Source organism: Kumtagia sp. (assembly GCF_059502445.1).
The window spans coordinates 1-57671 of sequence record NZ_JCACER010000076.1 but is presented as its reverse complement, the minus strand read 5'-3'; the positions used below and the strand labels follow the sequence as shown (position 1 = coordinate 57671).

Annotated in this window: 47 protein-coding genes (1 of these 47 running past the window's edge); 21 read left to right on the top strand and 26 right to left on the bottom strand. The window is 67.5% G+C overall.

The window, feature by feature from the left end; translation table 11 throughout:
• The 5 genes from AC5JDC_RS20100 to AC5JDC_RS20080 form a co-directional block, all read right to left on the bottom strand.
• Positions 1-501, bottom strand: partial view of a DUF924 family protein gene (locus AC5JDC_RS20100; RefSeq protein WP_495843993.1) — the 5' portion only. Its footprint begins 51 nt before the window's first position; only the first 501 of its 552 coding nucleotides appear in the window; the start codon lies at positions 499-501; its stop codon lies off the left edge, out of view.
• Positions 502-513: 12 nt separating this feature from the next.
• Positions 514-2343 carry a monovalent cation:proton antiporter-2 (CPA2) family protein gene (locus tag AC5JDC_RS20095; RefSeq protein ID WP_495843991.1) on the bottom strand — a complete coding sequence of 610 codons (1830 nt, stop codon included), beginning with the start codon at positions 2341-2343 and terminating at the stop codon, positions 514-516.
• A 101-nt stretch (positions 2344-2444) separates the two neighbouring features.
• Positions 2445-2990, bottom strand: a complete 546-nt coding sequence (locus tag AC5JDC_RS20090) for a hypothetical protein (RefSeq protein ID WP_106771072.1) — start codon at positions 2988-2990, stop codon at positions 2445-2447.
• Between the two features lie 206 nt (positions 2991-3196).
• Positions 3197-3793, bottom strand: coding sequence for a DUF4142 domain-containing protein (locus AC5JDC_RS20085; RefSeq protein WP_495843989.1), 597 nt, complete (start codon positions 3791-3793; stop codon positions 3197-3199).
• 50 nt (positions 3794-3843) lie between these two features.
• Complete coding sequence (locus AC5JDC_RS20080; RefSeq protein ID WP_495843986.1) at positions 3844-5238, bottom strand: cytochrome B6; 1395 nt, start codon at positions 5236-5238, stop codon at positions 3844-3846.
• A 177-nt stretch (positions 5239-5415) separates the two neighbouring features.
• On the opposite strand from AC5JDC_RS20080, the gene AC5JDC_RS20075 reads away from it, so the two are divergent.
• Together AC5JDC_RS20075 and cml are read left to right on the top strand one after the other, a co-directional pair.
• Entirely contained in the window at positions 5416-7899 is a 2484-nt protein-coding gene (locus AC5JDC_RS20075; RefSeq protein WP_495843984.1) for a DNA translocase FtsK, read from the top strand.
• Between the two features lie 248 nt (positions 7900-8147).
• On the top strand, positions 8148-9338 hold the full coding sequence (gene cml / locus AC5JDC_RS20070; protein ID WP_495843982.1) for a CmlA/FloR family chloramphenicol efflux MFS transporter: 1191 nt from the start codon (positions 8148-8150) through the stop codon (positions 9336-9338).
• Positions 9339-9426: 88 nt separating this feature from the next.
• On the opposite strand, the gene AC5JDC_RS20065 is transcribed toward cml, so the two are convergent.
• The 3 genes from AC5JDC_RS20065 to AC5JDC_RS20055 all read right to left on the bottom strand — a co-directional run bounded on the left by AC5JDC_RS20065 (position 9427) and on the right by AC5JDC_RS20055 (position 12556).
• Complete coding sequence (locus AC5JDC_RS20065; RefSeq protein WP_495843980.1) at positions 9427-10506, bottom strand: YcjF family protein; 1080 nt, start codon at positions 10504-10506, stop codon at positions 9427-9429.
• Positions 10503-11966, bottom strand: a complete 1464-nt coding sequence (locus AC5JDC_RS20060; protein WP_495843978.1) for a YcjX family GTP-binding protein — start codon at positions 11964-11966, stop codon at positions 10503-10505. Before AC5JDC_RS20060 ends, AC5JDC_RS20065 begins: the two co-directional genes overlap by 4 nt.
• An 86-nt stretch (positions 11967-12052) precedes the next feature.
• On the bottom strand, positions 12053-12556 hold the full coding sequence (locus AC5JDC_RS20055; protein WP_495843976.1) for a SixA phosphatase family protein: 504 nt from the start codon (positions 12554-12556) through the stop codon (positions 12053-12055).
• 253 nt (positions 12557-12809) lie between these two features.
• Between AC5JDC_RS20055 and dksA the strand changes: the two genes are divergently transcribed.
• On the top strand, positions 12810-13226 hold the full coding sequence (gene dksA, locus AC5JDC_RS20050) for an RNA polymerase-binding protein DksA (protein ID WP_106771065.1): 417 nt from the start codon (positions 12810-12812) through the stop codon (positions 13224-13226).
• Between the two features lie 105 nt (positions 13227-13331).
• Here dksA and AC5JDC_RS20045 read toward each other — a convergent pair whose 3' ends face one another.
• Complete coding sequence (locus AC5JDC_RS20045) at positions 13332-14150, bottom strand: hypothetical protein (protein ID WP_495843974.1); 819 nt, start codon at positions 14148-14150, stop codon at positions 13332-13334.
• Positions 14151-14524: 374 nt separating this feature from the next.
• Here AC5JDC_RS20045 and cckA point away from each other — a divergent pair, with 374 nt between their 5' ends.
• Both cckA and AC5JDC_RS20035 read left to right on the top strand, forming a co-directional pair.
• A complete protein-coding gene (gene cckA, locus AC5JDC_RS20040) occupies positions 14525-17146 on the top strand; it encodes a cell cycle histidine kinase CckA (RefSeq protein WP_495843972.1) in 2622 nt (873 codons plus the stop codon).
• A gap of 62 nt (positions 17147-17208) precedes the next feature.
• A complete protein-coding gene (locus tag AC5JDC_RS20035) occupies positions 17209-17907 on the top strand; it encodes a purine-nucleoside phosphorylase (protein WP_495843970.1) in 699 nt (232 codons plus the stop codon).
• Between the two features lie 3 nt (positions 17908-17910).
• Here AC5JDC_RS20035 and AC5JDC_RS20030 read toward each other — a convergent pair whose 3' ends face one another.
• On the bottom strand, positions 17911-18216 hold the full coding sequence (locus AC5JDC_RS20030) for a ribbon-helix-helix domain-containing protein (protein WP_106771062.1): 306 nt from the start codon (positions 18214-18216) through the stop codon (positions 17911-17913).
• Positions 18217-18531: 315 nt separating this feature from the next.
• On the opposite strand from AC5JDC_RS20030, the gene AC5JDC_RS20025 reads away from it, so the two are divergent.
• The 3 genes from AC5JDC_RS20025 (at position 18532) to AC5JDC_RS20015 (ending at position 21175) form a co-directional block, all read left to right on the top strand.
• The gene (locus AC5JDC_RS20025; protein WP_495843967.1) at positions 18532-18927 is read left to right on the top strand and encodes a VOC family protein; all 396 of its coding nucleotides are present in this window, start codon (positions 18532-18534) and stop codon (positions 18925-18927) included.
• Positions 18928-19000: 73 nt separating this feature from the next.
• The gene (locus tag AC5JDC_RS20020) at positions 19001-19534 is read left to right on the top strand and encodes a gluconate 2-dehydrogenase subunit 3 family protein (RefSeq protein ID WP_495843966.1); all 534 of its coding nucleotides are present in this window, start codon (positions 19001-19003) and stop codon (positions 19532-19534) included.
• A gap of 69 nt (positions 19535-19603) precedes the next feature.
• A complete protein-coding gene (locus tag AC5JDC_RS20015; protein ID WP_495843964.1) occupies positions 19604-21175 on the top strand; it encodes a GMC family oxidoreductase in 1572 nt (523 codons plus the stop codon).
• Positions 21176-21293: 118 nt separating this feature from the next.
• Here the strand turns inward: AC5JDC_RS20015 and AC5JDC_RS20010 are convergent, their stop codons facing one another.
• Entirely contained in the window at positions 21294-22187 is an 894-nt protein-coding gene (locus tag AC5JDC_RS20010; RefSeq protein ID WP_495843961.1) for a LysR substrate-binding domain-containing protein, read from the bottom strand.
• A gap of 123 nt (positions 22188-22310) precedes the next feature.
• Between AC5JDC_RS20010 and AC5JDC_RS20005 the strand changes: the two genes are divergently transcribed.
• Complete coding sequence (locus AC5JDC_RS20005; RefSeq protein WP_495843959.1) at positions 22311-23531, top strand: acyl-CoA dehydrogenase; 1221 nt, start codon at positions 22311-22313, stop codon at positions 23529-23531.
• Positions 23532-23733: 202 nt separating this feature from the next.
• Here AC5JDC_RS20005 and AC5JDC_RS20000 read toward each other — a convergent pair whose 3' ends face one another.
• The 8 genes from AC5JDC_RS20000 to AC5JDC_RS19965 form a co-directional block, all read right to left on the bottom strand.
• The gene (locus AC5JDC_RS20000; RefSeq protein ID WP_495843957.1) at positions 23734-24612 is read right to left on the bottom strand and encodes an SMP-30/gluconolactonase/LRE family protein; all 879 of its coding nucleotides are present in this window, start codon (positions 24610-24612) and stop codon (positions 23734-23736) included.
• A gap of 26 nt (positions 24613-24638) precedes the next feature.
• Entirely contained in the window at positions 24639-25511 is an 873-nt protein-coding gene (locus AC5JDC_RS19995) for an SMP-30/gluconolactonase/LRE family protein (RefSeq protein ID WP_495843956.1), read from the bottom strand.
• 19 nt (positions 25512-25530) lie between these two features.
• Positions 25531-26493, bottom strand: a complete 963-nt coding sequence (gene kce / locus AC5JDC_RS19990; protein WP_495843954.1) for a 3,5-dioxohexanoate:acetyl-CoA acetone transferase — start codon at positions 26491-26493, stop codon at positions 25531-25533.
• Positions 26490-27437 carry a 3-hydroxyacyl-CoA dehydrogenase gene (locus tag AC5JDC_RS19985; RefSeq protein ID WP_495843952.1) on the bottom strand — a complete coding sequence of 316 codons (948 nt, stop codon included), beginning with the start codon at positions 27435-27437 and terminating at the stop codon, positions 26490-26492. Before AC5JDC_RS19985 ends, kce begins: the two co-directional genes overlap by 4 nt.
• 9 nt (positions 27438-27446) lie before the next feature.
• Positions 27447-28253, bottom strand: coding sequence for an SDR family oxidoreductase (locus AC5JDC_RS19980; RefSeq protein ID WP_495843950.1), 807 nt, complete (start codon positions 28251-28253; stop codon positions 27447-27449).
• 13 nt (positions 28254-28266) lie between these two features.
• The gene (locus tag AC5JDC_RS19975; protein WP_495843948.1) at positions 28267-30342 is read right to left on the bottom strand and encodes an ABC transporter permease; all 2076 of its coding nucleotides are present in this window, start codon (positions 30340-30342) and stop codon (positions 28267-28269) included.
• Positions 30339-31880 (bottom strand): sugar ABC transporter ATP-binding protein, encoded by a 1542-nt coding sequence (locus tag AC5JDC_RS19970; protein WP_495843947.1) that lies wholly within the window; start codon positions 31878-31880, stop codon positions 30339-30341. Before AC5JDC_RS19970 ends, AC5JDC_RS19975 begins: the two co-directional genes overlap by 4 nt.
• Before the next feature lie 290 nt (positions 31881-32170).
• Positions 32171-33301: a sugar ABC transporter substrate-binding protein gene (locus AC5JDC_RS19965; RefSeq protein WP_495843945.1), complete on the bottom strand. Its 1131-nt coding sequence runs from the start codon at positions 33299-33301 to the stop codon at positions 32171-32173.
• A 187-nt stretch (positions 33302-33488) separates the two neighbouring features.
• Between AC5JDC_RS19965 and AC5JDC_RS19960 the strand changes: the two genes are divergently transcribed.
• Both AC5JDC_RS19960 and AC5JDC_RS19955 read left to right on the top strand, forming a co-directional pair.
• Positions 33489-34166, top strand: a complete 678-nt coding sequence (locus AC5JDC_RS19960; protein ID WP_106771049.1) for a GntR family transcriptional regulator — start codon at positions 33489-33491, stop codon at positions 34164-34166.
• Between the two features lie 123 nt (positions 34167-34289).
• Positions 34290-35219: a YobF C-terminal domain-containing protein gene (locus tag AC5JDC_RS19955; protein ID WP_495843943.1), complete on the top strand. Its 930-nt coding sequence runs from the start codon at positions 34290-34292 to the stop codon at positions 35217-35219.
• A 4-nt stretch (positions 35220-35223) separates the two neighbouring features.
• Here the strand turns inward: AC5JDC_RS19955 and AC5JDC_RS19950 are convergent, their stop codons facing one another.
• From AC5JDC_RS19950 to AC5JDC_RS19920, 7 genes are all read right to left on the bottom strand, one after another.
• Positions 35224-36735: an aldehyde dehydrogenase family protein gene (locus AC5JDC_RS19950; protein WP_495843941.1), complete on the bottom strand. Its 1512-nt coding sequence runs from the start codon at positions 36733-36735 to the stop codon at positions 35224-35226.
• Positions 36736-36808: 73 nt separating this feature from the next.
• Entirely contained in the window at positions 36809-38443 is a 1635-nt protein-coding gene (locus tag AC5JDC_RS19945; protein WP_495843939.1) for an ATP-dependent acyl-CoA ligase, read from the bottom strand.
• A gap of 10 nt (positions 38444-38453) precedes the next feature.
• The gene (locus AC5JDC_RS19940) at positions 38454-39962 is read right to left on the bottom strand and encodes an aldehyde dehydrogenase family protein (RefSeq protein WP_495843937.1); all 1509 of its coding nucleotides are present in this window, start codon (positions 39960-39962) and stop codon (positions 38454-38456) included.
• Between the two features lie 52 nt (positions 39963-40014).
• Positions 40015-40815 carry a cyclase family protein gene (locus AC5JDC_RS19935; RefSeq protein WP_495843935.1) on the bottom strand — a complete coding sequence of 267 codons (801 nt, stop codon included), beginning with the start codon at positions 40813-40815 and terminating at the stop codon, positions 40015-40017.
• Positions 40812-42053, bottom strand: a complete 1242-nt coding sequence (locus AC5JDC_RS19930) for an SDR family NAD(P)-dependent oxidoreductase (RefSeq protein ID WP_495843933.1) — start codon at positions 42051-42053, stop codon at positions 40812-40814. The genes AC5JDC_RS19935 and AC5JDC_RS19930 overlap by 4 nt, the downstream gene beginning before the upstream one ends.
• Positions 42050-43243 carry a thiolase family protein gene (locus AC5JDC_RS19925; RefSeq protein ID WP_495843931.1) on the bottom strand — a complete coding sequence of 398 codons (1194 nt, stop codon included), beginning with the start codon at positions 43241-43243 and terminating at the stop codon, positions 42050-42052. Before AC5JDC_RS19925 ends, AC5JDC_RS19930 begins: the two co-directional genes overlap by 4 nt.
• 27 nt (positions 43244-43270) lie before the next feature.
• On the bottom strand, positions 43271-44887 hold the full coding sequence (locus AC5JDC_RS19920; RefSeq protein ID WP_495843930.1) for an AMP-binding protein: 1617 nt from the start codon (positions 44885-44887) through the stop codon (positions 43271-43273).
• Between the two features lie 147 nt (positions 44888-45034).
• Here AC5JDC_RS19920 and AC5JDC_RS19915 point away from each other — a divergent pair, with 147 nt between their 5' ends.
• The 10 genes from AC5JDC_RS19915 to AC5JDC_RS19870 form a co-directional block, all read left to right on the top strand.
• Positions 45035-45949 carry a LysR substrate-binding domain-containing protein gene (locus AC5JDC_RS19915; RefSeq protein ID WP_495843928.1) on the top strand — a complete coding sequence of 305 codons (915 nt, stop codon included), beginning with the start codon at positions 45035-45037 and terminating at the stop codon, positions 45947-45949.
• Positions 45950-46206: 257 nt separating this feature from the next.
• Positions 46207-47820 carry a GMC family oxidoreductase gene (locus AC5JDC_RS19910; RefSeq protein ID WP_495843926.1) on the top strand — a complete coding sequence of 538 codons (1614 nt, stop codon included), beginning with the start codon at positions 46207-46209 and terminating at the stop codon, positions 47818-47820.
• Between the two features lie 44 nt (positions 47821-47864).
• The gene (locus AC5JDC_RS19905; protein WP_495843924.1) at positions 47865-49490 is read left to right on the top strand and encodes a GMC family oxidoreductase; all 1626 of its coding nucleotides are present in this window, start codon (positions 47865-47867) and stop codon (positions 49488-49490) included.
• Positions 49487-51082: a sugar ABC transporter ATP-binding protein gene (locus tag AC5JDC_RS19900; RefSeq protein WP_495843922.1), complete on the top strand. Its 1596-nt coding sequence runs from the start codon at positions 49487-49489 to the stop codon at positions 51080-51082. The genes AC5JDC_RS19905 and AC5JDC_RS19900 overlap by 4 nt, the downstream gene beginning before the upstream one ends.
• 26 nt (positions 51083-51108) lie before the next feature.
• Positions 51109-52110: an ABC transporter permease gene (locus tag AC5JDC_RS19895; protein WP_207770966.1), complete on the top strand. Its 1002-nt coding sequence runs from the start codon at positions 51109-51111 to the stop codon at positions 52108-52110.
• A gap of 179 nt (positions 52111-52289) precedes the next feature.
• Positions 52290-53276 carry a sugar ABC transporter substrate-binding protein gene (locus AC5JDC_RS19890; RefSeq protein WP_495843920.1) on the top strand — a complete coding sequence of 329 codons (987 nt, stop codon included), beginning with the start codon at positions 52290-52292 and terminating at the stop codon, positions 53274-53276.
• 29 nt (positions 53277-53305) lie between these two features.
• Positions 53306-54697, top strand: a complete 1392-nt coding sequence (locus tag AC5JDC_RS19885) for an amidase (protein ID WP_495843918.1) — start codon at positions 53306-53308, stop codon at positions 54695-54697.
• A gap of 112 nt (positions 54698-54809) precedes the next feature.
• Positions 54810-55595 carry an SDR family NAD(P)-dependent oxidoreductase gene (locus AC5JDC_RS19880; RefSeq protein WP_495843916.1) on the top strand — a complete coding sequence of 262 codons (786 nt, stop codon included), beginning with the start codon at positions 54810-54812 and terminating at the stop codon, positions 55593-55595.
• Positions 55596-55872: 277 nt separating this feature from the next.
• The gene (locus AC5JDC_RS19875) at positions 55873-57039 is read left to right on the top strand and encodes an ROK family transcriptional regulator (RefSeq protein WP_495843914.1); all 1167 of its coding nucleotides are present in this window, start codon (positions 55873-55875) and stop codon (positions 57037-57039) included.
• A partial coding sequence (locus tag AC5JDC_RS19870; RefSeq protein ID WP_495843912.1) for an ATP-binding cassette domain-containing protein occupies positions 57036-57671 on the top strand: 636 nt, incomplete at its 3' end. The genes AC5JDC_RS19875 and AC5JDC_RS19870, both read left to right, overlap by 4 nt.

The window sequence follows — 57671 nt, the reverse complement described above, 5'->3', positions numbered from 1 at the left end:
GTCGCGGCCGAGGATAGCGTTGCGGTGCGGGAAGCGGCCGAACCTTGCGACGATGTCGCGGTGGCCGCGCGCATGCTTGGCATAGTCCTCGGCAAATTCCTCGGGCAGCGAGAGGTTGAAACGCACCGCCTCCTCCTGGTCGGCCAGGTTCTCCGAATGCGAGAAGGGTAGGTAGAAGAAGACGCGGATCGGCCCCTCCAGGGCGCGGTCGTGGCCGGCCTCGATCGCTTTGCGCGCGAAGCGGCGGGCGAGCGGGTCGGTGGCATACATGTGCCCGGTGCCGCGAAAACAGTTGCGCGGCAGCTGGTCGAGCAGGATCATCAGGGCAAGCGACCCCTCCGGCGTCTCCGACCACCGGTCGAGCTCGCGCCGCGCCGCCGCCATGTGCGTCTGCATCAGCGTGTCGCGGAACGCAGCGTCGAAGGCCTCGTCTTTCTCGAACCAGCGTTTCGGTCCGGCCTCCCGCCAGAAGCTGACCACCTGGTCTATCGTGGCGATCATCGGCAATCCTCCTCAGCTTTCCGTCGCCGGCCGGGCAAGGATGTCGGCGGTCTCCGGATTCATCGCCTGGCCGGCGCGCCGGGGTTGCGACAGCGGGCCCGGAACCGGTGCGTTGCCCTTCATCAGCGCACGCCCGGCCTGGAGGCCGCCGGCGATCTGCAGCTCCAGCCGCTCGTCGTCGCGCTGGCGGACGTCGGCCAGCACCTCGGTCACGGACTCCGCCTCGACGCCGAGTGTCTGCAGCGCCTGGCCGCCGAGGGCAAGCGCCGATTCGAACGTCTCGCGGATCTGGTAGTCGACGCCCGCCTTGATCAGGGCGAGCGTCGTGCCGCGGTCGAAGGCGCGCGTCAGGACCGGCACCAGCGGGAACTCCGCCTTGAGCAACTCGGTGATGCGCACCGCCGTATCGCCGTCGTCGACGCAGACCAGCACTGCGCGTGTATGCGCGGCCCCGGCGGCGTGCAGGATGTCGAGCCGCGTGCCGTCGCCGTAATACACCTTGAAGCCGAAATTGGCCGCGGCCTGGATCATCTCCACGTCATTGTCGATGATCGAGACGTCGATGCCCCTCAGCAGCAGCGGCTGGCTGACGATCTGGCCGAAGCGGCCGAAGCCGATGATCAGCACGCTGCCGCTTAGCCCGTCGGCGACGTCGACATCGTCCAGCGACTGCGTCTCGCGCGGCGTGAAGGCGCGCAGCGCGATCACCGCGAGAGGCGTCAGCACCATGGAGACGATGATGATCGCCGTCAGCACGGCGTTCTCGTCGGCGCTAAGGATGCCCTCGGACAGAGCGGCGGAATAGAGTACGAAGGCGAACTCGCCGCCCTGCGCCATGATCACCGCCCGCTCCAGCCCCTCATGGTGGCCGGAGCCGAACAGCCGGGCGACGACATAGATGCCGACCGCCTTCACGATCATGTAGGCGGCGACATAGAAGGCGACGGTGCGCCAGTTGTCCCAGACGATGCCGAGGTCCAGCGCCATGCCGACGGCGATGAAGAACAGGCCGAGCAGGATGCCGCGGAACGGCTCGATGTCGGCTTCGAGCTGGTGACGGAAGGTCGATTCCGACAGCATGACGCCGGCCAGGAAGGCGCCCATGGCCATCGACAGGCCGCCGAGTTGCAACGCCAGCGCCGATCCGAGCACCACCAGCAGCGCCGCCGCCGTCATCACCTCGCGCGCCCGTGATTCTGCGAGCAGGCGGAAGAACGGGTTGAGCAGGTAGCGGCCGGCGACCACCAGGCCGACGATCGCGCCGACGCCGATGCCGATATGGGCGAGGCGTTCCGACCAGCCGGTCGCCTCGGCATTCGGCGCCAGGAAGGCGACCAGCGCCAGCAGCGGCACGATCGCCAAATCCTCCAGCAGCAGGATCGAGATGATCCTTTGGCCCTTCGGCGTGGCCATGTCGCCGCTTTCCTCCAGCGACTGCATGACGATCGCCGTCGAGGTGAGCACGAAGCCCGCGCCGGCGACGAAGGAGGCTGCGACGGGGAAACCAGTGGCGATGCCGATGGTCGTGAGCAGCAGCGAGCAGATCAGCACCTGCATGAAGCCGAGACCAAAAATCTCGCGGCGCAGGCCCCACAGCCGCGACGGCTTCATCTCCAGCCCGATGATGAACAGGAACATCACCACGCCGAGCTCGGCGACGTGCAGGATGGCTTCCGCCTCGTAGAAGATGCCGAGGCCGAAGGGGCCGATCGCCAGTCCGGCGGCGAGATAGCCGAGGATCGAGCCGAGGCCGATCCGCCTGAAGATGGGGACCGCGACCACGCCTGCCGCGAGCAGCGCCACCACCTGGACGAGGTCGTCGCCTGCTCCTTCAACCGCCATCAGCCGCCTCGTCCTTCGAACCATCCGAGGTCTGCGACGGCAGACCTTCTTGCGGCTACGATAGGGACTTGGGGCGGCCTCTGCCAGCCCCGGAGGCGCTGCTAGTCGATCGAGCCCACAGCGGTGGCGTCGAGACGTTTCAGGCTCATGCCGATCACCGGCACCAGCTGCTTGTCGACGCGTACCGAGACGGTGACGTTCATGGTGTTGGCATCGGCGATGCGGGCCTGCATGACACCCTTGAGCTGCTTGCGGTTGATCGCGAACATGACCTTGCGGCCGTCCTCGACGACGCTGCCGGAAACGATGTCGAGACCCTTGCCCGCGGCGCCGTCCATGAAGGCGCCCTGGTAGCGGCCGCCCTTCTGCTCGACCGTGGCGGTCATCTTCTGCGAGAACACGCCGACCCGGCAGCTGCCGTCGAGCGTCATGCCGGCGGCCTTCGCCGGCGTCGAGCCGGCAAAGGTGCAGTTGAACTTGGTGCCCTTGTATTTGCCGGCGACGATCTCGCCGGGTCCGGCCCAGTTGCCCTCGACCGACTGGAAGAACTTCTTGTCCCGGTCGGCGGCCTGGGCATCGAGCGCAGGCGCGCCTGCGGCGGCCGCGGCAAGCAAGGCAAGGGCGGCGGAACGGGACACGGACATCATCGGCGACTTCCACGCATCGGAGCTGATGACCGACCATGACCAAGAATGGTTAATGCTTTGCTTCGGAACTCTGCCCTGCCGGCCGCCAAGACAGCAGCCGGTGTCCACACGGGAGGCGGGGCGGTTGGTCCCGTTCGGCGCTTTTCCGGTGTTGCTGCCGGGTGCTGCTTGACAGCCCGGACGGCGGCCGTGTCGACGATGTTCGATTATTTCGTGCCGGCAGGCCGGACCCTTGCATCGTCGGCCAGTTGCGCCTGGATTTGCCGGGCCATCTCGAGATGCTCCAGCACCTTGGGAAGCGTTTCCTTGGCGAATTGCTGGACGTCCGCGTCCTGGCCCTGACCGATCTCCCAGACGAGAAGCTGTACGGTCTTCTGGTGATCGATCACCTGCGCCTTCATGTATTCGAGATCGAATCGGGCGCCATCGAGTTTTTCGAGATCGGCGCGCATCTTCTCATGGTCGGGATCGAGCCTGTCGGGCAACGGCATCCTGCTCTTGTCGGCGATCGCCTTGAGCTTTGCGTTCGCGTCGGTGTGGTCGCCGACCATGCGGTCGGCGAAGGCCTTCACCTCATCATTCGTGCTCTTTCCGGCGGCGAGCCTGCCCAGTTCCACCTCGGCCAGGCCGCCTGCGGTGACGAGCTGAGCGAACAGCCGGTCCTGGTAGTTGGTCTGGTTCGGCGCGGATTTTCCCGGCGCATCCGTCCGCGTGTCCGGCGCCCAGCCGGCGGGATTGCCGAATTGCGCAAGGGCATGGCCGGGCAGCAGAACCAGTCCGAGCATGATCGTCAGGGCGCGCATCTCTTCCTCCGTCGTTGCGCGCAGAAGCTGCGCGGGCGCGGTCGCGGCGCTCAAAGCGTGAGCAGATAGGCGACCAGCGCTTCCTTCTCCTCGCCTGTGAGCCTGGTGCCGAGCACCAGGTTGAAGAACTCGACCGTGTCGGCGAGCGTCATCAGCCGGCCGTCATGCATGTAGGGCGGCGAATCCTTGATGCCGCGCAGCGTGAACGTCTTGATCGGACCGTCGGGCATGGCGACGAAATCGTTCGTCGTCTCGCCGATCTTGTAAAAGCGCTCGAGCTTCAGGTCGTGCATGGCGTTGTCCATGAAGGACAGCGCCGGGACGTGGCATTCCGCGCAGCGGCCCTTGCCCATGAACACCTGTTCGCCCATCAGCTCCTGCTCGCTCGCCTGCGCCGGGTCGAGCCGGCCGAACACGTCGAGCTTCGGCGCCGGCGGGAAGTCGATGATGTTCTGCATCTGCGCCATCATCGCCACCTGGTTGGGGCGGTCGGGCAGGTGCACGCCCTTGCGGGTGGCGCTGACATGGTCGCCGTTGAAATAGGCGGTGCGCTGCTCGAATTCGGTGAAATCCTCGACCGAGCGCAGCGAGCGCTTCGAGCCGTGGATCTGCTGGTTGAACAGCCCGCGCAGGCTCGTCGTGTCGAGGCGGAAGCGCTCGGCCTGCGGGCGGATGTCCGGCGTCAGGTGGAAGGCCGCGTTGGTGTGGAAGTTGGAATGGCAGTCCAGGCAGGCGACGCCGAGGCTCGGTTGAGCGACCTTGCGGTCCTCGGTCTGGTTGAACTCCTCCTGCGGGAAGGGCGTGAGCAGGAGCCGCAGCCCCTCCATCTGCACCGGCGTGACGATGCCGTTCATGTATTCGTAAAAATTGCGGATGGTCAGCAGGTCGCCGCGCGAGACGTCGCCGAGCTCCGGATGGGTGGTGAGGAAGATCGGCGGCGGGAATTCCGGCGTCAGATGGGCGGGCAGATCGAAATCGACGTCGAAGCGCCGGAGGTCGCGCGCCTCGTCGCGGCCGATTTCGGTGATCTGCTCTTCCGGAAAAACCTGGCCGCCCGCCGCCTGTTTGGTGTGCGGCAGCGGCTTGAAACCGTCGGGCAGCAGGTCGCGATCGCGGATTTCCTGAGGGCTCATCGCCGCCAGGCCGTCCCAGGTCTCGCCCTCCCGCAATTTGACGCGCACACCCTCCTGCACCGCCTTGCGGCCGCCCGACATCATCACGGCCGCCGGCCGGTCGGCGAGGTCGTAGCGCTGCTCGAGCAGGGCACGCTGGCGCTGCATCACGCCCGGTCTGGCCGCCTCGTCATTGGCCCTGACCGCCGAGAAGGGAAGCGCCGGCAGAGGCCGGTAGGTCGTATCCGGCGGCAGCGGGTCGCCGGCATGGGCGAGCGTGAGCGCCGCGGCGCCCAGCGCGCACGGCAGTCCGTACCAGATGAGACGGGGCATGATTCCCTCCAACGACGTGCCGCCGGACGAACGTCTGAAAGACGGCGCGCCCTAACCGGGAAGGGGAGGGAATGTTCCTCGACGATCGATCACGCCGCCGCCGCTTCGGAAGGAACTGTTAACCAGTCGCTTCCTATTCCTCGGCGGACATCCCACCAAGAGTCCGAGTTGGTCTCCATGCATTCCCACCGCGCCAATTTCCCGAACCAGGCCTCGCACGGCGACGAGGGCGATCGCGGCAAGGAAACGCTTGCGGGCGGGCAGGGCGCCGGGCTCGCCGATTCGCCGTGGCAGGAGTATTTTTTCCTGGCGCCGAACGTCCGCTTCACCCGCACGCCGGATCGCGATATCCGCAAGCAGCGCCCGGAGGACGACGCCGGGCAGGCGGACGGGCAGGGCGGTGCCGCGCCGGACAAGGTCGCGGCGGCGGTTCCGGCAGTCGCAAAGCCCGCTGTCCACCCCTCGGCGCCATCTGGATTCGCCAGGAATCGTCCGGCAGGCTCTCCGTCACCCTCGAAAACGACGGAGGCCGCGTCCCGGAAGCCTGTGCCGACCGTCGTGCCGTCCGCCCCGCAGCCGCCGGGCGAGGCCGCGGCGGCAGCCGGCCTGCCCAAGCCAAACGGCCATCAAGACCTGGGGGCAGGCGTTTCGTCAGCGGTGCCGGCCGGCGCCGGAAGGACCGGCTGGTCCTTTCTTTCCGACCACGCCTTCTTTGAGTTCGTGGATCCTTATCTGTCGGTCGCGCCGGCCCGGGTCGCGCCGGCGGTGACGGATGTCGCCAGGCCGGCGCCGGTGACGCTGCCTGCGAAGGGGAAGGAGACCCGCGCCGCGGCCGCGCCCGAGATCACCGCGCTGTTCCGCGTCATCGACTGCGCCCAGGGTCGGGCGGCTGCCACGGCAGCGTCCCATGTCGCTGCCGTGCCGCCGGCGCAAGACGCTTCGCAGGATCTGCGCGCGCCCGCCGCCGCTTCCGGTACGTCAAGGGCCGCGCCCGCTCCGGCCGGCAACGCCGCGGCCTGCGGGCAGCCGGCGAGAAAGCCGGACATCGCCATGCCCCTAGCCCCCCGTCCGTCCCTGCCGGCGGTCGGCGCAAGCACCCGGTCCGGCGCGCCCGACGCCTACGAATTCCCGTCGGAGGACTTGTTGCAGCGGCCACCGGAGGGGCAAGGCTTTTACATGTCGCAGGAACGGCTGGAGCAGAACGCCGACCTCCTGGAAAGCGTGCTCGAGGATTTTGGCGTGCGCGGCGAAATCATCCATGTTCGCCCCGGCCCGGTCGTCACGCTCTACGAGTTCGAGCCGGCGCCGGGCGTGAAATCCTCGCGCGTCATCGGGCTGGCCGACGACATCGCCCGCTCCATGTCGGCCGTCTCGGCCCGCGTCGCCGTCGTGCCCGGCCGCAACGTTATCGGCATCGAGCTGCCCAACGAGACGCGCGAGACCGTCTATTTCCGCGAGCTGATCGAAGCCGACGGCTTTCGCCGCACCGGCTGCAAGCTGGCGCTCTGCCTCGGCAAGACGATCGGCGGCGAGCCGGTCATCGCCGAGCTCGCCAAGATGCCGCATCTCCTGGTCGCCGGCACCACCGGCTCCGGCAAGTCGGTCGCCATCAACACCATGATCCTGTCGCTGCTCTACCGCCTCAAGCCCGACGAGTGCCGCCTCATCATGGTCGACCCGAAGATGCTGGAGCTTTCGGCCTATGACGGCATCCCGCATCTGCTGACCCCCGTCGTCACCGACCCGAAGAAGGCGGTGACGGCGCTCAAATGGGCGGTGCGCGAGATGGAGGACCGCTACCGCAAGATGGCGCGGCTCGGCGTGCGCAACATCGACGGCTACAACCAGCGCGCCGCGAGCGCCCGCGACAAGGGCGAGACCGTCACCATGACGGTGCAGACCGGCTTCGAAAAGGGCACCGGCGAGCCGCAGTTCGAGGAGCAGGCGATCGACCTCGCGCCGATGCCCTACATCGTCGTCATCGTCGACGAGATGGCCGACCTGATGATGGTGGCCGGCAAGGAGATCGAGGGCGCCATCCAGCGCCTGGCGCAGATGGCGCGCGCCGCCGGCATCCACCTGATCATGGCGACGCAGCGGCCCTCGGTCGACGTCATCACCGGCACTATCAAGGCCAACTTCCCGACCCGCATCTCCTTCCAGGTCACGTCCAAGATCGACAGCCGCACGATTCTCGGCGAGCAGGGCGCCGAGCAGCTGCTCGGCCAGGGCGACATGCTGCACATGGCCGGCGGCGGCCGGGTCGTGCGCGTCCACGGCCCGTTCGTCTCGGATGCGGAGGTCGAGCAGGTCGTGGCGCATCTGAGGACGCAGGGCCGCCCCGACTATCTCGAGACGGTGACGGCCGACGAGGAGGAGGAAGAGGCGGAAAGCGACGACATCGCAGTCTTCGACAAGGGCGCCGTCGCGGCGGACGACGCCGACGCCCTCTACGAGCAGGCGGTGAAGGTGGTGCTGCGCGACAAGAAGTGCTCGACCTCCTACATCCAGCGGCGGCTCGGCGTCGGCTACAACAAGGCCGCCTCGCTGGTGGAGCGCATGGAGAAGGAAGGGCTGGTCGGCTCTCCCAACCATGTGGGAAAACGCGAGATCATTTCGGGCAGGCCGGCCGCCGGGCTGGACAGGGACGCGGGGGAATGATTCCGGGGCGCCGGCATTTGCATGCGACTGTCGCGCAAGCAGCCCGCTTGTCCGAACAGTCTCCTTCTGGTAGGGCCTCGCTTCTCAATTCCGCAACGTCCAGTCAGGAGCCGGGTCGGTGAAATCGTCAGACAGGTAAGCCGCAACAACCCTCCCACGTTGTTGCGGCGTTCTGTTCGATAGGGTCACGATCCCGGCTGACAGGCAGATCGCCGCCAGATGTCTTTCATTTGAGCGGATGTTTTCCCATGCCTGTGAAACCGCCCGTATGGGCCAGTTCGCTGCCGGCAGCGCTGCTGCTGATGGCGCCCTTCGATATCCTCGCCTCGCTGGCGATGGACATCTATCTCCCGATCGTTCCAGCCATGCCCGGCATTCTCGGCACCAGCCCGGCCGTGGTGCAGCTGACGCTGAGCCTCTACATGGTCGTGCTCGGGCTCGGTCAGCTCGTCTTCGGCCCGGTCTCCGATCGGATCGGCCGCCGGCCGGTGCTAATCGGCGGCGCGCTGCTGTTCGCCGCCGCGTCCTTCGCCCTGGCCGCGACCTCGACCGCGGTTCCGTTCGTCGCCCTGCGGTTTCTTCAGGCGGTCGGCGCCTCTGCGGCGCTGGTCGCCACCTTCGCGACCGTCCGTGACATCTATGCCGAGCGCCCGGAGGGCGTGACCATCTACGGCCTGTTCAGTGCCATGCTGGCTTTCGTGCCGGCGCTCGGCCCGATCGCCGGAGCCGTTATCGCGGACGTGTTCGGATGGCGGGCGATCTTTGCCACGCTCGGCGCGCTGGCGGTCCTCGCCACGCTCAACGCGGTGCTGCGCTGGCATGAAACCCGGCCGGCTACGGCCGCCGCCCGCCGCTCGGCGCTGCCGATCTTCCGCAGCATGCCCTTCTGGACCTATTCGCTCGGCTTCAGTGCCGCCATGGGCACGTTCTTCGTGTTCTTCTCGACTGCGCCGCGCGTCCTCATCGGCCGCGCCGGCTATTCGGAGTTCGCGTTCAGCCTGGCCTTCGCCACGGCGGCGGTCGTCATGATCGCCACCACGCGCTTCGCAAAAGGCTTCGTGGCGCGATGGGGCATTGCCGGCAGTTTGGCCCGCGGCATGCTGCTGCTGCTCGCCGGGGCGTTCCTGCTGGTCGCCGGCCAGCTCTTCGGCGCGCCGTCCTTCATGACCTTCATCCTGCCGATGTGGGTGATGGCGGTCGGCATCGTCTTCGCCGTCTCGGTGACGGCCAACGGCGCGCTGCAGGGCTTTGACGACGTCGCCGGTTCGGCGGTGGCGCTCTATTTCTGCGTCCAGAGCCTGATCGTCGGCATTGCCGGCACGCTGTCGGTCGTCCTGCTCGGGGGCGACACAGCCTGGCCGCTCGTGGCCTTTGCGACGATCATGGCGCTGCTGGTGCTTGCGGCGCTGGCGGTATCGCGGCGGCGGGCGAGAGCATAGCGAGGCGGTTGCATACGAGGCAGTAGCGTGATGCCTCTCCGATCCGACGTGCCGGATCGGAGAGGACGGCGAAACAGTCGCACGGGTATCAGCCGGCCGGCGCGTCCTTCGCGCCGGCCTTGCGGCGGGTGAATGACGCCAGCTCCGTCAGGAAGTCGGTCAGCCTCGGCCGCTTCAGTGCGTTGAAGGGAAGGGGCCGCACGGTCTCGATGGCGGCGATGCCGATGCGCGCCGTCATCGTGCCGTTGACGACCCCTTCGCCAAGCTTTGCCGAGAGCCGGGCCGCCAACCCCTGGCCGACGAGCTGGTGGACGAGGTCGTCGCCGGCGGCGATCGCGCCGGTGACGGCGAGATGCGCGATCACGCTCCGCGCCAGCCGGAAGAAGCCGAGCGTGCCCGGCCGTCCGCCGTAGAGCTCGGCCAGCCGGCGGATCAGCCGGCCGGCCTCGAACACAACATAGGCGAGGTCGACCAGCGCGCGCGGGCTGACGGCGGTGACGATCGACACGCGCTTGGCGGCGTCGAGCACCATGGTGCGCGCCCGCTGGTCGAGCAGGCCAAGAATCTCGGCCTCGGCAACGCGGATGAGGTCGGCGCCGTCGATGATGTCGGTCTCCAGGTCGGCGAGCGCGCGCCGGCCGGCCGCCGTCTGCGGGTTCGCCGCGACCAGCGTCGTCAGCTCGGCGACGACCTTTCGCGCCGCGGCGGCATCGTTCCGCTGCGTCGCCTCGGCGGCAGATCGGCGCAGTTTCTCGATCGAGGAAAGCCGAGACAATGCAAGCAGTTCGCGCGCCAGGATCACGAGCAGCGCGAGCAGCGCCACAGCCGCCGCAACCGCTGCGACCCAGCCCAGCCAGTCGGCGCGGGCGAACAGGTCGCGGATCAGCCGGTCGGTCCACAGGCCGATTGCCAGTGACACGAGAATGCCGAAGGCAGTCGCGAAGGCGGTGCCGAGCCATGAGCGCTTCCGCGGCGCGGTGGCGGGTGGCGGATCGCCGGCAGGAATTTCCGGCTCGGCGAACACGTCGATCTCGTCCGGCACCACCACCGCCTGCTCGGTCTTGAGCGCGCGCGGCGGGCGCGGTGCAGCCGTTCCCCGGCTGGCCGGCTCGGGAGGCGTCTCGATCTGCGGCGGCTCGACGCGGAAGGCCGTCGGCTTGCGGGTCATGCGAGACGGTCTCCCAACAGGAACTGCAGGGCGCGGTCGAGCCGGATATGCGGCAGCGACAGGGTGATGCCCTCGGCGGTGCGCTCCAGTTTCGGCGGCCGGAAGCGCACGAAGCGGATGGCGTTCTCGACGGCAACGTCGCCCGCCGTCTCGAAGGCGGCTTCCGCCTTGCCCGGCAGGTCGCCCGGAAACACCGCGGTCTCGGTCTTGCCGTCGAAAGTCTCGCCGCCGATGCGCTCGCCCGCGAGCGGCGTGCCGATGATGACGGGCAGTTCCTCGCGACCCTGCCGCACCGTGCCCTCGCGGGTGGCGCGCACGGCGGCCATCGCCAGCACGTCGACCGTGGCACCGGTGAAGTCGGCGCGCTTCACCGCGCCGTCGGCGATGCGCCGGACGATCGCCTGCAGCCTGTCGTGGCTTTCATGGTGCAGGTGGTCCGCCTTGGTGGCGGCAATCAGAATGCGGTCGATGCGGTGGGCGAACAGGTCGGAGAAGAAGCCGCCGCGACCGATGCGGAAGCAGGCAAGGATCTCGCCCAGCGCCCGCTCCAGGTCGGCCAGCGCCCACGGCCCGGCATTGAGCGCCTGCAGCGCGTCGACTAGCACGATCTGCCGGTCGAGCCGGGCGACATGCTCGCGGAAGAACGGCTTTATCACATGCGTCTTGTAGGCCTCGTAGCGCCGCTCCATCATCGCGTGCAGCGAGCCCGGCCTGGCCGCCGCGCCTTCCTTCAGCGGCAGCGGCGAGAAGGTCAGCGCCGGCGAGCCGTCGAGGTCGCCCGGCATCAGGAAGCGTCCCGGCGGCAGTGTCGACAGCGCCCGTTCGTCGTGCTTGCAGGCCTTGAGATAGTTTGCGAAGGCCTCGGCGAGGCGGCGCGCCGTCATCTCGTCGGCGGTTGCGTCCGGATCGGTACCCGCCGCGAGCTTGCGCCACTCCGCCGCCAGTTCGGCGCGCACCGGCAGGGCCGAAAGCTCGACCGCCTCCAGCGAGAAATCGCGAAAGGATTTTGCCAGCAGCGGCAGGTCGAGCAGCCATTCGCCGGGATAGTCGACGATGTCGACCGACAGCTTTCCGGCGGAGAACATACGGCTCCAGGCGGAGGCGGACTCGTACTCGATGGTCAGCCGCAGTTCGGAGATGGCGCGGGTCGAATCCGGCCAGGTGCGCGCCTCGACGAGGGCGGCGACATGGTCCTCATATTGAAAGCGCGGCACCGCGTCGTCCGGCTGCTCCTCCAGCCGGGAGCGGGCGATCCGGCCCGATTTATAGGCCTCGAACAGCGGCAGGCGGCCGCCATGGATGAGATTGTGAACAAGCGCGGTGATGAACACCGTCTTGCCGGCGCGCGACAGGCCGGTGACGCCGAGCCGCAGCGACGGCGAGAACATGGTCGCGGCGCGGCCGGTGATGGTGTCGAGCGCGATGCGCGCTTCGTCGGTGAAACTGGTGAGAGACGCCAAACCCGGTGACCCGCTCCTGTCCGTCTCCCGCGATATAGGCGAGCCCGCGGGCAATTGAAATGGCGCTCGCCCGGCGGGCGCCCGGCTCAGGAGCCGGCCGGCGTCAAAAACGCTTCGAGGAAACCCTTGCCGGGCGTAACCCCGCTCAGGCTCGCGTCGAAGCGGATGACGGCGAGGCCGGAGGTCGGAAAGCCGAGTCCGAGCATGGCCAGCGCCGCCGGTTCTCCTCTTTCGGAAAGCGCCAGCGCCAGATCCTCCATCATCGGATTGTGGCCGATGACGAGCAGCGAGCCGTGCCGGCCGTGCTCGCGGACCAGTTGGAGGTAGCCGGCCGCATCCTCCGAATAAAGGTGATCGAGGAAGATCACCCGGCCGGTATCGGCGCTGCCGGCGATGCCTTCCAGCGTCTGCCGGGCGCGCTTCGCATTGGAGCACAGCGTCACGTCGGGAACATAGGCGTGCTCGCGCATCGCCTGCCCGGTCGCCTCGGCATCGGCGCGGCCGGTCGCGTCGAGCGGGCGGTCGAAGTCGCGCATTCCGGGTTGGGCCCAGCCGGCCTTGGCGTGCCGGAGAAGATAAAGCCTGCTCAACCTGCACTCCTGCCCGGACGAGGGCTCGAGCATCGATGTAGCCGCAGCGGAGAGGCCGCGCAACCGGCCGCGGGTAACGTCTGCGGCATGTTCGCTCATCAAATCAACGTCATGCAGACGTGCAATCAAGGCATGAATTGGTCCCGCGCCGACCCTAACAATCGCGTGACGCCGACGAGGAATGATCTTGTGCCGCGGGAGGTCGCCGAATATATAGGCGCCCAAAAACCAGGGGTGTAATGGGATGAGTCGAATGAGCGTGCTCGTTGATACAGACTATGTGCCCTCGGAAGATGAGCCGTTCATGAATGAGCGGCAGAAAGCCTACTTCCGAGCCAAACTTGTCAACTGGAAGAGTGAAATCCTACGAGAAGCCCGAGAAACCCTCGAAATCCTGCAGCAAGAAAACGCCAATCACCCCGATCTCGCCGACCGCGCTTCTTCCGAAACCGACCGAGCCATCGAACTTCGCGCCCGCGATCGCCAGCGCAAGCTGATCGCCAAGATCGATTCGGCGCTGCAGCGCATCGACGAGGGCACCTACGGCTTCTGCGAGGAAACCGGGGAGCCGATCTCGCTGAAGCGGCTCGACGCACGTCCGATCGCGACCTTGTCTATAGAGGCGCAGGAGCGGCACGAGCGCCGCGAGAAGGTTTATCGCGACGATTGAGCGGCCAAAAGCGCCGCTTTTTTTGTGAAAGCGGTCCTATTTTCTGACGAGAACGCATGAAAAAAGCGGCTTCGAGCCGCTTTTTTCTGCGTCCATGCCGAAGATTTACCGGCGTGGCTTGGAGAGTTCGCCAAGCAGCCTAGCCATCTCGTCGTCCAGGGACGGAGCCGGGCCCGGCTTGCCGCCCTTGGTCTCGTCATCGTCGAGCGAGACTTCCAGTTCCTTCAGCAGCGCGTCGTCGAGATCGTCCGAAGGTGTCGGCGGAGGCGGGTTCCTGAGTGCCGAAGCCGCTGGCAGCACCGGCCCGGCCGGCGCCGGACGCGGCTCGGGCCGGGGGGGCGCGACCGGCTGGGCAGCAGGTCGTGGCGGCGCAAGGCGTTCCGAAGGCTGAGGCGGGGGCGGTTCGGGCAGGCGCGGCAGCGGCGCCGCCGACTCGGCCGGGCGGCGCAGCACCGGAGCGGGCACCTCGGGCACCGGTTTCGCCGGCGGGGGTGGCGGGGCGGCCCGCAGCGGTTCCGGAGCGCGCTGCGGCGGTGCCGCGGCGGGGGCAGGGGCTGGCTGCGCGGCGGGCGCGGGAGCCTGCGGCTCGCGGGCTCCTTCCGGCGGAAGCGACGGCCGGCGCTGCTGGCCGATGCGGATGTCACGCTCCACCACCACGTCGGTCGGGCCGCCGATCAGAAGCAGATGCTCGGTATCGTCGCGGCGCACCAGCACCAGCCGCCTGTGGCTGTCGACGGCTGTGGCGTCCATCACCGCCAGCCGCGTCTTGCGGTTGCGGCCGCCGGCCACGAAGGTGCCGAAGAACATGCCGCGAAACACCTTCACGACGATCAGCAGCACAACCAGCAGCAGCAGCGCGAAAAGTGTCCACAGGACCGCCTGCGAATATCCTGGACCCGCCACCTCGTCCAACCAGTCCAGCATTTCAGGCCCCGCATCATTGAAATCGTGGCGACACTAGAGCAAAGGCCGCGCCGATGGAACCTGTCCGGGACGGCGGTTTTCGCAACCAAGGCGCTCGTATCGAGTCCGGCCCGTGCAGTGCGCCTTAGCCCTTGTTTTGCGAGCTGACGCTGTCCCGAAACAGGTTCCCACTCTCGGGCAAGATGCTTTAGTTTGACACCGTCAGCCGGCTTTCCGGGGGATGTACGGGCAAGCCGGGGCTTTCGAAACGCAGCCGGGTCGATGATCGGCCCGCAAGCCTTTGGCCGGAGGGCTTTTCGGGCTAAGGAGAATGGGACTTTGAGCCGATTCGGAGAAGGGGCAGGGCGGCGGGAAATGGCGGGGATCGCGCTCTGATGGCCAAGGACACGCGCGGCGATTTCTATCCCGTTCCGATCGTCGATCAGGGGACGCGCCCCGGCGCGATCACCCGGCTGATCGTCTTCATCGCGGTGCTTACGCTCGCGGCGGTGGTCTTCGGCCTGTTCCGCGACCATCTCGGCGATCCTTTCCTGCTCGGCATGCTGGGCGTGCTGGCGATGACCGGCGTCGGCTTCCTGTTCGCCGCGGCGATCGGCTTCGTGCAGATCGCCTCGCGCTCGACCACGGACGAGTTGTCGAAATCCTTCATCGATTCGATGGCGCAGGGGCTGGTGGTGGCCGATGCCAAGGGGCGGGTGGTCTATGCCAACCATGCCTATGCGGAGATGACCGGCGCCACCAGCGCCTCCGATCTGCGCACCGTGGAAGCGCTGCTGTCGGATGTTCCGGAAGCAGCGGATTCGGTCTACCGGCTGGCTTCCGGCCTGCGCGACGGCCATCCCGGCGCAGGCGAGTTCCGCATGGCGCGCTCTCTCAGGCCCGGCACCGACAGCGGTCCGCGCTGGTACCGGGTGCAGGCGCGCACCTTCAAGGTGCCCGGCCATAAGCAGCCCTTCTCGGCTTGGCAGCTCGCCGACATCTCGCGCGAGCGGGCCGAGCAGGAGCGTTTCTTCCTCGATCTGCAGCAGGCGATCGACCATCTCGACCATGCGCCGGCCGGCTTCTTCGCCGCCGATGCCGAGAGCCGCATCACCTATCTCAACTCGACCCTGGCCGAGTGGCTGGGAGTCGACCTGGCAAGTTTTACGCCCGGCGACCTGACGCTTGGCGAGATCGTCGCCGGCGACGGCATGGCGCTGGTGCGCTCGGTGAAGGCCGATCCCGGCACGACCAAGAATGCCGTCATCGATCTCGACCTGGCGATGTCCACCGGGCAGGCGCTGCCGGTGCGCTTCCTCCACCGCGTCACCGCCAATCGCGACGGTTCCAACGGGCCGACCCGCACGGTCGTGCTCAACCGGGCGCAGGGAGAGGATTCCTCTTCGGATCTGCGGGCTTCGGAGATACGCTTCACGCGGTTCTTCAACTCGACGCCGATGGCGATCGCCGGCATCGACCAGCAGGGGCGCATCCTGCGCACCAACGCGCCGTTCTTCTCGCTGTTCGCCTCGGTGGTCGACCGCGACGCCATCGACCGTCATGTCCGCTTCGATTCGGTCATCCACGAGCGTGACCGGCCGGCTTTCGCGCTGGCGCTGGAGAAGGCGCGCCGGCGGCAGGCCGATATCGAGCCGATCGAGACGGTATTGCCCAACAACGAGGAGCGGCATGTCCGCCTCTACGTGAACGCGGTCGTCGACGGCCCCGAGGGCGACCCCGCGGAAGAGGCGGCGATCGTCTACGCGGTCGAGACGACCGAGCAGAAGGCGCTGGAGGGCCAGATGGCCCAGAGCCAGAAGATGCAGGCCGTCGGACAGCTCGCGGGCGGCATCGCGCACGATTTCAACAACGTGCTGACGGCCATCATCATGGCCTCCGACCTGCTGCTCACCAACCACCGGCCGTCCGACCCGTCCTTCCCGGACATCATGAACATCAAGCAGAACGCCAACCGCGCCGCGTCGCTGGTCCGGCAACTGCTCGCCTTCTCGCGCAAGCAGACGCTGCGGCCGGAGGTGCTCAGCCTGACCGACGTGCTGGCCGACCTGCGCATGCTGCTCGCCCGCCTCGTCGGCAACAACGTCAAGCTGAAGATCGACCATGGCCGCGATCTCTGGCCGGTGAGGGTCGACATCAGCCAGTTCGAGCAGGTCGTGGTCAACCTGGCCGTCAACGCGCGCGATGCCATGCCGGAGGGCGGCACGCTGACCGTCCGCACGAAAAACCTCACCGCCGAGGAGACGCGTTCGCTGCCCTATCATCGCGAGCTCGACAACAACGACTTCGTGCTGGTCGAGATCGAGGACACCGGCACCGGCATCGCGCCCGAGGTGCTGAAGAAGATTTTCGAGCCCTTCTTCACCACCAAGGAGGTCGGCAAGGGCACCGGCCTCGGCCTGTCGATGGTCTACGGCATCATCAAGCAGACCGGCGGCTTCATCTTCTGCGAATCGGACGTCGGCAAGGGCACGCTCTTCCGCATCTTCCTGCCGCGTCACGTCGCGGCAGCTCGCGCCGTAGAGGCGGGTTCATCCTCCGCCGACGGCGCAGCGGCGGGCGAAAAACCGTCGAGGGCCGAGATCGCGCAGCTCGCCGCACGGCAGGAGCTGTCGCGCGACCTGTCCGGCTCGGCCACGGTTCTGCTGGTCGAGGACGAGGACGCCGTGCGCATGGGCGGCGTGAGGGCGCTGACGTCGCGAGGCTACACCGTGCACGAGGCGTCGTCAGGCGTCGAGGCGCTGGATATCTATCACGAACTCGAAGGCAAGATCGACATCATCGTATCCGACGTGGTCATGCCGGAAATGGACGGCCCGACCCTGCTCGGCGAGTTGCGCAAGCTCGATCCGGACGTGAAGTTCATCTTCGTGTCGGGCTATGCGGAGGACGCGTTCGCCAAAAACCTGCCCGCCGACGCGAAATTCGGCTTCCTGCCGAAGCCGTTCTCGCTGAAGCAGTTGGCGACCGTCGTGAAGGAAGTGCTGGAAGGAAACTGAAAAACCGGCAGAATGCCGGGAGGAGACGCAGACAGCCGATCGCGAGCGCATTCGAGGGGACGATGACGCCGCATAACGAGGCCTTGCCGGGCGACTTTGCCGAAACCGTGCTGATCCCGGGCGACCCGCTGCGCGCCGAGTGGATCGCGGCGACGTTCCTGGAGGCGCCGCGCTGCGTGAACCGGGTGCGCGGGACACTCGGCTTCACCGGTCTCTACCGGGGCAAGCCGGTGAGCGTGCAGGCGACCGGCATGGGGCGGCCGTCCTTCACCATCTACGTGCACGAACTGGTCGCGGTCTACGGCGTGCGCACCATCATCCGCGTCGGCTCCTGCGGGGCGCTGACGCTCGGCACCCCGCTGCGCGAGGTCTTCATCGCCGAAAGCGCCGTGATGGACACCGATGTGGGGGCGAGCCGACATGTCGGCACGCCGGACCCCGATCTGTTCCGCCGGGCGGTCGAAGTCGCCACGACGCAATCAATCGCCTTTCATGTCGGGCCGATGGTGTCGAGCGACGTCTTCTATCATCCCGAGCCGGAGACCCGGTTCGACCTGCCTGTGTCGAAGGGCATCACCGCCGTCGACATGGAGACCGCCAACCTGTTCGCGCTGTCGCAAAGCCTCGGCTTCCGTGCGCTCTCGGTCTGCACGCTGGTGGACAGCCTGGTCACCGGCGAGGAAACGGCGCTATCTGAACGGCACGAGCTGTTCCGCGGCAGCGCCCTGGTCGCGCTGGAGACGGCGAGGACAGCCGGGTAGCGCTCAGGCGGCTTCGCTGTGCAGCGCCACCAACTCCGCTTCGGCCGGTCGGTGGCCGCGCAGATACAGTGCGCAGGTGGTGCGCAGCATCGAGGCGAAATTCGGGATCTGGCCGTTGATCTCGAGCGCCTCGTCGTAAAGCTTCGAGATGAATTTCGGCGTGCTCAGCCCCTGCGTGACGGCGATCTCATCCAGCAGCTCCCAGAACGTCGCTTCGAGCTGGATGCTGGTGGAATGGCCGCCGATGCGGATGGAGCGGTTGATCTGGCGGTAGCCTTCGGGATCCTGGCCCGCGAATACCCTGCACATTGCGCATCTCCTCCTAGAGCAATTCCGTTTTCTTCGAAATCAACGAAATTGCTGTATTTCTTTGTTTTTTTGCAATTCCGGACGCAAAACCGCTGCACATTTTTGCTGGAATTGCTCTAGATCCTGGTCCTGGCCGGCTGGCCGAGAAGGCCGGCCGGCAGCATTGCCCGTGTGGAACCATATTCCGTCCAATCGGCCGCCGCCGCAATCGCACTTTCGTCCGTCAGGTGTTTTCGGCGGTGGTAACCCGCTGCCACCACAGGCCGGGCGCGCCGGCTCATAATCCGCGCTACTGATGGTTCGACGGAGACGGGTTTGGCCAAGGCGATACACAGCATGATCCGGGTGCTCGACGAAGCGCGCTCGGTGGGGTTTTACCAGAAGGCGTTCGGCCTCGAGATTGCCGATCGACTCGACTTCGACAGCTTTACGCTGGTCTATCTGAGCAACAGAGAAGCCGATTTCGAGGTCGAGCTGACCATCAACAAGGGCCGGACAGAGCCCTACGCATTGGGCGACGGCTACGGCCACATCGCCTTCTCCGTCGACGATCTCGACACCGAGCATGCGCGCTTCGAGGCGGCGGGTTTTGCGCCGCGCAAGATCGTCGAGTTCAACCGCGACGGCGCGCTGCTCGCCCGCTTCTTCTTCGTCGAGGATCCCGACGGCTACAAGATCGAGGTGCTGCAGCGTCAAGGCCGGTTCCGATAGGGCGGCGCGGACGCGGGGTCCGCCAGCCAGCCGCGGCGCAAGGAGGCGCCGTCAGCAAGCAAGGGAGGAAAATATGGTCACCGTATACGACAGGACGCCCGGCATTTCGCGCCGCGAGCTTTTCCGGCGGGGAGCGGGCGCCGGCGCGCTGCTGGTCGTCAGCGGCACGGCGGTGCTGAGCCCGCGCCACGCCTGGGGCCTGGAGACGACGGCGCTCAAGCCGGAGACGATGGCGACGCTGATCCAGATGGCGCGCGACATCTATCCGCACGACCAGGTGCCGGACAGGTTCTACGCCATCGCGGTGAAGTCGCACGACGAGACGGCCGCCAGGGACGCCGCGCACAAGGAGCTGATCGAGAACGGCGTCGCCGATCTTGACCGGCGCTCGGGCGCCGGCGGCTATCGCGGCCTCGGCTGGGAGGAGGAGCGCGTCGCCGTGCTCCGGCAGATCGAGGAGACGCCGTTCTTCCAAGCCGTGCGCGGCGGGCTGGTGGTCGGGCTCTACAACCAGAAGGAGGTGTGGCCGATCTTCGGCTACGAGGGCGAGTCCTATTCCAAGGGCGGCTACATCGCGCGCGGCTTCGACGACATCGAGTGGCTGTAGGGGCGCTCGCCCGGCCGCCGCACGGGCGGCCCGTTCAAGCCTCTGACATCAAGCCTTTGGGAGGAAACCATGGCTGCATCCTATGATCTCAACGACGACAGCGTCGTCGTCATCGTCGGCTCGGGCGCCGGCGGCGGCACGCTCGGCAACGAGCTGGCGCAGAAGGGTATCGACGTCGTCATCCTCGAAGCCGGCCCACGTGTCGAATATGACGCGTTCGTCAATGACGAATGGGAGTCGTTCGCCCAGCTCGCCTGGGGCGATCCGCGCACCACGGCGGGAAGCTGGCGCGTCGCCAAGGATTTTCCCGGCCTGCCCGCGTGGATCGTCAAGGCGGTCGGCGGCTCCACCACGCACTGGGCCGGCGCCTCGCTGCGCTTCCAGGAGCACGAGTTCAAGACGCTCACTCATTACGGCAAGATCGATGGGGCGAACCTGCTGGACTGGCCGATCTCGCTCGCCGAGCTGGAGCCCTACTACGCCCGGGCCGAGGATAAGATGGGCGTCACCCGCACCAACGGCATCGAAGGGCTGCCCGGCAACAACAATTTCAAGATCCTGAAAGCCGGCGCCGACAAGCTCGGCTACAAGGAGTGCCACACCGGCCGGATGGCGATCAATTCGGTCGACCGCGACGATCGCATGGCCTGCCAGCAGACCGGGTTCTGCTTCCAGGGCTGCAAATGGGGCGCGAAATGGTCGACGCTCTATACAGAGATTCCCAAGGGCGAGGCGACCGGGAAGCTGGAGGTGCGGTCGAACGCGCAGGCGGTGAAGATCGAGCACGACGCCTCGGGCAAGGTCACGGGCGTCACCTACGCCGGCAAGGACGGCAAGCTCAGCACCCAGAAGGCGCGCATCGTCGCCGTCGCCGGCAACTCGATCGAGAGCCCGCGCCTGCTGCTCAACTCGGCTTCGTCGCTGTTCCCGGACGGTCTTGCCAACTCGTCTGGGCAGGTCGGCAAAAACTACATGCGCCACACCACCGGCTCGGTCTACGCCATCTTCGACAAGCCGGTGCATTTCTACCGCGGCACAACCATGGCCGGCATCGTCCAGGACGAGGCCAGGCACGACACGTCGCGCGGCTTCGCCGGCGGCTACGAGATGGAAACGCTGGCGCTCGGCGTGCCGTTCATGGCGGCCTTCCTCAACCCCGGCGGCTGGGGCCGCTCCTTCACCACGGCGCTCGATCACTACGACCATATGGCCGGCATGTGGATCGTCGGCGAGGACATGCCGCAGGAGGGCAATGCGGTGACGCTCGATCCCGAGGTCAAGGACAAGTTCGGCATGCCGGTGGCGCGGGTCAGCTTCTCCGACCATCCGAACGACGTCGCCATGCGCGAGCATGCCTACCGGCAGGGCACGGCGCTGTACGAGGCGGTCGGGGCGACCCGCGCCTTCCCGACGCCGCCCTATCCCTCGACCCACAATCTCGGCACCAACCGGATGAGCGAGAAGCCGGGCGACGGCGTGGTCGACAAGAACGGCCAGACGCACGACATCAAGAACCTGTTCATCTCGGACGGCAGCCAGTTCACCACCGGCGGGGCGGAGAACCCGACGCTCACCATCGTCTCGCTGGCGATCCGGCAGGCCGACCATATCGCCAACGAGATGACGGCGCGCAACATCTAGGCCGCTTGCCAGCCGGTCGCTTGACCGGCCGGATCATTTGTCCCGGCAAGGCCCGGGTCCTCCCAGCCGGGGGGAGGGAAGAGCGGCGGCTCTCCCTCCCTCCGGTGCCGCAGGATGGTCAGGAACCGGCGGCTGCCGACTCTGCGCGAATCCAGGCGAGGAACGCTTCGAAGGCGGGCGCCTGGGCGCTACGCTCGGGATAGAGCAGCGCATAGGGCGCGCCGACGCTGAGCGCCCGCGGCGAGGCGCGGACCAGCTTGCCCTCGAGAATCTCCTTCTCCGCCACCTGTTCGGGCACCAGCGCGATGCCGAGGCCGGCGGCGGCCGCCGCCACCAGCATGCCGAAATGCTCGAAACGGTCGCCGCGCAGGATCGGGCGGGGGTCCATGTCGGCGTCGCGGAACCAGTCGAGCCACAGCCGCGGCCGCGTCGCCTGCTGGAGCAGGGGAAGGCGCGCCAGCGCCGCGTCGTCAAGCGGCGCTGCGACGAGGCCGGGCGAGGCGACGACGATCAGCCGCTCCTCCATCAGTGCCTCCCACAGCGTGTTGGCGCCGCGCATGTCGAGCCGCTGCAGAGCAGCGTCGAACGGTTCCTTGTCGAAATCGACCGGATCGAGGCGCGCGGCGATGTCGACCGTAACCTCCGGGCAGATCTCACGGAAGCGGACCAGCCGCGGCACCAGCCAGGCGGTGCCGAAGGAGGGCAGCACCGCCAGCCGGATCAGGTCGCCGCGGCCGCCGAACGCCATGACGGTGGCGGCCGCCTGCTTGAGCCGGTTGAGCAGCCGCTCGGCCTCCGGCAGGAAGGCGCGGCCGGCGTCCGAGAGCACCAGCCGCTGCCGCGCCCGGTTGAACAGCCGCACGCCGAGCCGCGCCTCGAGGCTCGCCAGCGAGCGGCTAACGGCGCTCTGCGTCAGGTTGAGCTCCACCGCCGCGCGGGTCGTCGCTCCCGTCCGCGCGCAGGCGCAGAAGGCGTTGAGCTCGTTCACCGTCGGCAGATAGGCATCGCGCATCGTGATCGGTTCGGCTATGATCGGAACTCATAAGAAGCTGAGATTTCATCGTTAGCATCCGGGTTGCGGATGCGCTAGGTCCGCCCGGCGAGCCGTGTGCCGTAAAGACGAAGGAGAATGCCGATGACCGAAGCGCCGAAGCTCAAGGCAAAGGATCAGCCCGGTCTCGCCGCCTTCGCCTGGGAGGACCCGTTCCTGCTGGAGGAGCAGCTTTCCGAGGAGGAGCGCATGCTGCGCGACGGGGCGCGCTCCTTCGCCGACGACAGGCTGCAGCCGCGCATAATCGAGGCCTTCGCCAATGAGCATACCGACCCGGCGATCTTCCGCGAGATGGGCGAGGCCGGCCTGCTTGGCGTGACCATTCCCGAGGAATATGGCGGCCTCGGCGCCTCCTACGTCTCCTACGGCCTGGTCGCCCGCGAGGTCGAGCGCATCGATTCCGGCTACCGCTCGATGATGTCGGTGCAGTCGTCGCTGGTGATGTACCCGATCTACGCCTATGGCAGCGAGGAGCAGCGGCGAAAATACCTGCCGAAGCTCGCCTCGGGCGAATGGATCGGCTGCTTCGGCCTGACCGAGCCGGACGCCGGCTCCGATCCGGGCGGCATGCGCACGCGTGCCGAGAAGACCGCCAAGGGTTTTCGGCTCTCAGGCTCGAAGATGTGGATATCCAACGCGCCGATCGCCGACGTCTTCGTCGTCTGGGCGAAGTCGGACGCGCATGGCGGCAAAATCCGCGGCTTCGTGCTGGAGAAGGGCATGGCCGGCCTGTCGGCGCCCAAGACCGAGGGCAAGCTGTCGCTGCGCGCCTCGATCACCGGCGAGATCGTCATGGACGGCGTCGAGGTCGGCGAGGAAGCGCTGCTGCCGCATGTCGAGGGACTCAAGGGGCCGTTCGGCTGCCTCAACCGCGCCCGCTACGGCATCAGCTGGGGGGCGATGGGTGCGGCAGAATTCTGCTGGCACGCGGCGCGCAACTACGGCCTGGAGCGCAAGCAGTTCGGCCGCCCGCTAGCGCAGACGCAGCTCTTCCAGCTCAAGCTGGCCAACATGATGACCGAGATATCGCTCGGCCTGCAGGCGTCGCTGCGCGTCGGCCGCCTGCTCGACGAGGCCAAGGCGGCGCCGGAGATGATCTCCATCGTCAAGCGCAACAATTGCGGCAAGGCGCTCGACATCGCCCGCATGGCACGCGACATGCACGGCGGCAACGGCATCTCGGGCGAGTTCCAGGTGATCCGCCACATGATCAACCTCGAGACCGTCAACACCTACGAGGGCACGCACGACGTGCATGCGCTGATCCTCGGTCGCGCGCAGACGGGGCTGCAGGCGTTCTTCTGAGCGCCGGTCGGCGCCTGGCGCCCGACAAGCTCACCATGAGGGCTTCTGGATGAGCGCGCCAATCGCTGTGGGTGAACGCGCAAACAGCCATGATGGCGAGCGAGCCTATAAGTAGCCCTCATGGTGAGCTTGTCGAGCCACGAGGGCGCTGGGCGCAATCTGACATGCCTGCCGGCGACCAACTCGCCGGCGTCAACCGATATCACCCGGCGAAGCGCGGCTCCGGCACGCCCTTGATGCCGAGGCCGTGGATCGCGAACAGGCTGCCGCGCAGGACGCCGTCGCCGGGGAAGCGCGGCAGCGGCGGTTTTGCCATCGAGGTGACGTAGAGGATGTCGAGGTTCGGCCCGCCGAACATGACGCTGGTCACCTTCTTCACCGGCATGTCGATGACACGGTCGACGCTGCCGTCCGGCGCGTAGCGGACCAGCTTGCCGTCATAGACCTGCGCGTTCCACAGAAAGCCCTCGGCGTCGACCGTCGAGCCGTCGGCGGCGCCGCCGCGCGACGTGTCGATCTTCGTGAAGGTGCGCCGGTTGGAGACGCTGCCGGTCTCCTGGTCGTAGTTATAGGCCCATATCTCGCCCGACCAGGAATCGGCGAAGTAGAAGATGTCGCCATCGGGGCTCCAGCACGGGCCGTTGGAGACGATGATGCCAGTCTCCACCTGAGTGACGGTGAAATCCGGATCAAGCCGGTAGAGCGCGCCATAGGGGCCGGTTTCCTGGCTGTCCATGGTTCCGGCGAAGAAGCGTCCCCGGCGGTCCACCTTGCCGTCGTTGATCCAGTTGGTCGGACGGTCGGTTTCGATCTCGGCGACGAGCGGGCATTCGCCGGTCCCGAAATCGAGTGCGTGGAAGCCCTTCGCCAGCGAGCAGATGGCGCCCCTGCCGTCCTTGCGGATGGCGATGGAGCCGACGCGCGACGGCACGTCCCAAGCGCGGATCTCGCGGCCGTCATAGGTGGCACGGAACACCCTCATGCCTGCGGCGTCGATCCAGTAGAGCCGCTGCTGCTCCACGTCCCATAGCGGGCCTTCGCCCAGCGTGGTCTTCACGTCGACGACGACTTCGATCTTCATCAAATAATCCTCCCGAATGGAAACGCTCAGCCGCGGAAGCGCGGCTCCTCGATGCCGCGTACGCCGAGGCCGTGGATGGCGAAGACGAAACCCGCCTCGCGCTCGCGGTGGTATTCGTACTGGAAGGGCCGCGCCATCGACGTGACATAGGCGATGTCGAGGTTCGGCCCGCCGAAGGTGAGGCTGGTGGTGGAATTCACCGGCAGGCCGACGATGCGGTCGACGACGCCGTTGGGGTCGAAGCGGATCAGCCGGCCGGAATAGACCTCGCAGCTCCACAAAAAACCTTCAGCGTCGACGGTGGCGCCATCGGGCAGGCCGCGCTGTTTGTCGAAGCTGGTGAAGACGCGACGCGAGCGGACGTCGCCGGTCGCGGTGTCGTAGTCATAGGCCCAGATGAGCTTTTTGCCGGTGTCGGCGAAATAGAAGGTTTTGCCGTCCGGGCTCCAGCACGGGCCGTTGGAGCAGACGATGCCGGTGTCGAGCGTGTGAACGGACAAGTCCGGATCGAGCCGGAACAGTTTTCCGACCGGCTCGCTCTCCTCGAAGTCCATGGAACCGGCGACGAAGCGGCCCTGGCGATCGACCTTGCCGTCGTTCATGCGCGGCCGCAATTCGCCCGGCTGGGTTTCTGCGATCCGCTCCGCCGCGCCGGTGCCGAAGTCGAAGGCGTAAAAACCGTCGCGCAGCGACAGGATGGCGCCGCCCTTCTTGCGTAGCGCCATGGAGCCGATCGGCTCCGGCACGCTCCAGCTCCGGCGGTCTCCGCCCGAGGCGTCGCAGCTATGGATCGCCGGCCCGTAGGAATCGATCCAGTAGAGCCGCTGCTCGCGGACGTCCCAGATCGGCCCTTCGCCGAGCTGATCCGGTCGGTCGCTCAAGACCTCGATGCGCAGCATGGTGTCCTCCCGGCGCCGGTCAGAACGCGACCTTGTCGCCGCCCTTCAGCTCGAGGATGGCGCGCGCCTCGTCGGGCGTCGCCACCTCCAGGCCGAGACCCTCGATGATCTTGCGGGCGAGCTGCACCTGCTCGGCGTTGGACTTGGCGAGCTTGCCCTTGCCGGCCCACAGCGAGTCCTCCAGGCCGACGCGGATGTTGCCGCCGAGCGCTGCCGCCTGTGCGGCGATGCGCAACTGGCTGGCGCCGGCGCCGAGCACCGACCAGCGGAAGGCATCGCCGAACAGCCGGTCGGCGGTGCGTTTCATGTGCGCCACATCCTCCGGATGGGCGCCGATGCCGCCGAGCAGACCGAACACCGACTGCACGAAGAAGGGCGGCTTCACCAGACCGCGCTCGGCGAAATGGGCGAGGTTGTAGAGATGGGCGATATCGTAGCACTCGAACTCGAAGCGCGTGCCGTTGTCGTAGCAGGTCGCCAGGATGTATTCGATGTCCTTGAACGAGTTGCGGAAGACCAGATCCCTGGTCGCCTCCAGATGCGGCCGCTCCCAGTCGAATTTGAAGGTCTCGTATTTGTCGGCGAGGTGGTAGAGGCCGAAATTGATCGAGCCCATGTTGAGCGAAGCCACCTCCGGCTTGAATTTTGCGGCCGGCTTCACCCGCTCCTCGACCTTCATGTAGGGGCTGCCGCCGCTGGTGATGTTGATCGCGGCATTCGTGCCCTGCTTGATGCGCGGCAGGAAGCGCGCAAAAGCCTCGGGCGTCTGGTCGGGCTTGCCGGTCTCGGGATCGCGGGCGTGCAGGTGCAGGATTGCCGCGCCCGCTTCCGCCGCGGCGATCGCCTCGGAGGCGATCTGGTCCGGCGTGATCGGCAGGTAGGGCGACATGGTCGGCGTGTGGATCGCTCCCGTCACCGCGCAGGTGATGATGACCTTGCCTTTTGCCGTCGAGCCGCTCGACTTGCGGGTGGTCTCGTTCATTCTCCAAACTCCTCGTCGGATTTTCTCTTGTGGGCGGCGAGCGCCATCAGCCGGCGGTCGCGCCAGACCTGCCGCTCGACCAACTTTTCCCGGGGCAGCTTGCCGCGTCGGTCGGCCTCGACCGTCTTCATCACCTCGCCGGCCCAGTCGACGCGGCGCATCATCTGCGGAAAGATGTTGGAATAGATCGACTGGTAGCGTTCGACGTAGTCGCGCACGCCGCCGGGCGCATTGAGGTCGATGGTTTCGAACGGCCCCATGAACGACCAGCGCAGCGCCAGTCCGTCGCGGATGCCGATGTCGACGTCCTCGACGCTGGCATAACCGTCGGCGACCAGCCGGAACGCCTCCTCGAGCAGCGCGCCCTGCATGCGGTTCATGATGAAGCCGTCGAGCTCGCGCGTCATAACCAGCGGCGCGTGGCCTGCCGAGATCAGGAAGGCGCGGGTCTTTTCCAGCGTCTCTGGCGAAGTCCACGGCGCCGGCACCACTTCGGCGGCGGGCACGAGGTAGGGCGGGTTGATCGGATGCACCACCAGGCAGCGGTGCCGGCCGTCGAGATGATCGGTGAAGGTCGAGGGCAGCAGCGCCGAGGTGGAGCTGGCGATCACCGCGTCCGGCCCGGCGCCCGCGTCGATGCGCTCAAAGATGTCGCGCTTGATGTCGCGCTTCTCTGGCGTGTTCTCCTGGATGTGCGTCGCGCCGTCCAGCGCTTCGCCGAGATCGGCGACGACGGCGATGCGAGCCAGTACCTCGTCCGGTGTCTGTCCTCGCAGCAGGTCGTTGGCGGCGAGATCGCCGAGCACGCCGGCGATATAGCCGCGGGCGCCTTCAGTGGCCTCGGGCAGGTGGTCCCACAGCCGCACCTCATGGCCGGCGCGGGAAAAACTGATCGCCCAGGCCCGTCCGATGAAGCCGCTTCCGACGATGGCTACCTTGGTCATGTCCGGTCCTCACAAGGTCTCGACATTGCCGTCGACGCCGAGCGACTGGCCGGAAATGTTGTGGCCGGCATCCGACAGCAGGAAGGCGACCATGGCGGCGACATCATAGGGGCTGGTCATGCGGCGCAGCGAGATGTTCTGCAGATAGCGGCCGGTCATCTCCTCGTGGCTGATGCCGAGCTGGTTGGCGCGCGCGGAGATGACGTTCTCGATGCGCGGCCCTTCGATGATGCCGGGCAGGATGGCGTTGACGCGGATGCCATGCGGGCCGAGTTCCTTGGCGAGGCTCTGGGTAAAGCCGATGACGCCGAACTTCGCGGCGGAGTAGGGGGTGCGGAAAGCGTAGCCGTGCCGGCCGGCGGCCGACGACATGGAGACGATCGAGCCGCCGCCCGCCGCCTTGATCAACGGCACGGCGCGGCGCGCGCACAGGAACTGGCCGGTGAGGCCGACGTCGAGGCAGCGGCGCCAGTCGTCCGGCGAGATCTCGTCGACGCCGCCGGTCGGGCCGGCGATGCCGGCATTGTTGATGAGGGCATCGAGTTCGCCGAATGTCGCCTTCACCGTCTCGAACAGGCGGTCGACGTCAGCCTCGCTGGAAACGTCGGCCTTCAGCGCCGCCTCGACCTTGACCTTGCCGCCGACCGAGGCCAGCGCCTCGTCCGACACGTCGCAGACGATGAGGCGGGCGCCGAGCTTTGCCAGCGTGTCGGCGATCGCCAGGCCGATGCCGCCGGCGCCGGCGGTGACGACCACCCGCTGGCCCTTCAGGCCGCCCAGAAATTCCTCGGCCGAGTCCGGCGCATGTGAGCTCATGATGTTCCTTCCTTCAATGCAGGCGCCGTTCGCGCAGCGCCATGACGGCGCCGAGAACGACCAGACCGTAGAGAATTGCCCGCGTCGCATAGGGCAGGGTGGTGCCGGCAAGCAGCATCTGCAGCGCGGTGAGCAGGAGCACGCCGCCGAGCATGCCGAGGTAATGGCCGCGCCCGCCGGTGATCAGCGCGCCGCCGACGACGACGACGGCGATGGAGGGCAGCAGGTAGTCGTCGCCCATGCCGAGGCTGGCCTGGCCGGAGAAGCCGGTCAGCATGATGCCGACCAGCGCGGCGCAGACGGCCGACAGGACGTAGACGAGGATCAGCGTCTTCTCCACCGCGATGCCGGAAAGCTGCGCGGCGCGGACGCCGTTGCCGATGCCGTAGACGCGGCGGCCGAAGGCGGTGCGTCCCAGAAGCAGAACGGCGGCGGCGGCGAAGGCGATGAGGAAGAACACCACAGGGGTGATGCCGAGAATCCGGCCGGTCATGAACCAGCGCAGCATCGGCGAGGAGAAGCCGGCCGGCGTGCCCTGCGAGTAAAGCAAGGCAAAACCTTGCAGGATGCCGTTGCTGGCGAGCGTCATGACGATCGGCGAGATGCCGAGATAGGCGATGCCGACGCCGTTGGCGAAGCCGATCGCTACGGCCATGAGCAGCACGGTGGGCAGCGCATAGACGAGGGCGGCGTCCGAGCCGTTGACCATGCCGGCCAGCACGATGCCGGAAATGCCGATGGTCCATGGCACGGAGAGGTCGAGCCCGCCGGTGAGGATCACCGTGCCCTGGCCGAGCGCCAGGATGGCGAGGAAGGAGGACAGCACCAGCAGCGAGTTCCAGTAGCCCGGATTGAAGATGGCGCGGCCGAGCCAGAACTGGGTGACGACGACGACCACCAGCAGGCAGATGTAGGCCGGCAGGGCGTAGCGCAGCGTCTCGGCATGGCGAATGTGGAAGGGCGGCCGCGTCGCCGATTCCTTCGCCTCGCGGACCGGCGCGGCGATGCGCAGCCGCCGGTCGACCCGGTCGAGCTGCGACGGCAGCATGCCGGCGCGCCAGGCGTCGAAGCGGGCTTTCGCCGCGCGAAGTTGCTGGGCGAGCACCGAGCCGTGCGAGATCGAGCCGGCCAGCACGGCGAGGATGAGGATGGTGCCTTCGGCGATGGTCGAATAGTAGGCCGAGACGTTGAGCACCAAGAGGATGTTGACGACCATCATCAGGATGTAGGCGCCGAAGACCGTGCCGACCGGCCCGCCCTGGCCGCCGCCGAGCCGGGTGCCGCCGACCACCACCGCCGCGAACATGGCGAGCAGCAGCGGGTTGCCGACCAGCGGGTCGCCGCTGCCGGTCTGGGCGCTGATGAAGACGCCGGCCAGTCCGTAGCAGCCGCCGGCGATGACGTAGACGAGGAATTTGGTGAGCACGACGTTGACGCCGACGGCGGCCGCCGAATCCGCGTCGCTGCCGACCGCGTAGAGCGCTGTGCCGAAGCGCGTGCCCTTTAGCCAGAGCCACAAAAGCAGCACGACGCCGATGACGACCAGCGGCATCGGCAGCCAGCCGGAAATCGCGTCGCCCAGATAGAAGGCGCCGAGGTCGGGCGAAACGCCGCCGCCGGGCTTGTCCATGACCAGCAGGGTGACGCCTTGCAGGATGAACATTGTGGAGAGCGTCACGACGATCGGCTGCATCCTGAGCACGGCGATGAAGAAGCCGTTGAAGGCGCCGACGCACGCGCCGATGCCGATGCCGGCGAGCGTCCACAGGGCGACGCTGGCGGGCGCCATCGGGTCCATACCGGAGGCGAGCACGACGTTGACCAGCGAGATGACGGCGCCGGCCGACAGGTCGAAGCCGCCCGACAGGATGACGATGGTCTGGCCGATCGCAGCGATCGCCGAGGTGGCGCCGCCCGACGACAGGAAGGAGATGTCGAAATAGGTTAGCGGTCCGGCGCTGATCCAGTCGACGAGGAACAGCAGGAGCGCGAAGACGGCCGCGGCTATCAGCGCGCCGCGGTTTTTTGCCACCGCGCGGCGCAGTCCGGTGCTGCGGGAGGCGGTCGAGGGCAGGGCGGTGTCGGTCATGCCGCCACCGCTTCGCGCACGTGGTCCTGCCCCAGCGCCGGCCGCATGATCGCCGGTTCGGTGATGGCTTCGCCCTCCAGTTCGGCGGCGATGCGCCCGTCGTAAAGCACCAGCACCCGGTCGGAGAGATGCACCAGCTCGGGGATTTCCGTCGAATGCAGCAGGATCGAGCCGCCCGCCGCCACATAGTCGCGCATCATCACATAGAGCTCGTGCTTGGTGCCGACGTCGATGCCGCGCGTCGGATCGAAGAGAAGAAGGATGCGGCTCTGCGCCACCAGCCATTTGGCGATGGCGATCTTCTGCTGGTTGCCGCCGGAAAAGGCGCCGGCGCGCGTCCACAGCGCGCGGCGGTCGACCTCGACCGTCGAGAAGGCCGCATCGACGGCCTGCGTCTCGGCCGGGCCATCGATCAACCCGAATCGGGTGAAGCGCGACACCACCGGCAAGGTGGCATTCTGGCGCCCTGACAGTTTCAGGAACAGCCCCTCCGACTTGCGGTCCTCGGGGACCAGCCCGATCGCCATATTGGGGCGCAGCGCATCGGCGGGCGAGGCGAGCGAGACTTTCCGGCCGTCGACCAGGACGGCGCCGCGCTCGATCTCGGCCATGCCGAAGCAGGCCAGGAACAGGTCCTGCTGGCCCATGCCTTGCAGGCCGGCGACACCGAGAATCTCGCCCTTGCGCAGGTCGAAGGAGGCGCCATCGAGTTTTCTGCCGACCTTGAGGTCGCGCACGCCCAGTACCGGCGCGCCGAAAGCCAGCGCGCTATCGGGTTTTGGCGGAAAGGTCTGCTCGATCGAACGGCCGATGATCTTTTCGATCACGTCGGCGTCGGAAATCGCCTTCGCCGGCGCCGTCACGATGTGGCGGCCGTTGCGCAAAATGGTGAGCGTGTCGCAGAAGGCGCGCACCTCGCGCATGCGGTGGGTGATGAAGACGATTGTCGTGCCCGCCGCCTTCAGCCGGGCGATGATGTCGCCAAGCCAATCCACGTCGCGGCCGGCGAGCGTCGAGGTGGGCTCGTCGAGCAGCAGGATTTTCGGCTTGCGGTAGACGGCGCGGGCAATCTCGATTTTTTGGCGGACCGACAATTCGAGCGTGCCGACTTCGGCGTCGAGGTCGACGGAGAAGCCGAGATCCTCGATGTGGCGCTGCACCGACTTGCGCGCCGCGGCGCGGCGGACGAGACCGGTGATGCCCATCGGCGCATAGGGCAGCAGCATGTTGTCCAGCACCGAAAGGTCGCGCACCAGGGTCATTTCCTGGAAAGCGGTCTGGATGCCGTGGGCATGGGCGGATCGCGGCGAGGCGAGCGCGGCGTCCTGTCCCAGGATGCGCACATGCCCCTCGCTCGGCCGCACCAGCCCGGACAGCAGCTTGACCAGGGTCGACTTGCCCGCCCCGTTCTCGCCGAGCAGGGCATGTACGCTACCCTGGACGATCGAGAAGGAGACGCCGTCGAGCGCGACCGTCGGGCCGAACGCCTTGCGGATGCCGTCGACCTCGACCGCCGGAATTGTTTTGTCACTCGTCATTGCATCGGCTGCCGCAATTCTACCCGGTCCAGTTGGAACCCGAAAACCGCCGACGCGAGGTCGACGTTCGAAGGCGCACCGCAGGGGACAGTTTACTTTCTTTCGGCAGAAAGGCCGCAGTGGCCCAGAAGTCGCGCGGGCCGAAAAAAGTAAACTGTCCCCGGCATTTGCGCCGGTTCGGCCGCGCACGTCCCAGACCGTTTTCGGGTTTCCGGGCGGACCAAGTATCACTCGTATCTGGCGAGGCGCGATCCAAAAAATCCGCACCTCGCCACGATCAGCCTGGAGGCTCAGTCTTCGGGCTGGCCGACCAGCGCGGCGTTGAGGCCGATCTCCGGCGTCTGGTCGGAGAAGATCGAGGCAAACCAGCCGGGATTGCTGACCAGCGCCGGCTTGAAGGCGTTGCAGCCGGCCTTCATCTCTTCCCACGTGCCTTCCTCGCAGAGCTTGATCGTCTCGTTGGTGACGAGCGGCAGCGGCAGGATGGTCTTCTTCGGCACCTCCTTGCCTTCCAGCGCGGCGACGGCGAGTTTCAGCGCCAGCGCGCCGGAATAGGGCGGCGAGGCGTAGGAGATGCGCGGCGCGCCGAGCGGCGCGTAGGGCGATGCGGCACCCTCGACTTCGGTGCTTTCCGGCAGCATCTGGATGCGGCCGCCGTTGGAGCCTTCGCCGGCGCAGGGCAGCAGTTCGCTGGTCTTCTTGCCGGCCTCGAGCTGCATCGAATTGGCGGTGAAGCAGCCGACCTGCATCCACAGCCCGTCGATGTCGTCCCAGGAGCGGGTGCCGAGAATCTTCGACAGTTCGGTGCGCGCCACGGCCTGGCTCCACATGCCGATCGCTTCGGCGACGATCTTGATGTCGGGGTGTTTTGCGAACACCTCCTTCGCCGCCTTGGTGCGCAGGTCGTCGACGGAGGTGCCGGGCACGCCGGTGATGGCGACGATCTCGCCCTTGCCGCCGAGTTTTTGCACCAGCCACTCGGCAGTCACCCGGCCCGCCTCCTCCTGATCGATATGGACGTTATAGGCGCACGGTTCCGTGATCTCGGCGTCGTAGGCGAAAACCTTCACGCCCTTGTCGCAGGCGTTCTTCACGACCTGGTTGAGCGCGGTCGGCGAGATCGGGAAGATGACGATCGCCTCGGCGCCGGCCTGCACCATGGCGTTGATCTGCTGGATCTGGCGCTGGGCGTTCGGCCCGGCGACCTGGACCTGAAGGTCGACCTTGTCGGCCAGGCTTGGATGCGCCGCCATGGCCTTCACCATGTTGGCGGCCTCTGCCTGCCAGTCATTGCCGATGAAGCTCATGCTCAGGAAAATCTTGTGCTTTTCCTGCGCCTCGGCCGCCGAGGCGAGGCAAAGCGCGCTCGCGGCCATTCCGGCCAGCAGCCCGAGCTGCCGGACCCTTGATCCGATACCCATAAAAATCCTCCACCCTTGTTCCGGACGAATCCGCAGCGGGTCGCGGCCCGCTTGCCATCCAACGATGGGAAAGCTAGCATCATTTGATCAAAGATCAATGATAGAAAGCAGGTGGTCGCAACTTTCTCCGGCTTGACGTGCCGGCCCGGGCTTGCAATGCGGGAGAGGGAGGCGGCGGCAATGATTCATGGCAAGCGCTGACTTCAAGAGGCCTGGTTTCGACGTCGTCCCGCTGACGCGCGACACGCTCCAGGACCGTGTGTTCGAAAACATCACCGAGCTCATCCTCGACGGCAGCCTGGTGCCCGGCGAGATGGTGACGGTCCAGAGCCTTGCCAGCGCCTTCGGCGTCAGCCCGATGCCGGTGAGAGAGGCGTTGCGCCGGCTGATGGCGGCCAATGCGCTGACCGTGGTCTCCGGCCGTTCGATCGGCATACCGAAGCTCAGCCGCGAGCGCCTGACCGACCTTCGCAACGTCCGCTTCGAGATCGAGGCGATCGCCGCCGCCTGGGCGGCGGAGCGCCGCACCGAAGCCGACATCGAGGTTTGCGCGAAACAGTTCGAGAAGCTGGACGCCGCCAACGCCGAAGGCAACGTCAAGGCCTATCTGCGCGCCAACTACGCCTTTCATTTCGCCATCTACCGCGCCGCAGGCTCCGACAATCTGCTCAAGATCATCGAAAACCTCTGGCTGCAGATCAGCCCGTTCTTCAACATGCTGCACGGCTCCGGCAATTATTCCACCGCCAACACGCATCACAAGGAGATGCTGGAGGCGCTGAGGGGCCGGGATGCCGACGCGATCAGGCGGGCCGTGCGCGCCGACATCGACGCCGCCTACCATGTGCTGGAAGGGCTGCTCTGAGCCCGGCAGCTTTCTTCGCCTTGCTTTGGTTTCACTGTCCGGTGTCACAGCACAGGCCGTTGACAATTTTGACGAATTTGCCGCTCTTGCCGTGTCTCCCCGACGATGATGGAGACAATGACGATGATGCATTTTCCCTATGTGGGCTCCGGCCCTTATTGCTACGCCAACGCCTTTGCGATGATGCTGGGCAGGCGGGCGCCGTCCACCGCGGTCATCGAGTTCGCCACCGGCAGCCCGTTCGGCATGCAGCTGGTCGGCGGCACCCTGCCGTTCTTCGACCCTTATGGCTGGACGCCGGAAGCCGGCTTCGACGATGCGCTCGCTGCCCTGGGTTGGACGTCTGACGTCGAGCGCGGCCGCGATGTGGACGACGCTCTCTCCCGCCTTCATACCGCGCTTGCAGCCGGCCCTGTATGGATCGGTCCGGTCGAGATGGGTCATCTCAGTCACCAGCCGAACATGACCGGGCCGATCGGCGCCGACCACTACGTGGTGGTTCTCGAAGTGGCGGACGGGCGCGTGCTCATGCACGATCCGCAGGGCTATCCCTATGCGACGCTGCCGCTGGCTGAGTTCATGGCCGCCTGGCGCGCCGAAACAGTGGGTTACGGCTCACCCTTCACGCTGCGCAGGAATTTCCGGCAGATCGCGGAGGTTGCGGAGGAGGAGGTGATCCGCGCTGCCCTGCCGGCGGCGATCCGCTGGCTGTCGATGCGCGAAGCTCCGCGAATGCCGGAAGGCAGCTGCGGCAACGGCAAGGCGGCGGAGAACCTGGCCGACAGGCTCGAAGCGGGCTGCGATGACGATCTGCGCGGCCATCTGATCCATTTCGCGGTGCGGGTCGGCACCCGGCGCGCCGACGACGCCGCAACCTGCCTCGCCCGGATCGGCCTCGCAATGCCGGCGGACATCATGGCTCGGCAGGCACGCCTCATCGGCTCGCTGCAGCACCCGCTTGTCGCCGGAGACGATGCGGGCGCGGCCGTGATCCTGCGCTCGCTCGCACCCGTCTATGGCGAACTGCTGGCGGCGCTGGAGGGGCGGGCCTGACCCGTCACTCCAGCTCCGCCGCCTCCAGGCGCATGCACACCGCCCGCGTCTCCGTGTAGGCGTTGATCGCCTCGGAGCCGAATTCGCGGCCGAGGCCGGACAGCTTGTTTCCACCGAACGGCACGGCCGTGTCGAGTATGTTGTGGGTGTTGATCCACACGGTTCCGGCGTCGATCTGGCTCGCCAGCAGATGCGCCTTGTTGACGTCGCGGGTCCAGATGCTGGCGCCGAGGCCATAGACGGTGTCGTTGGCGAGCGCCTTGATCTGCCGCAAATCCCTGACCGGCATGGCGAGCACCACCGGCCCGAACACCTCCTCGCGGGCGATGCGCATGTCGGGTCGGCCGTTCTTGAGCACGGTCGGCCGGTAGAAATAGCCGGCCCGCTCTTCCCTGGCCGCGCCCGCCAGCGGCTCGGCGCCCTCGGCGATGCCGCTCTGGACCAGGCCGGAGACGCGCTCGATCTGGCGGGCCGAGATCAGCGGCCCGAGCTGCGTTTCGGCGCTGAAGCCGTTGCCGAGCTTGAGCTCGCCGGCGATCGTCGCGACGCCGCTCGTGACCTCGTCGAAGATCGCTTCTTCGACGAATAGGCGCGAGCCGGCGGTGCAGACCTGGCCGGAGTTCGGGAAGATGGCGTTGGCGGCGCCCGGGATCGCCTTGTCGAGATCGGCGTCGGCCAGGATGATCGTCGGCGACTTGCCGCCGAGCTCCAGGGTTACGCGCTTCATCTGGGCGGCCGCCGAGGCGAGGATGCGCTGGCCGGTCGCGGTCGAGCCGGTGAAGGCGATCTTGCGCACCAGCGGATGCTCGACAAGCGCCTGGCCGGTCGCCGCGCCATAGCCGGTGACGATGTTGATGGCCCCCTCGGGGATGCCGGCCTCGAGGATAAGCTCGCCCAGCCGCAGCGTGGTGAGCGACGCCTCCTCCGACGGTTTCAGCACGATGGTGCAGCCGAAGGCGATAGCCGGCGCGATCTTCTGGATCGCCTGGCCGATCGGGAAATTCCATGGCGTGATGCCGGCGACGACGCCGAGCGGGCGGCGCTCGGTATAGGCGCGGTAGGTGCCGCCGTCGTCGAAGAAGGGCGATAGCGCAAGATATTCGCCCGCCATCTTGGAACTCCAGCCGCCATAGTAGCGCAGCGCGTCGACCGAGAATTTCAAGTCGACATTCCGCGTCACGAAATAGGGCTTGCCGCTGTCCAGCGTCTCCAGCCGGGCGATCTCCTCGGCATCGCGTTCGATCAGCAGCGCCAGCTTCTCTAGCAGGCGCCCGCGGTCGAGCGGCCGCATCTTCTGCCAGGGACGGCTTTCGAAGGTGCGCTGTGCCGCCTGGACGGCGAGGTCGACATCGGCGGCCGAAGCGGCGGCGATCGTCGCGATGCGCTCCTCCGTCGCCGGGTCGAAGACCGGGATGGTTTCGCCCGACGATGCGGGGCGCCATTGCCCGTCGATCAGCAGCCTTCCCTCGGGAATGCGTACCGGGGCTCCGCCTTCCCGTTCGATCGTATTTTTCATGTCTTCCTCCGGTCTCTTAACGTGGCACCGCAAATCTCTGGCCGCGAACGTAGTTCCAAATGCGCCGGCGCCGTCAGCGCCGCAGCTTGTAGCCGACGCGCTCCCGGTCCCAGGCGCTTGCGGTGATGCCGGCCTGCCGCAGCACGGTCTTGCGGATCTTGCCGTTTTCGGTGAGCGGCAGAGCGTCGACGAAGTCGAGGTAGCGCGGCACCGCGAAATAGGCGAGGCGCCCGGCGCAGAAGTCGAGCAGCGCGACCGGGTCAATGCGCTCACCGGGAGCCGGGACGATCGAGGCCATGACCTCGTCCTCGCCGAACTCGGACGGCACCGAATAGACGGCGCAGGAGGCGACCGCCGGGTGCGACAGCAGCACCTGCTCGACCTCCCAGGACGAAACATTCTCGCCGCGGCGGCGGATGGCGTCCTTCATGCGGTCGATGAAGCGGAAGGTGCCGTCGACATCGCGCGCGACGCGGTCGCCGGTGTGGAACCACAGATTGCGCCAGGCTTCGACCGTCTTCTCCGGCATGCCGAAATAGCCGGTGGCGAAGGCGAATGGCTCGTCCGCCCTGAGTACCAGCTCGCCGGACTGGCCGTCGCCGACCTCGACGTCGTCCTCGTCGACGATGCGGGCCTGAAAACCGTCGACCAGATAGCCCATGGTGCCCGGATGTTTCGACGGGATGTCGCCGGCGAAGACGAAATTGGTCTCGGTCGAGCCGTAGGCGTCGAGCAGCGGCACGCCGAAACGGTCGAAGAAGGGTTGGTGGAAGCGGCCGGGAACGCCGCCGCCGAGCGCCACCCGCATTCGATGCGAGCGGTCGGCGGTTTCGGCCGGCCGGCTGAGCAGGATCGCCGCCATCGCGCCGAGCAGGTAGCCGACGGTCGCCTTGTGTTTTGCGGCGGATGCCCAGAAGGCCGAGGCCGAGAATTTCCGCTCCAGCACATAGGTGGAGCCGGTCAGCAGCGCCTGCCAGAAGCAGTTGAGCGCGTTGGTGTGGAAGAGCGGCAGGGTTGTGAACAGCACGTCGCCGTCGCGGATGCCGAGGCCGCGCGCCGTGTTGACGCCCCACCAGAAGAACTGCGCCTGCGGGCAGCACACGCCCTTTGCCGGGCCGGTCGTCCCCGATGTGTAGAGGATGGCCAGCGTGTCGCTCGGCTTGCCGGTTGCTGGTGCCGGTGCGGGCGGGTAGGGCGGCATCGGCTCGGCCGAGCTTCCTCCGATCTTTGTCCCAGGCTCGCCGCCGATGAGCCAGATCGCCGGCATGGTAGCCAACTCGGCCGCGCAGTCGCCGAAGGCGGCCGAGAGGTCCGCTTCGACGATCAGCAGCCTGGCGCCGCAATTGCCGAGGACGTGGCGCAGCTGCGGGCCGCGCGCCGCGGTGTTGATCGGCACCAGCACCGCGCCGATCCAGCCGCAGCCGAGGAGCAGCTCCAAAAATTCCGGGCGGTTCGAGCAGAAGATCGCCACCCGGTCGCCATGGCCGATGCCGGCCGACGCCAGGAGTGCGCCGGCGCGCGCCGCCCTGTCGCGCATCTCGAGATAGGTCCAGGACGAGTCCTCGAAGGCGAACAGCGTCCGCGATCCGAAAGTGCGCGCCTGCGCTTCCAGAACCTCGGCCAGGCAGCGCCTGTGCGCCGGAAACCGGGCAGGGAGCGATGCGGCCGGCTCGGTATGTGCGGGGGCTATGCGCTGCGCTTCCGGCATCCCGGCGCTCCTACAGGCTGATGACCGCGGCCTTGATCCTGGTGTGGTCGAGCACCGACTGCTCGCCGAGATCGTGGCCGACGCCGGAATTCTTGGTGCCGCCGAAGGGCAGGGCGGCGTCGAGCACGTTGTGGACGTTGACCCAGACGTTGCCGGCCTTGAAACCCCTGATGAAGCGGTGGACGCGGCTGATGTCGCGGGTCCAGACGCTGGCGCCGAGGCCGTATCGGGAATCGTTGGCGAGGCTCAGCGCCTCGGCCTCGTCGGCGAAGCGCGACGCCACCAGCACCGGGCCGAAGATTTCCTCCTGCACCACGCTCATGGCCTGCGTCGTGTCGACCAGCACGGTCGGGCGCACATAGCTGCCTGGATGGTCGAGCGCCTCGCCGCCGGTCAGCACCGTGGCGCCGTCGCGCCTGCCGGCCTCGATGTAGCCCAGCACCCGCTCCTGCTGCGCCTTGCTGACCAGCGGTCCCATCTGGGTTTCGGGGTCGAGCCCGGGCCCCAGCCGGATCGACCGGGCGATCTCGGCGACGCCTTCGATGACCTTGTCGAATATGGATCGGTGCACGTAGAGCCGCGAGCCGGCGCAGCAGTTCTGGCCGTGATTGGCGAAGATCGCCCAGGCGGCGGCGGGGATCGCCTTGTCGAGATCGGCGTCGTGCATGACGACGACCGGCGACTTTCCGCCGAGCTCGAGATTGTATGTCTTGAACGCCACCGCCGCTCTCGCGGCGATCAGCCTGCCGGTGGCGGTCGAGCCGGTGAAGGATATCTTGTCGATGCCGGGATGGCCGACGAGCTGCGCCCCGGTGCCGGCGCCGGAGCCGGTGACGACATTGACGACGCCGGCCGGGAAGCCGGCCTCCAGCGCGAGATCCGCCAGCCGCAGCGCCGTCAGCGGTGTCGGTTCGGCCGGCTTCAGCACCACCGTGCAGCCGGCGGCAAGCGCCGGCGCCAGCTTCCACACTGCCTGGCAGAGCGGCACGTTCCACGGCACGATGCCGGCGACCACGCCGACGGGCTCGCGGGTGGTGAAGGAGAAGAACTCGCCCGACGGGATGTAGGGCGCGGAAATGTCGACCGTGCGTCCCTCGATCTTGGTCGCCCAACCCGACATGTAGCGCAGCACATGGGCGGAGAACTCGACATCGATCAGTTTCGTGGCGCCGATCAGCCGGCCGCTGTTCACCGTCTCCAGCTCGGCCAGCTCGCGGCCGCTCTGCTCGATCAGCTCGGCGAGCTTCGCCATGGCGTGGGCGCGCTCATAGGGGCGCATGCGCGGCCACGGCCCGCTTTCCAGCGCCGCGCGCGCCGCGAGCACGGCCGCGTCGACATCCGCCGCGCTGGCTTCCGGCACGCGGCCGACCTCTTTGCCCGAGCTCGGATCGATCAGCGCCACGGTCGCGTCGCCGGTGGAGGCGACGGGCTTTCCGCCGATCCGCAGCCTGTGCTCCTGCGCCAGGAACGCCCGGCTGGCTTCTCCGAGCAGGGCGAAGTCGTTGCTGTAGGCGTTCATGTCTGCCGACCTTTCCCGGTTGTCTTCACCATCCGCTTGCCTTCCTCGCCGCTCAGCCGCCGACCAGCGCGACGACCCTTAGCGGGCTGCCCGAGCCGTGCAGGATCTTCAGCGGCGCGGCGAAGACGAGCGCGCCGACCGGAGGCAAGAGGTCGAGATTGGTCAGGCATTGCAGCCCGTAGCGGCCGGCGCCGTGCAGAAAATGATGAGCGGGGTAGGGCGGGTCGAAATGCCCTGCCTGGCCGGCGTCTGTGCCGATCGTCTCGGTGCCGAAGCCGATGATGCCGCGCTCCTCGACCAGCCAGCGTATCGCCTCGGCGTCCGGACCGGGCGTGTGCGCGCCATCGTCGGCGAGGTTGGCGTAGTCGCGACCGCTCTTCTTCGACCAGTCTGTGCGCATAAGCACCCAGCTCCGCACCGGGATGCGGCCGTGCCGCGCTTCCCAGTCGAGCACATCCTGGCGGGTCAGCAGGAAATCGGCGTCCTCGGCCGCTTGGCGCGCGCAGTCGATGACGCAGGCGGGCGCCAGCATGTCGGCGGTGGGCAGCGTGTCCACCGTGTTGAGCGGCAAATCCTTGCCGGTGAACCAGTGCACCGGCGCGTCGAAATGCGTGCCGGTGTGCTCGCCGAAGGAGATGTTGTTCCAGTACCAGGCAGGGCCGTCGCCGTCGTAGCGCGAGATGCACTCCATGCGGAACGGTGCGGACTGGCCTAGTTCCGGCGGCATGACGATGGTGGGGAAATCCGGGGAGAGCGTATGCGTGAGGTCGATCAGCCTGACGCCGCCGCCGGCGATCGCGGCGGCGAGGGAGGCGAGCAGATCGGTGGAAGGAAGATTACCCGGTGTGGTCACTGGCCGATCTCCCGTTCGAGCGCCTTGGGATTTGCTACCAGGCGATCCCTGATGTCGTTGGCGACGTCGCCGACATAGACCTCCTCCAGCCCGCGCCGCAGGCCGTCGACCACCGCTGTGGCGAGCGCGGCGGGCGCCACCTTGGGCGGCGGCAGGGTCTGGAACCATTCGGTGTCGAGCGGGCCGGAGAAGGCGTTCATGAGCTTGACGCCGCCGCGCGCCAGCTCCGCCCGCAGCCAATGCGACAGCGACAGGCAGGCGGCATGCGACACCGACAGGCTGCCCAGCGCCGGCAGGTTGGCGAGCGCATGGACCGACAGCAGGTTCACCCAGGCGGCGGCGCCATGCCGGCCGTCGGCACCGCGGGCAATCATCACCGGCGCGAAGGCACGGGCGAGCCGCATCGCGCCGAATAACGTCGCCTCCATCGCCTCGCCCATGCGCAGCGTGGCGCCGGCATCGAACAGATGTCCCGGCCGCGTGTGGTCGGCGGTGTTGATCAGGATATCGACCTTGCCGCCGATGTCGGCGGCAAGATCGACGACCGACCGCTCGTCGGTCGGGTCGAGCGGCACAAGTTTGAGGCCGCCGATCCGCCGCAGCGCCTGCTCGCCGGGAAATGGCTTCCACTGCTCACTGATGCCGACGAAGATCTCGCGCGCGCCGGCCTCAGCCAGGGTTTTGGCGAGCGCCTGGCCGACCGGGCTGCGGCCGTCGGTGATCAGGATGCGCCGCTGGTTGGGGTCGGCGGTTATCTCCCGCCATTGCAAATCGTCTTGCATGTCTGGCGTCCTCGAAATGGGGTTTGCGAACAGCACGGCCTGGCCGCCGCGGTCGAGTTGCAGCGACATTTTCACCCGCTCGCCCTCGGCGCAGTCGCCATGGATGTGCGCGATCGCCTGCGGGCCGCAGTCCAGCGTGACGATCCCGGTCCGCCAGGGCATGCGCTCGCGGAAATAGCTGTCAGCTGTCACATGCACGGTGGTCAGCGCCGCCAGCACGCCGCCGGTGGGCGCATCGACGAATGGCAGCCGGTCGCTCAGGCAGCGCGGGCAGGCGTCGCGCGGCGGGTAGGTGAAGGCGTGGCATTCGGCGCAGCGCTGGATGGCGAAGCGGCCTTCCGCCGCCGCGCGGGTCAGGCCGTGCGCGGTTCGGCTGCGGGGAGCGGGCGGCAGCAGCGGCTGGCGCGTGCGCTCCAGCGGGTTCTTGCGCTTCGGCTTGGCGATCGGCTTCGTCATGCGCCGGCGCCCGCGAAGATCACGGCGCCGGAGGAGAGGCCGCGGTCGTAGTTGATCATGCCGAAGCCGGAGGCGAGCCCGATCCGCGCGCCCGCAACCTGCGTCGGCCCGGCGATGTTCATCACCTGGCGCATGCATTCGACGATGCCGAGATGGCCGCCCGCCGCCCCCGCCTGGCCGACCGACAGCTGGCCGCCCGAGGTGTTGTGCGGAAAGCTGCCGTTTATCGTGAAGCCGTGTTTTCGGACGAAATCCGGGCCTTCGCCCTTCTCGCAGAAGCCGAGATCCTCGAACTGCATCATCGAGATGACCGGATAGTCGTCATAAGTCTGCACCACGTCGATGTCGGCGGGGGCGATGCCGGCCATGGCGTAGAGCTCGCCCGCATCCCGCGCCCAGCCGCCGCGCACCTGGATCGGATCATCGGCGAAGGCATGGTGGCGCTCGATGGTGGAGAGGATCTTTGCCGACGGCAGGCCGAGCGCGCGTGCCGTCTCCTCGCGCATGACGAGGAAAGCCTCGGCGCCGGCGCAAGGCATGACGCAGTCGAACAGGTGGATCGGCTCGGCGATCGGCCGGGCCGCGAGATACTGGTCGAGGCTGAGCGGCTTCTTCATCAGCGCGTGGGGATTGCGCAGCGCGTTGTCGCGCTGGGCCACGCACAGCTTGCCGAAATCCTCGCGGCGGGCGCCGAACTGCCGCATGTAGTTGCGGGCGATCAGCGCGAAGCTGGCATTGGGCCCGCCGGCGCCATAGGGATAGACCGCATCCTGGGCGAAGCGGGAAAAATTCGACAGCGTCTTGCGAAAAGTGTCGACGTGGTTGGTGTCGCCGGCCACGCAGGCGACGATGTCGGCGTCGCCCGCCTGCACGGCGCGGGCCGCGCGCCGCAGCGACAGGACGCCGGAGACGCCGCCCATCGGGATGGTGTCGAGCCAGCGCGGCGACAAGCCGAAATGCTGGGTCAGCCCGACGGCGCTGTCCGGCGCGATGGAAAAACTCGCGACGGAAAACCCGTCGAAATCGCGATGGCTGATCCCGGAGCCGTCGGCGAGGGCGCGCAGTGCCCGGCCGATCCACCACTGGCCGCTTTCGATCGAATAGCGCTGATAGGGCACGGTGACGGGGACAGTCGCGACGACGCCGTCGTAGGACTGCCGCTTGCTCTTTGCTGCGCCTGTCCCGTTCATCGGCTCATATCCGGATGTCCGCCGCGCTCATTGCCCTTCGCCCTTGCGCAGCGCCGTCTTGAAATCCCTGAGATCGATGGCCAGCCCTTGCCGCACCAGATCGGCGGCCATCGCCTTGATCTCGCCGCGCTGCAGTTTTTGGGTCGAGCCGAGCGGCAGGTCGTCGACGAAGGCGGCGTAGCCCGGCAGCTTGTGGTAGGAGAGGCGCGCCGCGCCCTGGCGGACGATCTCCTCGGCCGTCGTCCTGGGATCGCTATGGCGACCATTCGCCGTGACGAAGAAGGCGAACACCTCCTCGCCGCGCAATTCGTCCGGGACGGGCGTGACGGCCACCGCTTTCAGCGTCTCGTCGCTTGTCAGCGCCGCCTCGACCTCGAGCACGGCGATGTTCTCGCCGCTGCGGCGCACGATGCTCTTCTTGCGGTCGAAGAAGTAGAGCAGGCCTTTGTCGTCCTCGAAGACGAGATCGCCGGTGCGGAACCAGCCGCCGGTCCATGCCTCCTCGGTCGCCTGCTCCTCCTTGAGGTAGCCGCTGAAGAAGCCGTCCCTCGGGTCGGGGCCTTCGGCCCGCACAATCAGCTCGCCGGGCTCGCCCCTGGCGACCGGCGCACCGTCGTCGCCGACGATCCTGTACTCCATGCCTTCGCGCGGCCGGCCGATGCAGCGCTGGCCGGGCGTGTAGTCGTCGCAAGCCGTGGTAGTCGTGGCGCGGCCGCCGGTCTCCGTCATCGCCCAGGCCTCGACGATTGGGATGCCGTAACGCCGCTCGAACTCGATCTTGTGGGCGGCGTCGACGCCGGGGCCGAGCGCGAATTTCACCTTGTGCGCGGTCTCTTCCGGCGTCTCCGGCAGCTGCAGCAGGATCGCCGGGATGACGCCGAGGAAATGCGCGATCGTCGCCTCGGAATCCTTCACCGTCCGCCACCAGCGTTTTGGATGGAAGCGGTCGAGCGGCACGATGGCGCCACCCCTGACGATCATGCCGAGCGCGGTGCAGCCGAGCGCGTTCATGTGGAACATCGGCAGCGGCGTCAGCGCGACCTCACGGCCGTCCTCGACCTCGGCGATGCCGCCCTGAGTCACGTACCAGTCCGCCAGCGTCATGAAATAGCTGTTGGAGAGCATGCAGCCCTTCGGCTTGCCGGTGCTGCCGGAGGTGAACAGCAGCGCGCATTCGTCCTGCGGCTCGCCATACCGGCGCTCGGCTCGTGTGCCGGCCGGCGGGATATCGTCGGTCGTGTCGATGACCCGTACCCGCGGGTCGGAGAAGGTACGCAGCGCCGGCGCGTCCCTGGCGTAGGTGACCAGCAGATCGGCGCCGGCGAGGTCGAGCTGGTAGGCAAGCTCGGCCGGGCGCAGGTCCGGGTTGATCGGCACGATCGAGACGCCCAGCGCGTTGAGGGCCAGCCAGTGAAGGAGCAGGTCCGGCCTGTTCTCCAGCAGCAATGCAACGCGGCAGCCAGCCCCATAGCCGGCATCGGCGAAGCGCGTCCTCAGCCGCTCGACGGATTCGAGCGCCTCGCCGTAGGAAATCCGAAAACCCTCGGGTGCATAAGGCAGGGCAGCGCTCGCCGGCGCGATCAGAAACGTCGCGTCCGGCTTTGTCGTCGCGCGTTCCGCGAAGGCGAGAAATGGAGAATGCATCGGACATCCCGTTTCGCGCTCCGTCGCAGCGAAACCCGGCTTCTTCTGCCCGAGGCGACTGACACAGCGCGTCTGAAACTGGCCAAAGGGGTAGTGGGGGGCGGAGGGGACGGTCCAATATTATTGCTTGCCGGTTTGGATAGTGGATTGCTATCGATCGCCATGGACCTGAGACAAATTCGATATTTCATCGCCGTCGGCGAGGACGAGCATTTCGGCCGCGCCTCGGAGCGGATCCACATCGCCCAGCCGGCGCTGAGCCGCCAGATCCAGATGCTTGAAGCCGAACTGGGCGTGACGCTGTTCGAGCGCCTGCCGCGCGGCGTGCGGCTGTCGGCGGCCGGGCGGACCTTTCTCGACTACTGCCGCAAGATCATGCTCGACCTCGGCCATGCCGTGAGCGAGACGCAGGCCGTCAGCCGCGGCGAGGCGGGAATGCTCAAGCTCGGCTTCATCGAGGTCGCGGCATGGAGCGGCACCATCCCGGAAGTCATCATGGGATTCAGGCGCTTGAGCCCGGACGTTCAACTGGTGCTGCGGTCGATGACGACGCTGGACCAGCTGGAAGCCATCCAGGACGGCCGGATCGACGCCGGCTTTCTCTACAATCCGGCGACGAACAACCCGCTGCTGACGACGCTGCCGGTCGCGCGCCACCGGGTGCTGCTGGCCGTGCAGTCGGACTCGGCCCTGGCCGGCCGTCAGGCTGTCGACGTGAAGGAGTTGTCCGGACAGCCGCTGATCTCGTTCCACCGGCGTCAGAGCCCGATCTATTACGACGAGCTTCACCGCGGCCTGTTCAATGCCGGCGTTGCTGTCGACATCGTGCACGAGGCCGACAACGAGGCCGAGATGCTGGCGCTGGTCACAACCGGCCTCGGCGTCGCTCTTATCAACGAGTGCCAGAAATGGCGCAGGCCGGAGGGGCTGTCGCTCATCCCGGTCCATGGGCTGGATGTCGGGCTGGACCTTGCCCTTGTCTACCGAACGGGGCATGGGCTGCCGGCGCTCGACAGGTTCCTGGATCTGGTCCGGGCGCAAACCGCCGGTGCGGCCGGCTGACGGCGGCACACGCTCCCCGTGCATATAATGAGATTGATGGCCTGGAGGTTCAATCGATGCCGGAACGGTATGGATTGGCCCAAACTTTTGTATTGGAGTTGCCGGGTAAACTCCGCTTCATTCACCATCACAACGATTGAAGGCCCGCCACGGCGTAGCCGTTGGAAACGGGCCGTCGCAGCGGGGACATGGCGAAGGATGCCGGCCGGATTTTCGGTTGGTGCCCGATGTCTGGGCAGGAGGACGGACGCCTTTTCATGGCTGATGCGGTCGAGATCATTGAAACCGATTTCGTGATTGTCGGTGCGGGTTCGGCGGGATGCACGCTCGCCGGCCGGCTTTCCGAGGATGCCGGGACGTCGGTGACGCTGCTGGAAGCCGGCGGTCCCGACCGTAATCCGTGGATCCACATCCCCATCGGCTACGGCAAGACCATCGTCGATCCGCGCCTCAACTGGCGCTACGAGACGGAGAAGGGCGCCGAGATCGCCGACAGGCCGATGTATTGGGCCCGCGGCAAGGTGTTGGGCGGTTCCTCTTCGATCAATGGGCTGCTCTACATCCGCGGCCAGGCGCGCGACTACGACCAGTGGCGCCAGCTCGGCAACGCCGGCTGGTCCTACGAGGACGTCCTGCCCTATTTCAGGAAGGCGGAGGACCAGGAGAACGGAGCCGACGCCTATCACGGCAGCGGCGGGCCGCTGCGCGTCTCCAACCTGAAGGAGCGCAACCCGCTGTGCGACGCCTTCATCGACAGCGCGGTCGAGGCCGGCATTCCCCGCACCGAGGATTTCAACGGCGCCTCGCAGGAAGGCGTCGGCTATTACCAGATCACGACGCGCAACGCCCGCCGCTGCTCCGCCGCCGTCGCCTATCTGAAGCCGGCCAAGCGGCGGCCCAACCTGCGCATCGTCACCCACGCTCTCGCCGAGCGCATCCTGTTCGACGGACGGCGCGCCGTCGGGGTGGTGTTCGAGCGCGCCGGCCGGCGCACCACCGTGCGGGCCCGGCGCGAGGTGATCCTCAGCGGCGGCTCGATCAATTCCCCGCAACTCCTGCTGCTTTCGGGCGTCGGCACGGCCGGCGAACTCTCCGAGCTTGGCATCTCGCCCGTCCATGACCTGCCCGGCGTCGGCGAGAACCTGCAGGACCACTACGGCGCGATCATCACCTACAGGAGCCGGCTGCCGCTCACCGTCAACGACATCATGCGCAGCCCCCTGCGGCAGGTGCAGGCAGGGCTGCAATACATGCTGTTCCGCACCGGGCCGCTCACCATATCGGCCGCGCAGGTCGGCGCCTTCGCCCGATCCGGGCCGCATGTCGAGACGCCCGACATCCAGTTCCTGTTCCAGACCTTCAGCCACGACGAATACGATGCCGGCCTGCACAAGTTCTCAGGCTTCGCCAACGTGGTCTGCCCGGTGCGGCCGGAAAGCCGCGGCAGGCTCGCGCTGCGTTCGGCCGACCCGAAGGATACGCCGCTGATGCAGCCCAACTATCTCGCTTCGGAAACCGACCGGCGCGTGCTGGTCGAGGCGATGAAGCTGTCGCGCCGGGTGGCCGAGAAGGCGGCGATCGCCGCCCAAATCGTCGCTGAATATGCGCCGGGCCCGGCCGTGCGCAGCGACGACGAGCTGCTCGCCTACGCCAGGGAGACGGGACTTTCGATCGCCCACCAGGTCGGCACCTGCAAGATGGGCAATGACCCGATGGCGGTGGTCGACAACACGCTGAAGGTACGCGGCATCGACCGGCTGCGGGTGGTCGACGCGTCGATCATGCCGACGCTGGTGTCGGGAAACACCAACGCCCCGACGATCATGATCGCCGAGAAGGCGGCCGACATGATCCGCGGCAAGGCGGCCTGAGGCGGTTTCCGGACGATGCGCGGCGGACGGCCGATGGCGAAGGCATGATTGGGAGCTGGCGTTCCGTGCTCGACGGGCAGATGTTCGACTACGTCATCGTTGGTGCCGGCTCTGCCGGCTGCGTGCTGGCGGCGCGCTTGAGCGAGGACGGCAAGAACACCGTGCTGGTGCTGGAGGCCGGCGGCAGGGATTCGAGCTTCTGGATCCATATCCCGGTCGGTTACGGCAGGACGATCACCGACCCCCGCGTCAACTGGAAATTCGAGACCGAGCCCAATCCGGCACTCGACGGCCGCCGCATCTATTGGCCGCGCGGCAAGGTTTTGGGCGGTTCGTCCTCGATCAACGGCCTGATCTACATCCGCGGCCAGGCCGAGGATTTCGACCATTGGCGCCAGCTCGGCAATGTCGGCTGGTCCTATGACGACGTGCTGCCCTATTTCCGCCGCGCCGAGGACCAGGAGAACGGCGCCGACCGCTATCACGGCAAGGGCGGCCCGCTGTCGGTGACCAATCTCACCGAGCGCAACCCGCTCTGCGATGCCTTCATCAGCTCGGCGGCGGTGCAGGGGATTTCCCGCAACGAGGATTTCAACGGCCCCGTCCAGGAGGGCGCCGGCTATTTCCAGGCGACCGTGCGGCGGGGCAGGCGGGCCTCGGCCGCCACCGCTTATCTGAAGCCGGCCATGGCGCGCCGCAATCTGACGGTCGCGACTGACGCCCATGCCGAACGCATCCTGTTCCAGGGCCGGCGGGCCAGCGGCGTCGAGTTCAGGCGCGGCGGCGGCATCGTCCGCGTCAATGCCCGGCGCGAGGTCATCCTTGCCGCCGGCTCGGTCAAGTCGCCGCATCTGCTGATGCTTTCGGGCCTGGGCGACGCCGAGGAGCTGGCGGGGCACGGCATCAAGTGGCTGCACCACCTGCCGGGTGTGGGCAGGAACCTGCAGGACCATTATGGCGGCCAGATCACCTGGAAATGCAACCGGCCGATCACCATGAATGACGTGATGCTGAGCCGCTTCCGGCAATTGAAGGTCGGCCTGCGCTGGCTGCTGACGCGCAGCGGCCCGCTGTCTGTGCCGGCGGGGCAGGCCGGGCTGTTTGCCAAGGTGCTGCCGGAATCCGCGTCGCCGGACTTGCAGTTCCTGTTCCAGACCTTCAGCGGCGGTTATTATGAGGACGGGCTGTTCAAGTTCTCCGGCTTCGCCAATTTCCTATGCCCGGTGCGGCCGCTGAGCCGCGGCGAGATCAGGCTGCGCTCGGCCAGCCCGGACGATACGCCGAAGCTGCTGCCCAACTATTTTGCCGAGGAGCGCGACCGCCGCATCGCCGTGGAAGGGTTGAAGCTCGCCCGCCGCATGGCGGCGAGCAGGCCGCTGGCGGACTTCGTCGTCGAGGAGCACCTGCCGGGATCGCCGACCGCGACCGACGCGGAGATCGAGGCCTATCTCAGACAGAACGGCGGCTGCGTCTCGCACCAGGTCGGGACCTGCAAGATGGGAACCGACGAGATGGCGGTGGTCGACCCGGAACTCAAAGTGCGTGGCGTCGAGGGACTGCGCGTCGCCGACGCCTCGGTGATGCCGACGCTGGTGTCCGGCAACACCAACGCCGCCACCATCATGATCGGCGAGAAGGCGGCGGACCTGATCCGCGGGCGGGCCGCATGAGCCTGGCTGTTGCCGAGCAGCGCCGCGAACCGGCCGACGCACCGCCTCCGCCCCGCGCCGGCATGCCCGAGCTCGTCCGGGTGGAGGGCATAAGCAAGAGCTTCCCCGGCGTGCGCGCCTTGAACGATGTCAACCTGACCATCCGGCCGGGCGAGGTCCATGCGTTGACCGGCGAGAACGGCTCCGGAAAATCGACGCTGTCGCGCATCATCGCCGGCATGATGAAGCCGGATGAAGGCCGCATCTTCGTCGACGGCCGGGAGTGCACGATCGACAGCCCGGCGGCGGCGCTCGGCATGGGCATCGTCATGATCAGCCAGGAGTTGACGCTGGCGCCGACGTTGACGGTGGCGGAGAACATTTTCCTCGGTCGCCTGCCGCGCACCCGCCTCGGCCTCGTCGACTGGTCGCGGCTAGAAGAGGACGCGGCGCTGGCGCTGGCGCGGCTCGATGTCCATGTCTCGCCGCATGCGCGGGTGGGCGACCTCAGCGTCGAGTTCAGGCAGGAGGTGGAGATTGCCCGCGCGCTCTCGGCCAATGCCCGCCTGCTGATCCTCGACGAGGCCACCAGCTCGCTGTCCGAAGCCGCCACGGCGCGGCTGCTCGAGCGCGTGCGCCAGGAGCGCGACGCCGGCATGGCGATCCTGATGATCACCCACAGGATGCCGGAGATCTATGCGGTGTCCTCCGTCGCCACGGTGCTGCGCGACGGAAATATCGTCGCCACCGTCGCCCTGCCGGAGGCGACGGAAAGCCAGCTCGTGCGGCTGATGGTCGGCCGCGAGATCAACGACTTTTATGGAAAGCGCTCCATCCCTGTCGGCGACCGGGTGCTGCGCATCCGCGACCTGCACACGCCGGCTGGCATATTGCGGCCGACCTCGCTGGAGGTAAGGCGCGGCGAGATCGTCGGCATTGCCGGGCTGGTCGGCTCGGGCAAGTCCGAGTTCGGCCTGGCGCTCGGCGGCGCGATCCCCGGTGCTGGCGAGGTTGAGGTCGACGGCCGACCTGTTCGTCTCGGCGACCCGCGTAGCGCCATCGCCGCAGGTATCGGCTTCGTCCCCGACGACCGAAAATCGTCGGCCCTGCTCTTGGTGCGCAGCGTGCTCGAGAATTTTTCGCTGGCCTGGATGGATCGGCTGTGCCGGGCCGGCCTGCTCGACACGCGCCGCGAGCGCTCGCAGGTAGAGGCCGCGGTCAAGAAATACCACGTGGCCGCCGCGTCTCCCGCCGTGGCGATCGCCACCCTGTCGGGCGGCAACCAGCAGAAGGTCATCCTGGGACGCACCTTCGCGCGGCAGCCAAGCGTGCTGGTGCTGAGCGAGCCGACGCGCGGCATCGACGTCGGCGCCAAGAGCGAGATCTACCGGATGCTGCAGGACGCGGCCGAGGCCGGTGCCGGCGTCGTAGTCATCTCTTCCGAACTGCCCGAACTGCTGGGCATCTGCGACCGCATCACCGTGTTCTTCGAGGGCGGGCTGGCGGCGGAGTTCAACCGCGACGAGGCAACGGAGGAAGCGATCGCTCATGTCGCCGTCGCCGGCACCGGCAGCAGGGCGCACGCCGACTCTCGATACGAGGAACCAAAATGACAGCCACGAATGCGAGGAGTGCGGTCATGACGGAGCGAAGCCGGCCGGCCGCGCCGATCTTCCAGCAGATCCTGCAGAACCGCTACGCCGGCGCCCTGTTCAGCCTGTTGCTGGTTTCAGCGATCGTGGCGGCCACGCAGCCGGTGTTCCTGACCTGGCCCAACCTCATGAACATCGTGAAGTCGAACAGCGTCGTCTTCGTTCTGGCGATCGGCGCGACTTTCGTCGTCATCGCCGGCGCCATCGACCTGGCCGTCGCCAGCGCCACGGCGGCCTGCGCCATGGTGCTCGGCCTGCTGCTGGTCGCCGGCATGCCGGCCTATGTGGCGATCCCGGCGGCGCTGCTGTTCGGCGGATTTCTCGGGGCGATCAACGGCACGCTGATCAGCTACTTCAAGATCTCGTTCTTCGTCGTCACCCTCGGCTCGCTGTCGATGTTCCAGAGTTTTGCCCTGATCGTCAACGACGGCGGCAGCATCAGCGTCTTCTCCTCGCCCGGCTTCGCGCCGATCAGCGCCTTCGTCAACGGCAACATCGGTGCCGTTCCCATCATCCTCGTCTTCGACCTGGCGCTGCTGCTGATCGCCGGCGGCGTGCTGCGCTACACGGCGTTCGGCCGGGCGCTTTATGCCATCGGCGCCAACACGGAAGCCGCGCGCCTCAACGGCATCGACGTCAAGCGCATCATGCTGCTCGTCTTCGTCATCGCCGGCCTGATGGCCGGGCTCGGCAGCGTCGTGCAGGTCGGACGCCTGACCTCGGCCTCCGCCGAGATCGACCCGACGCTGCTGCTCACCGTGCTGGCGGCGGTGCTGATCGGCGGCACCGCCTATACCGGCGGCGAGGGCGGGGTGTTCGGCACCATGATCGGCGTGCTGTTCCTCGGCGTCATCCAGAACGGGCTGACGCTGAGCGGCGTGTCCTCGTTCTGGCAGGGCATGGTCAGCGGCCTGATCCTCATCCTGGCGGTGTGGCTGGGCGGCTTGCGGCAGGTTCTGCGACGCCGGCGGCAGGCCCGGATCGGCTGACCGCGCGGGTATGGCGTGGGCGATGTTCCTCGACGAGCGATAGCATTCCGGCATCGGACTGCCTGATTGAATCTATTGGATGGGAATGGGTTTTTCGGCTGTGATGAACACAGGCGCGGCGGCGGCCCTTTCGAAAGGAACGGCCGCGCCGGCAGAAAAACAAGGAACAGGGGAAGATCATGGGAAAGATCAGGATCGGATTTGGCGCGCTGGTCGCGCTCTATGCTACGGCCTGCGCCGCGCAGGCCGAGGACACGCTCATCGGCTACATCTCACCGATCGCCAGCCAGCCCGGCCAGCAATTGATCAACACCGCCATCGGCGCGGCGGCGACCGAGAAGGGCTGGCAACATCGCGTTCTCGATGCCAACCTCTCCGCCGACAGGCAGGTCTCGCATGTCGACACGCTGCTGACGCTGGGCGCCAAGGCGATCGGCTCCTGGTCGCTCGATGCCAACGCCGTCGGCGGCGCCTATGAGCGCGCCCGTGCCCAGGGCGTCCCGGTCATCGGCGTGAACTCGGTCGGGCAGGGCGTCACCAACACTGTCTGGTGGGAGGTCAACACCTGCAACCCCGGCGGGCCATACGAGAAGCAGGCGGCATGGATCGCCGAGCGGCTTCCCGCCGCCAAGGTGATCGTGTTCGGCGGCCCGCCCGTGGAGTCGATCATGGCCAACGCCAAATGCTTCACGGAAGCCGCAAAGGCTGCCGGGCTCGAAGTGATCGACCGCGTCGACAACACCAAGGATTCCACCGCCAACGCCGCCACCCTGGCGTCCGACGAGCTGATCCGCTTTCCCGACGTGCAGGTCTTCTGGGCCTACAACGATTCCAGCGCGCTCGGCATCTCCGCTTCGGTGATCGCCGCCGGCAAGTCGGTCTACGCGGCGGGCAAGACGGACGGGGTCATGGTGTTCGGCATCAACGGCGATGCCGATGCCATCGCGGCGGTGCGTGAAGGGCGGCTGACCGGCACCTGGGATCCCGATGCCCCAGCGACCGGCTTCGCCCTGGCGCGTGCCATGGACGAGGCGATCGCCAACCCGACGGCCGAGCAGAAGCCGATCGTCGTCGCCTCGAAGCTGTTCACCTCCGAAAACATCGACAGCTGGGTGGCGGACGACAAGCGCGCCTATTCGATCGCCGCATTCCCCGAGGCGAAATAGCCCCGTCCCCCGGGCGGGCACCGGCCGGCATGAATCTCACGGCGGAGCTGCATTTCAGCGACCTGACGGACGTCGCCGCGCTGCTGCGCGACGGCGACATCCGGGCGCGGGATCTTGCCGAGGCCTGCCTCTCGCGCATCGCGGCGATGGACGGGCGCTGCAACGCCTACATCACCGTGCTGGCCGATCGGGCGCTGGCGGCCGCCCAAGCGGCCGACGGGGCGAGGGCCGCGGGGCGCCTGCTCGGTCCGCTGCACGGCGTGCCGATCGCCGTCAAGGACATCCTCGACATAGCCGGCGCGCCCACCACGGCGGGCATGCCGATGCGCCGCGACCATGTCGCCACCGAGGAGGCGACCGTCGTGCGGCGCCTCGATGAAGCGGGCGCGGTGATCCTCGGAAAGCTCAACGTCGCCGAAGGGGTCTACGGCGAATATCTGGAACCGTACGGCACACCCATCAATCCCTGGAATGCGGATCGCTGGGCCGGCGCCTCGTCCGGCGGCAGCGGCGTCGCCACGGCGGCCGGGCTGTGCTTCGGATCGATCGCCTCCGACACCGGCGGATCGATCCGCCTTCCCTCAGCGGCCAACGGCGTCACCGGGTTGCGGCCGACCTGGGGCCGGGTGAGCCGCCACGGCGCGTTCGAGCTCGCCGGCGATCTCGACGCCATCGGGCCGATGGCGCGTTCGGCCGCCGACGTGACCTGCCTGCTCCAGGTGATCGCCGGAGCAGATCCGCTCGACCCGACTTCGCTGATCGAGCCGGTGCCCGACTTCTCCGCGCAGCCGCCCGAACTTGCGGGCGTGGTCGTCGGCGTCGATCCTTCCTGGATGAGCGACCGCGTCGAGCAGCCGGTGGTGCGGGCCGTCGAGGCGGCGCTATCGACGTTCCAATCGCTCGGCGCCACGGTGCGGGAGATCAGCCTGCCGCCGGCGGAGCAGGTCATCTGGGACTGGTTCGAGATCTGCGCGGCGCAGGCCGCCCTGGCGCATGAGGCGACCTATCCGGCCGATGCCGGGCAATATTCACGCTCGCTCGCTGCCCTGCTCGATCTCGGGCTCGGCCTTAAGGCCGTCGACCTGCAGCGCGTGCAGAAGCGCCGGGCCATATATGCCGGGCAGCTTCAACGAACTTTGCGGACGGTCGATTTCGTCGCCATGCCGGCCATCGCCTTCGCCATCCCGACGCGGCAGCGCATGCTGACGATCGACGACGACACCATCTACGGCATCCACCGCTTCACCTGCCCGTTCGCGATGTCGGGCAATCCCACCATCACCTTTCCCGGCGGGTTCGACGCCGACGGCATGCCGCTGTCGGTGCAGCTCGTCGCGCCGCGCCTTGCCGAGGCGGCGCTGCTGTCGGCGGCCCGCGCCTTCCAGTCCGTCACCGACCATCATCGCCGCCGCCCGCTGTAGCGACGGGACGCGGCGCGGACAAAATTCGCAGGGTCGAGCGAAGCCCGGGCTATCGCAAGCCCGCTGCGATGAGGCATGCTGCCCCGCAACACACATCGCAGGGAGGGACGGAATGGATTTCGGCGTCACGGACAAGATCGCGATCGTGACCGGCGGCGGCACCGGCATCGGAAACGCCATCGCCAGGACGTTCCACGACGAGGGGGCCACCGTCGTCATCAACGGCCGCTCGAAGAAGCGCATCGAGGCGGCCGCCGCGGCGATCGGCCCGCGCGCCCACGGCGTCGTCGCCGACTTGCTGACCGCGGAAGGCGCCGAGACGCTGGCCGGCTACGCGGCTCGCCTCGGGCCGGTCTCCTTCCTCGTCAACAACATCGGCATCTTCGACGTCAACGACTTCTTCGAGGTCGGCGACGAGCGCTGGATCGAGTATTTTCAGCACAACATCATGACCGCCGTGCGTATCACGCGCCTCGTCATGAAGGACATGCTGGCGCGCGACGAGGGCAGCATCGTCTTCATCTCGTCGGAGGCGGCGATCCGCTCCATCGGCAACATGGTGCCCTATTCGGTGACCAAGACGGCGATGCTGGGACTCGGCCGGTCGCTGGCCGAGCTGACGCGCGGCACCGCGGTGCGCGTCAACAGCTACATGCCGGGAACCACGGCAACGGAGTCCGTCGAGACCTATTTCGCCGATCTCGCCCGCCAGCAGGGAAAATCGGTGGAGGAGACGCTGCGCGACTTCTACAAGGAGGTGCAGCCCTCCAACCTGACGCAGAAGCTGATCGACCCGATGCTGCACGGGCGCGGCGTCATCCAGCTCGCCACCAATCCGGCCATGAACGGGGTGACCCACCGGGCCGACGGGGGCACCATCCGCTCGATCTTCGGCTGATCGGCCGCGACTGGTTCATTCCTCGTCCTTTCGTCGTCCGGCCGGACGTTCATCTCCATTCTCGCGCGGGGGATCATCGACGCGGCATTCTCTGCCCCGGGCTCATCGAGCGCCGTCATCGCGGCGGCGCGCTGCCGCTCCATGGATCGGCGGTGCGGCCGGCACATGAAATTTTGCAGGCCATTTCCCAGCCAGCGGCGTGCCTTCTGATTTTTGAAAACCGTTTGACAAAAACGAACCCCGGTGCAACTCTGCCCGTGTCGGGAGGGCGCACGGGATGGCGCTGCGGGGTACCAATCAGGAATCCGGACGACCGTACAACCGGCGGATCGTGCTGGAATCGATCCGACTGCACGGCCCGACGACCCGCGCCGACATTGCCCGGGGCGTCGGCCTTACCGTCCAGACCGTCTCCACCATCGTCCGCGAGCTCGAGGAGCAGGGTTTCGTCCTGTCCGGGCGCGACGAACCGAAGGGGCGGGGACTGCCTCCGGCGACATTGCGCATCAACGCCGCGGGCGGCTACGCCGTCGGCATCCATCTCACTCCGCTCGGCATCGATGCCGCGCTGATCGATCTTGGTGGCAACGTCGTCGAAATCACCCGCCGCGCCGCGCCGGGCGTGTCGCCCGACCGCGCCTTCGAGCTGATCCGCGTCATGGTGCGCGACCTGACCCGGTCGAGGCCGGGCGGCCGCGTTCTCGGCGTCGGCATGGCGCTGCCCGGTCCGTTCGGCGTGGAAACCATGAGTTTCGTCGGCCCGACCACCATGGCGGGCTGGGAAAACGTGGCGCTCCGGGACCGGCTGGCCGAGGCGACGGGATTGCCTGCCTTCCTCGACACCGACATGGCGACCGCCGCGCTCGGCGAGCAGCTCTACGGCTACGGCACGAAATTCTCGGACTATTACTATCTCTATTTCGGCGTTGGCCTCGGCGGCGCCCTGGTGCATGACGGCGCGGTGCTGCGCGGCGCCTGGGGCAATGCCGGCGAGATCGGCCACATCCCGGTGGTGCCGGACGGCGAGCCGTGCCCTTGCGGCAATCGCGGCTGCCTGGAGCGCTACGTATCGCTGGAGGCGCTTGGCCGAAGCGGCGTCGGCGAAACGGACTGGCTGCGCAGCGTGGCGCCGATCTTCCGCAACGCCATCAGCACCATCGAAAACCTCTACGACCCGCAGACCGTCATCCTCGGCGGCCTGGCGCCGCCCGAACTTCTCGAAAGGCTGGCGGAACTCGGCAAGGAGCTACCCAATTCGGTGTCGGCGCGTCGCGACAGGGTGACGCCGCGCCTGATCGTCGCCCTTGGCGGACAGCAGTCGGTGCTGCGCGGAGCGGCCGCGCTGGTCGTATCGGGCGTGCTGTCGCCGCGCTTCGGAAAAATGTTCGCCGCCGAGCAGGAGAGCGGACACAGCGGCTCCGAGGGAAAGGGTATGGCGGCATGAGCGAGCCCCTGCTGGTCCTGGAAGACATCACCAAGAAATACGGTGCCATCGAAGCGCTGAAAGGCGTCAGCTTCTCCATCGCCAGGGGGGAGGTGGTCGCCCTGCTCGGCGACAACGGCGCCGGAAAATCGACCTTGGTGAAGATCATCTCCGGCGGCCTGGAGCCTACGTCGGGCCGCATGCTCTTCGAGGGCAAGGAGTTCCTGGCGAGGACGCCCGCCGAAGCCAAGGCGGCGGGCATCGAGACTGTCTACCAGGACCTGTCGCTCTGCACCAATGTCGACGTCGTTGCCAATTTCTTCATGGGCCGCGAGATCACGCGCAGGGTGCTGGGCGTGCCCGTGCTCGACGAGAAGGCCATGGAGGCGGTGGTCGGCAAGGCGCTCGCCAATGCCGGCACGCGCATCCCGTCGCTGCGCACCAAGGTCGAGCATCTGTCGGGCGGCCAGCGCCAGGCGATCGAGCTCAACCGCTTCGTCCACTGGGGCGGCAAGCTCGTGCTCCTGGACGAGCCCTTCGCCGCGCTCGGCGTCGAGCAGACGCGGCGCGGCCTCGACATGATCCGCCAGGTGGCGCGCCAGGGCATCGGCGTCGTCATCATCACCCACATCATGCAGCAGGCCTTCCAGGTC

Coding starts and splice junctions, on each gene's coding strand:
- AC5JDC_RS19970 (WP_495843947.1), bottom strand. CDS start 31,880: ATGACGAGTGACAAAACAATTCCGGCGGTCGAGGTCGACGGCATCCGC.
- AC5JDC_RS19975 (WP_495843948.1), bottom strand. CDS start 30,342: ATGACCGACACCGCCCTGCCCTCGACCGCCTCCCGCAGCACCGGACTG.
- kce (WP_495843954.1), bottom strand. CDS start 26,493: ATGAACGAGACCACCCGCAAGTCGAGCGGCTCGACGGCAAAAGGCAAG.
- AC5JDC_RS20090 (WP_106771072.1), bottom strand. CDS start 2,990: ATGATGTCCGTGTCCCGTTCCGCCGCCCTTGCCTTGCTTGCCGCGGCC.
- AC5JDC_RS20045 (WP_495843974.1), bottom strand. CDS start 14,150: ATGCTGGACTGGTTGGACGAGGTGGCGGGTCCAGGATATTCGCAGGCG.
- AC5JDC_RS19945 (WP_495843939.1), bottom strand. CDS start 38,443: ATGCCGGAAGCGCAGCGCATAGCCCCCGCACATACCGAGCCGGCCGCA.
- AC5JDC_RS19920 (WP_495843930.1), bottom strand. CDS start 44,887: ATGCATTCTCCATTTCTCGCCTTCGCGGAACGCGCGACGACAAAGCCG.
- AC5JDC_RS20035 (WP_495843970.1), top strand. CDS start 17,209: ATGACGCCGCATAACGAGGCCTTGCCGGGCGACTTTGCCGAAACCGTG.
- cml (WP_495843982.1), top strand. CDS start 8,148: ATGCCTGTGAAACCGCCCGTATGGGCCAGTTCGCTGCCGGCAGCGCTG.
- AC5JDC_RS20005 (WP_495843959.1), top strand. CDS start 22,311: ATGACCGAAGCGCCGAAGCTCAAGGCAAAGGATCAGCCCGGTCTCGCC.
- AC5JDC_RS19940 (WP_495843937.1), bottom strand. CDS start 39,962: ATGAACGCCTACAGCAACGACTTCGCCCTGCTCGGAGAAGCCAGCCGG.
- AC5JDC_RS19960 (WP_106771049.1), top strand. CDS start 33,489: ATGGCAAGCGCTGACTTCAAGAGGCCTGGTTTCGACGTCGTCCCGCTG.
- AC5JDC_RS20000 (WP_495843957.1), bottom strand. CDS start 24,612: ATGAAGATCGAAGTCGTCGTCGACGTGAAGACCACGCTGGGCGAAGGC.
- AC5JDC_RS19885 (WP_495843918.1), top strand. CDS start 53,306: ATGAATCTCACGGCGGAGCTGCATTTCAGCGACCTGACGGACGTCGCC.
- dksA (WP_106771065.1), top strand. CDS start 12,810: ATGAGCGTGCTCGTTGATACAGACTATGTGCCCTCGGAAGATGAGCCG.
- AC5JDC_RS20020 (WP_495843966.1), top strand. CDS start 19,001: ATGGTCACCGTATACGACAGGACGCCCGGCATTTCGCGCCGCGAGCTT.
- AC5JDC_RS19895 (WP_207770966.1), top strand. CDS start 51,109: ATGACGGAGCGAAGCCGGCCGGCCGCGCCGATCTTCCAGCAGATCCTG.
- AC5JDC_RS19985 (WP_495843952.1), bottom strand. CDS start 27,437: ATGACCAAGGTAGCCATCGTCGGAAGCGGCTTCATCGGACGGGCCTGG.
- AC5JDC_RS19930 (WP_495843933.1), bottom strand. CDS start 42,053: ATGACGAAGCCGATCGCCAAGCCGAAGCGCAAGAACCCGCTGGAGCGC.
- AC5JDC_RS19900 (WP_495843922.1), top strand. CDS start 49,487: ATGAGCCTGGCTGTTGCCGAGCAGCGCCGCGAACCGGCCGACGCACCG.
- AC5JDC_RS19890 (WP_495843920.1), top strand. CDS start 52,290: ATGGGAAAGATCAGGATCGGATTTGGCGCGCTGGTCGCGCTCTATGCT.
- AC5JDC_RS19880 (WP_495843916.1), top strand. CDS start 54,810: ATGGATTTCGGCGTCACGGACAAGATCGCGATCGTGACCGGCGGCGGC.
- AC5JDC_RS19965 (WP_495843945.1), bottom strand. CDS start 33,301: ATGGGTATCGGATCAAGGGTCCGGCAGCTCGGGCTGCTGGCCGGAATG.
- AC5JDC_RS19875 (WP_495843914.1), top strand. CDS start 55,873: ATGGCGCTGCGGGGTACCAATCAGGAATCCGGACGACCGTACAACCGG.
- AC5JDC_RS19905 (WP_495843924.1), top strand. CDS start 47,865: ATGATTGGGAGCTGGCGTTCCGTGCTCGACGGGCAGATGTTCGACTAC.
- AC5JDC_RS20085 (WP_495843989.1), bottom strand. CDS start 3,793: ATGCGCGCCCTGACGATCATGCTCGGACTGGTTCTGCTGCCCGGCCAT.
- AC5JDC_RS20030 (WP_106771062.1), bottom strand. CDS start 18,216: ATGTGCAGGGTATTCGCGGGCCAGGATCCCGAAGGCTACCGCCAGATC.
- AC5JDC_RS19980 (WP_495843950.1), bottom strand. CDS start 28,253: ATGAGCTCACATGCGCCGGACTCGGCCGAGGAATTTCTGGGCGGCCTG.
- AC5JDC_RS19950 (WP_495843941.1), bottom strand. CDS start 36,735: ATGAAAAATACGATCGAACGGGAAGGCGGAGCCCCGGTACGCATTCCC.
- AC5JDC_RS19955 (WP_495843943.1), top strand. CDS start 34,290: ATGATGCATTTTCCCTATGTGGGCTCCGGCCCTTATTGCTACGCCAAC.
- AC5JDC_RS20080 (WP_495843986.1), bottom strand. CDS start 5,238: ATGCCCCGTCTCATCTGGTACGGACTGCCGTGCGCGCTGGGCGCCGCG.
- AC5JDC_RS20095 (WP_495843991.1), bottom strand. CDS start 2,343: ATGGCGGTTGAAGGAGCAGGCGACGACCTCGTCCAGGTGGTGGCGCTG.
- AC5JDC_RS19910 (WP_495843926.1), top strand. CDS start 46,207: ATGGCTGATGCGGTCGAGATCATTGAAACCGATTTCGTGATTGTCGGT.
- AC5JDC_RS19925 (WP_495843931.1), bottom strand. CDS start 43,243: ATGAACGGGACAGGCGCAGCAAAGAGCAAGCGGCAGTCCTACGACGGC.
- AC5JDC_RS19995 (WP_495843956.1), bottom strand. CDS start 25,511: ATGCTGCGCATCGAGGTCTTGAGCGACCGACCGGATCAGCTCGGCGAA.
- AC5JDC_RS20065 (WP_495843980.1), bottom strand. CDS start 10,506: ATGACCCGCAAGCCGACGGCCTTCCGCGTCGAGCCGCCGCAGATCGAG.
- AC5JDC_RS20015 (WP_495843964.1), top strand. CDS start 19,604: ATGGCTGCATCCTATGATCTCAACGACGACAGCGTCGTCGTCATCGTC.
- cckA (WP_495843972.1), top strand. CDS start 14,525: ATGGCCAAGGACACGCGCGGCGATTTCTATCCCGTTCCGATCGTCGAT.
- AC5JDC_RS20075 (WP_495843984.1), top strand. CDS start 5,416: ATGCATTCCCACCGCGCCAATTTCCCGAACCAGGCCTCGCACGGCGAC.
- AC5JDC_RS20010 (WP_495843961.1), bottom strand. CDS start 22,187: ATGCGCGATGCCTATCTGCCGACGGTGAACGAGCTCAACGCCTTCTGC.